Raw genomic sequence first — 55,504 nt, forward strand, 5'->3', positions numbered from 1 at the left:
CTGGCTTGAGCAACAATACGAACAGCAGGAGCAACAATGGATAACCCACGCAAGATCGCCCTCCTGGCGGTCGCTCTGGCCGTGCTTGGCCTCGGTGGCCTGGCCTGGACCGGCAACCTCGGCCAGGCCTCGAGCGGCGAAGCCCAGCACGACGCGCATGGCGAAGACGGCCACGGCCACGATGACGAGCAGGCCGAAGAAGGCCACGCCGACGAGGAAGGCAAATTGCACCTCTCCAGCGCCCAGATCGAGGCGGCTGGCGTGCAGTTGGTAGCTGCCGGCCCCCGCGAGCTGGGCACCGCCATCAGCTACCCGGGTGAGATCCGTTTCGATGAAGACCGCACCGCGCATGTCGTGCCGCGTGTACCGGGCGTGGTCGAGTCGGTGCAGGCCGACCTCGGGCAGGCGGTAAAGCGCGGCCAGGTGCTGGCAGTGATCGCCAGCCAGCAGATTTCTGACCTGCGCAGCGAACAACAGGCAGCCCAGCGCCGCCTGGAACTGGCGCGTCTGACCTTCCAGCGCGAACAGCAGCTGTGGCAGGAACGCATCAGCGCCGAACAGGACTACCAGCAGGCTCGCCAAGTGTTGCAGGAGGCCGAGATCGCGCTGGCCAATGCTCGGCAAAAGGTCGCGGCAGTCGGCCCCGCCGGCGCCGGCAATCGCTATGAGTTACGCGCACCCTTCGACGCGGTGGTGGTGGAAAAACACATGAGCGTGGGCGAGGTGGTCGACGCCTCCAGCAACGCGTTCACACTGTCCGACCTGAGCCGGGTCTGGGCCACCTTCGCCGTCGCCCCCCGCGACTTGAACCGTGTCGTCACCGGGCGCAGCGTCACGGTCAGTGCGCCGGACCTGGGCGCCGAGGTCGAGGGCACGGTCAATTACGTCGGCAGCCTGCTGGGTGAACAAAACCGCGCCGCCACCGTGCGCGCCACCTTGGCCAACCCCAACGGTGCCTGGCGCCCTGGGCTGTTCGTGAACATTGCGGTCAGCGTCGAGCGGTCGACCGCCGCCGTGGTGGTGCCGGAAAGCGCGTTGCAGACCTGGGAGGAGCAGACCGTGGTGTTCGTGCGTACCGAGCAAGGCTTCGAGGCACGCCCGGTGACGACAGGGCGCCGCGACGCCGGCCAGGTAGAACTCGTCGCCGGCCTGGCTGCAGGCACTCAGGTCGCTGCCGCCGGCAGCTTCGTCCTCAAGTCGGAGCTTGGCAAAGGCTCCGCCGAGCACAGCCATTGAAACCGGGGACGACGCCATGTTCGAACGCCTGATCCAATTCGCCATCGAGCAGCGCCTGGTGGTGATGCTTGCCGTGCTGCTGATGGCTGCGGTGGGTATCCACAGCTACCAGAAACTGCCCATCGATGCCGTGCCGGACATCACCAACGTCCAGGTGCAGATCAACACCGCCGCGCCCGGTTACTCGCCATTGGAGACCGAGCAGCGCATCACCTTCGCCATCGAAACGGCCATGGCCGGCCTGCCAGGCCTCAAGCAGACCCGTTCGCTGTCCCGCTCGGGCTTGTCCCAGGTCACGGTGATCTTCGATGACGGCACCGACCTGTTCTTCGCCCGTCAATTGGTCAACGAGCGTCTGCAGGTGGCCCGTGAACAGTTGCCCGACGGCATCGAGGCGGGCATGGGGCCGATTTCCACAGGGCTGGGCGAGATCTTCTTGTGGACCGTCGAGGCCGAGGAGGGCGCGCTCAAGGACGACGGTACGCCCTACACCCAGACCGACCTGCGGGTGATCCAGGACTGGATCATCAAGCCGCAGCTGCGCAATGTGCCGGGGGTGGCCGAGGTCAACAGCATTGGCGGCCATGCCAAGCAGTACTTGATCGCACCGGAGCCCAAGCGCCTGGCGGCCTACAAGCTCACCCTCAATGACTTGATCGCGGCACTGGAGCGCAACAACGCCAACGTGGGGGCCGGCTACATCGAGCGCAATGGCGAGCAGTTGCTGATCCGCGCACCGGGCCAGTTGGACTCCGCCGAGGACATCGCCAACATCGTCATCGCCAGCGTCGACGGCACTCCGATACGCGTCAGCCATGTCGCTCAGGTTGGCCTGGGCCAAGAGCTGCGCTCTGGGGCTGCGACTGAAAATGGCCGTGAGGTAGTGCTGGGCACGGTGTTCATGCTGATCGGCGAGAACAGTCGCACGGTCTCCCAGGCGGTGGCGGCCAAGCTGGTCGAGATCAACCGCAACCTGCCCAAGGGCGTGGTCGCGGTGACGGTGTATGACCGTACCAACCTGGTGGAAAAAGCCATCGCCACGGTGAAGAAAAACCTGATCGAAGGCGCGATCCTGGTCATCGCCGTGTTGTTCCTGTTCCTGGGCAACATCCGCGCTGCGGTCATTACCGCCATGGTCATCCCGTTGTCGATGCTGTTTACCTTCACGGGCATGTTCAGCAACAAGGTCAGTGCCAACCTCATGAGCCTCGGCGCGCTGGACTTCGGCATCATTGTCGATGGCGCGGTGGTGATCGTCGAGAACGCCATTCGCCGCCTGGCTCACGCCCAGCAGCGCCATGGCCGCATGCTGACCCGCGCCGAGCGCTTCCATGAAGTGTTTGCCGCCGCCCGTGAAGCACGGCGCCCGCTGATCTACGGGCAGTTGATCATCATGGTGGTGTACCTGCCGATCTTTGCCCTGACCGGGGTCGAGGGCAAGATGTTCCACCCCATGGCCTTCACCGTCGTGATCGCCCTGCTGGGTGCCATGATCCTCTCGGTGACCTTCGTGCCGGCGGCGCTGGCGCTGTTCGTGACCGGCAAGGTCAAGGAAGAAGAAGGCTTGGTCATGCGCACCGCGCGCCAGCGCTATGCACCGGTGCTGGGCTGGGTGTTGGGCCGGCGCAAGCTGGCGTTCGCCGGGGCGGCAGCGCTGGTGGTGTTGTCCGGGGTGATGGCCAGCCGCATGGGCAGCGAGTTTATCCCCAGCCTCAGCGAGGGCGACTTTGCCCTGCAGGCGCTGCGCGTGCCAGGCACCAGCCTGACGCAGTCGGTAGACATGCAGCAGCGCCTGGAGCGGGCGATCATTGCCCAGGTGCCGGAAGTGGAGCGCGTGTTCGCCCGCACCGGCACTGCCGAAATCGCCTCGGACCCGATGCCGCCGAACATCTCTGACGCCTACGTAATGCTGCGTCCGCCCGCGCAATGGGCCGACCCGAGCAAGCCACGTGAGGCGCTGATTGCCGAAGTGCAGCGCGCCGCGGCCAGTGTGCCGGGCAGCAATTACGAGCTGTCGCAACCGATCCAGTTGCGCTTCAACGAACTGATCTCGGGTGTGCGCAGTGATGTGGCCGTCAAAGTGTTTGGGGACGACATGGACGTGCTCAACCAGACCGCCGCGCAAATCGCCAGCAGCCTGCAGCGTGTGCCGGGCGCCTCGGAGGTCAAGGTCGAGCAGACCACAGGCCTGCCGGTGCTGACCATTGATATCGACCGTGACAAGGCCGCCCGCCATGGCCTCAATGTCGGCGACGTGCAAGACGCCATCGCCATTGCCGTGGGGGGGCGTAAGGCAGGCACGCTGTATGAGGGCGACCGACGTTTCGACATGGTGGTGCGCCTGCCCGAGACTGTGCGTACCGATGTCGACGGGCTTTCCAGCCTGCTGATACCGGTACCGGCGAGCAGTGCAGCCGGCGCTGCCCAGATCGGTTTCATCCCGCTGTCGCAGGTCGCGACGTTGAACCTGCAACTGGGGCCTAACCAGGTCAGCCGTGAGGATGGCAAGCGCGTGGTGGTGGTGAGTGCCAACGTGCGTGGCCGCGACCTTGGCTCGTTCGTGCAGCAGGCCGAGCAGGCCCTGATCGAGCAGGTGCAGATACCGCCCGGTTACTGGACGCGCTGGGGCGGCCAGTTCGAGCAGTTGCAGTCGGCCGCCGAGCGTCTGCAGGTGGTAGTGCCGGTGGCCTTGCTGTTGGTGTTGGCCTTGCTGCTGATGATGTTCAACAACCTCAAGGATGGCTTGCTGGTGTTCACCGGTATTCCGTTTGCCTTGACCGGTGGGGTACTGGCGCTGTGGTTGCGGGATATTCCATTGTCTATTTCCGCAGGGGTGGGCTTCATCGCGCTGTCGGGGGTGGCGGTGCTCAATGGTCTGGTGATGATTGCCTTTATCCGCAGCCTGCGCGAGGAAGGGCGCACGTTGCGGGTGGCGGTCGAGGAGGGCGCGTTGACGCGCTTGCGGCCGGTGCTGATGACCGCGTTGGTGGCCTCGCTGGGGTTCATCCCGATGGCATTGGCCACGGGGACCGGGGCGGAAGTGCAGCGGCCCCTGGCGACCGTGGTGATTGGCGGGATCCTGTCGTCCACGGCGTTGACGTTGCTGGTGTTGCCGGCGTTGTACCAATGGGCGTATCGGCGGGAAGAGGTGGAGGAAGGCTGATAATGCCGGGGCCGCTGTGCGGCCCATCGCCGGCAAGCCAGCGCCTACAGGTACCGCGCCTTTTCTGGCTGGCGCACTACCTGTAGGCGCTGGCTTGCCGGCGATGGGCTGCAGAGCAGCCCCAAAATCTCAAACGCTGCTCCGCACCCCAGGCCGCACGCTCTCTATGCCGGCCTCATCATGCAACGAAATGCGCGACGTCTCCGGCAATGCCAACCCTCCCACCAAAGCCACCAGCGCAATCACCACCAGGTAAAACGCCGGTGCCAGGCTGCTACCCGTCTGCCCAATCAACCAGGTCGCCACCAACGGCGCAGTGCCACCGAATAGCGTATAGGCCACGTTGTAGGTAATCGCCGACGCGGTATAGCGGGTCCGTGTCGGGAAGCTTTCCGACAGCAATGCCGCAGTCACCACCCCGCTGCACAGCGCACCCACGGCCAGCAGAATCACCCCCAGCAGCGCCCCGGACAGTGAGCCGGAACTGGCCAGCCAATACGCCGGGAACACACAGACCATCACCCACAGGCAGGTGAAACCAATGGTCTTGCGCCGCCCCACCCGGTCAGAAAACGCCCCAGCCAGCGGACAGCCGATGGCAGCGAACAACAACGCCACTGTGGTTACCAGCAGCGATTGCGCACGGGTGAGGTTGCCGACCAGTTGCAGGTAGGTGGCAAAGTAGGTGGTGAACATATAGAACGACAGCGCCGTCAGCGAGATGAACGCCCCCAGGTTGCGGATAGCCCGGCCATGGTTGCGCAGGGTCTCCTTGAGCGGCGAGTGCTCGTGTTCTTTGCCCTGGGCCACGGCTTCGCGGAACGCCGGGGTTTCTTCCATGCGCCAGCGCAAGTACAGGCCAACCAGGCCCAACGGGGCGGCGATCAGGAAAGGCACGCGCCAGCCCCAGGCGTTCATCGCCTCGGCCGTCAGGTTCGCTTCCAGGCCGTAGGCGATCACCGCCGCGCAGGCAAAGGCAGAAAAGGTCGAGACCGGCACGAAGCTGCCGTAGAACGCGCGCTTGTCGTTGGGCGCATGCTCCATCAGGTAGGCGCAGGCGCCGGCGTACTCGCCACCCGCCGAGAAGCCTTGCAGGCAACGGGCCAGGGTCAACAGCACGGGGGCCGCCAGGCCAATGCTGGCATAGGTCGGCAGCAAGCCGATCAAGGTGGTGGAGCCGGCCATCAGCAAGATGGTCAGCGACAGGATGCGCTTGCGCCCCAGGCGGTCACCCAGTGCGCCGAACACGATACCGCCGAGCGGGCGCAGGGCAAACGCCACGGCAAACACAGCGAAGGTCTTGAGCAAAGCCACGCTGGCATCTTCACTGGCGAAGAACTGGCTGGCAATCAGCGTGGCGAGAAAGCCATAGACGGCAAAGTCGAACCACTCGACGAAGTTGCCGATGGCAGAGGCGGCGATCACCCGGCGCAGGGTGGCGGGGGATACCTCATGAGGTGCGGACATGTGGGAGCTCTCCGGTTTCCATTGGCAGCCTGAATGAACGTGACGCGGTCGGGCCGCGTCATCATTGTTGTGCTTGCCAGTAGATCGGTGAGCGCCTGCGGGGGCTTCGTCGAGGGCGACACTGGGATGTCTGTTTCAACCAGGCAGGCTACTGCCGGCCAACCTTCCACGGGGCATAGTCGAGTTCGCTGTAGCCTTCGGCTGTGCCTTGCTCATTGGTGCTGAAGCCCGGCATCGTGCTCAGGTCGAGCTTCATGCAACGGCTGTTGAGCTGCGCCTGCAGGTTGCCGTCCAGGCGGAAGGCCGCTTCACGCAGGCGGGTTGGGGAAAGCTGCACCAGGCAACCCTCGACCTTGCCTTGGGCATTGGCCTGGTAGAACACCGTCGCCTTGCCGATGCTGGTGACCGGCTGATCGCGCAGCAGCTGTTGCCAGAAGTACTCGCGCTGGGCGTTGGCGCGTTGGCGCGCACTGCCGGGGGCCTGGATAGACGCGGGCAGCTGGACGATGATCGGTGCGCGTACGTCGAGCGTTGCCTCGCCGCCGAACAGCGACGCAGGCACGACCGGGTAAATGGTCTTCCAGCACAGTGCCTCGACCAGGTTGGCCAACGCCTGATGGTCGGAGGGCATGACGTCGGCGGGCAGCAGCGCGCCGTATTTGAACGGGGCCTTGCTGGCCTTGCAGGCGACTGGGGCGCTGTGCCGGTCGAAGGTGACCTGCAGGGTGACGGCGCCCAGCTGCTCGCCAGTTGGGGCCAGGGCAATGCTGCGCTCCAAGGCGCGCTGCATCTCGACAGTGAAGGTTTTGAACGCCTGCGCATCGGCGGCTGCCTGAGTGTCCGTGGGCGGGGACGCTTGGCAGCCAGCCAGGGCAATCAGAGCCGCGCTCAGGAGCGCGGGGGGCAGAGTTTTGAACACGTAAACTTCCTTGCTGAAACGGTAGCCGGGTGTCTTCGTGAGCCGGCGGGTCATGAACGTGGCAGCTTATCACTGGCAGCGCTGCCACGGGATAACCCCCGTGGCAGCGCTGTTCGATCAGAAGCGCATGTCCAGCGCCACCTCGAAGGTACGCGGAGCACCCATGTAGTACTGGGAGCTGTAGGCCTGCTTGGCATACACCTCGTCGGTCAGGTTGCGTACCCGCCCGGTCACTGTGGTGTGCTCATCCAGCCGGTAGCGGGCGAAGGCACCGAACAGCGTGTAGGCCGGTGCCTTTAGGGTATTGGCATTGTCGGCATACACCGAGCCCACGTAGCGCCCATCGACCCCCGCCGACCACGCGGACGTGAAGCTGTAGGTCAGCCACAGGTTAGCGACGCTGGCCGGTACGTTGACCGGCGTATTGCCCTTGCGTGACACCGATACCCCGTTGACCGCTTCGTTGAACGTGTCGTACTGCGCATCGACGTAGGCGTAGTTGGCCTCGGCCAGCAGTTTCGGCGTGACCTGCAGCCGCCCTGACAGCTCGACGCCGCGCGAGGTCTGCTGCCCGGCCTGCACCGTCTGGTTGGCATCGTTGGAGTCACGCACGGCAAAGTCCTTGCGCACGATCTGGTACAGCGCCAGCGTGGCGGCGCCGCGGCCGTCGAGGAAGTCGAACTTGCTGCCGACCTCCCATTGCTCGCCCTTGGACAGGTCGAACAGGCCGACGTTGGAGTAGGTCGCCGCTGCCAGTGAGCCGGCTGGCAGATCGGCCGAGCTGCTGTACTGCGCGTACACACTGGCACTGGGCGTCAGCGCGTAGGTCAGGCCGATGCGCCCGGAAAGCGGCTCCCAGCGGCGCTCGAAAAACGCCGGCGAGGTGGGCGAGACCGTTCCGTAGTTGGTCACTTGCATGTCCAGGTAGTCATAGCGCAGGGCAGTCAGCAAGGCCAGGCGATCGGTCAGTTGCAGGCGGTTTTCGGCAAACACCGCGCGGTTGGTGACTTCGTGACGACGCTGCTTGGTCAGGCCGGCATTCACCACGGGGATGTCGTCGAAACTGCCAGGGTCGAAATGGTCGGGGTCGACGACGTCGCTCCAGCTGCTCGACGTCGGGTAAAGGGTCTGGCGCATGCGCGAGTATTCCAGCCCTAGCGACCATTGGCTGGCGAAGCCGAACAGTGTGTTGTCATGGCGCAACTCGATGCGATCGCCCAACAGGTTCTGGTCGTGGCTTTGCAGGTAGGGGCTGCTGCGCTGCACATTGCCATTGGCGGTGTAGCTGTAGCGTTCAACGTTGCGGTAGTCGCGCTGGGCGTTGTAGTGGTACAGCGTGTTCTGCACGCTGGTGCTGTCGCTGAGCTGGTAGTCGAGGATCGAACGCAGCCAGCGTACCCGCTGTTCGTAGCGCCCGTCCGCGACGTTGTAGTTTTCGAAGCGGCGGCTTTTGTCGATCTTCATCGTGCTGCGGCCCGGCAGGATCGGCGAACCCCAGTACGGGCTGTCTTCGCGGTCTTCCTGGTACTCCAGCGCGAGGGTGTGGGTGAGGTTGGGCGCCAGGTCGCTGAGTACCGAAAACGCCAGGCTGTCGGTGTTGCGCTGGTTACGGTCGATGTAGCCGTTGCCCTGGCCCCGGCTGAAGTCCAGGCGCATGAAGTGGCGGGCGTCGGCGGGGTTGCTGGCCAGCGCCTGATTGATGCCGAAGGCCACTTCTGAGTCATCGAAACTGCCGTAGCGCAGGCGGCCATCGATGATCTGCTGATCGCGGCTGGCAAGCTTGGTGATGTAGTTGATCGAGCCGCCCACGGCCCCCGCGCCATGCAGGAAAGAGGACGGCCCGCCGATCAGTTCGACCCGGTCGAGTACCCAGGCATCCACTGGCCGGGTGGCACTGCTGTAGCCCAGGTTGATGCCGTTGTAGAGCTGGGTGACCTGGTTCTGGGTGAAGCCCCGGTAGGCGACGAAACCGCCATAACCGGGGTTGGCCGAGGCGTTGACGCCGGTCATGGCGTTGATCACGTCCTGGCTGTCCTTGGCGCCGTGCGCCTCGATCAGGCGGCGGTCCGAGACGCTGACCGATGCCGGGGTTTCCCGTGCGGTGAGGCCCAGGCGCGAACCGGTTTGGATCGGCTCGTCCAGTTGCACACCGGAGGGGGCGTCGCGTTCGCCATCGATGGTGGTGGCGTTGAGTTCGACCGGGGCAGTGTCGGCCCAGGCGAAGGTGCAAGTGCCCATGAGGAGCACCAGGGAGGTCTTGCGGATCATGTTGTCGTGTCTTCCACGCAAAAGTCATGGCTGACCGCGAGCGCGCACAGGCGCACCCGCTTGAGGTCAGGCGAACAGAAGGGCTGCGGGAAGCGCGGCGGGGGAGGCGCGGGGGTTGAGGGCAGGGCGCAAGTAGCGCGGCGGCGGTTGTGCCCAGCTGCGCACGACAATGGGCGAGGTGGCCCCGGACTGGGGCGGCAGGAACGCCCAGCCGGTGTGGGCAAGCGGCACTGCCAGGCCGAACGAGGAGCACACAGGGCAGTCGAGCTGAGCCATGTGCTGGTCGCCACCGGCGTTGTCCAGGTTGATGGCCGGGCCGTGGTCACTGCTGATCGAACAGAAACCACCCTCGAGGCCCGCCAGGCGCAGGCCACTCATCTGGCCGTGATGCAGGCCGCACAGCAATAGGCTGAACAGGACGCTGGCATAAAGCGTCCAGGCGGTCAGCGTGCGGGTCTGCCGGGTGGTTTTCATGGCGGCGAATCTATCACCCGAATGCGTGATCGGGTAGCCCTGGTGACGCAAAATGCTGGGGTGCAAAGCACCCCGCTTGGCTCAGGCCGCGCGCTCCAGCACGTCCAGCAGGTCGGCAAACTCCAACGCCAGCTTGTGCCGCGGCGCCATGTGCACCAGCGGCACCGACGCCTGGTGCGACTCGCGCATCTTGATCGAGCTGCTCAGGTACACCGGCAGCACCGGAACCCCTTCACCGCGCAACTGATCGACCAGTGTCTGGTGCAGTGCCGTGCGCCCGGCGAACTGGTTGACGACCACGCCCTCCACCTGCAGCGCTGGGTTGTGGTCCTGGCGCAGCTCCTCCACTTCGGCCATGACGCTGTGCAGCGCATGGCGCGAGAAGCTGTCGCAGTCGAATGGAATCAACAGGCGTTCGGCGGCCACTAGGGCGCTGAAGGTGTAGAAGTTCAGCGCCGGCGGCGTGTCGATGTAGATCCGCTCGTAGTCTTCTGCCAATTCCACCAGCAGCTTGCGCAGCTTGTTGATCTTGAACTTGCTCTCCAGCTTGCTTTGCAGGTCGCTGAGGTCGGGGCTGGCGGTGATCAGGTGCAGGTTGCTGTAGCGGGTTTCGGTAATCGCCACACGGGGCTTTTTGCCGTGCGCGGTGGCGGAAGACAAGGTCTGGCGGAAGAAGTCGGCAATGCCCGAGGGGATGGCGTCATTGACTAGGCCGGTCAGGTAGTAGGTGGCATTGGCCTGCGGGTCGAGGTCGACGAGCAAGGTCCGATAGCCTTCAGCGGCACTGGCGGCAGCCAGGTTGCAGGCGATGCTCGACTTGCCGACGCCACCTTTCTGATTGAAAACCACACGACGCATGAGACGCTCATCCATGAAGAGTGAAAATGTCAGGTTGGGGTCAATCCTATGACTGAAACACGACAGTTTTATGACAAGGCTTGTAACAACTTTTGCGAAGGGTCTGGCCGTGACGGTCTGCGCGGGTTTCAGGGCTGAACTCGCGCGACACACACCCGATTGCGCCCATTCTGTTTGGCCGCGTACAGCGCCCGGTCCGCCTCGCTCAATGCATCGCCAGGCTCGCTGCCGGTGCCGCCCGGCCAATGCGCAACCCCCAGCGAAATCGTCACCGCGCCCACGGGTTCCACCGGCGTATCCTGCACCGTTACCCGTAGCCGTTCTGCCACTGCTGCCGCAACCGCCAGGCTTGCCCCCGGCAGCAGCATGAGAAACTCCTCGCCTCCGGTGCGGCAAAGCAGGTCGCCCTCTCGGCAACAGCGGCGCATCAGCTCGGCCAGCCGCTGCAGTACCTGATCGCCCACCTCATGCCCATGGCCGTCGTTTACCCGCTTGAAGTGGTCAATATCGAGCACGATGGCCGAAAAAGCCCGCCCTTCGGCCTGCAGCAACGACAGGCTGAATTCCAGGTTGCGGCGGTTGCCCAGCCCGGTCAGTGGGTCGGTCTGGGCATCGCGGTTAAGCCGGCCGATGCGCTCTTGCAGCAGGTTGAGCCCGAACAGCAGCGCACGCTTGAGCTCAGCCGCCTCGAAGTACCAGGCCGGCACCCGATGCAGGCGCTCGGCGGTGCCTGCGCGGTCCATCGACCTGGCCCCGGCCGCCAATTGCCAGAGTGGCCGAGCGATGGTCATCGCCAGCCACCACAGCACCAGGCTGCCCACCAGCGCCAGCGGCGCCGAGGTGCCGATAACGTTGAGCACAAGGTGGCTCAAGGGCGCCACGGTCTGCGCCAGCGGCTGCTGCGCCACCACACCCCAGCCAGCGCTCGGCACCGTGGCAAACCCTGCCAGCATTTCCACGCCCTGGCTGTTGGTCAGTTGGCGGGTGCCGCTGTCCAGGGTCGCCAGTTGATCGATCAGCGGGTTGCCTTCCACCACCGTTCCCACTCGCTGGTTGTCCGCGTGATAGAGCAGGCGGCGGTTGCGGTCGACCACATAGAGGTACGAGCCGTCCTTGTAGAAGTGCTCGCCCAGCAGGCTGTTGAGGATGTTGCGCTCGCGCAGGTACAGGCTGCCACCGACGTAGCCCAGGTAACGCCCATTGGCATCGAAGATCGGCTGCGACAGTGCCACCACCAGGTTGTTGGCGGTGGACAGGTAGGGCGTCGACACCAGGGCCTTGCGCCCTTGCAAGGCCTCCTGAACCCCGGGCGACTGCACCTTGGTATTGAGGTAGTGGCGCAATGAGGCAGGGGAGATTGCCCGCAGGATCCCGTCGGCATCGACTACGAACGTCGAGTTGAAGGCCAGGCCCTGGTGCAGCACGCGGTCGGTCTCCGCCTGCAGCGCGGCGGCATCAGCCAACTGGCGGGCTTGCACGCCGGCACTGAACGACAACTGCTGCAAGGCACTGGCGATGAAGGTCTCGGTGATCGACGCCAGCTTCGCCGCGTACACCCGGTTGGCCTCCAGGGCGTGGTCGATCAGCAACTGACGCTGAACCCGGTAGCTGGCGAAATAACTGGCGCACAGCATCAGCAGCGCGGTGAGGGCGCAGAGAATCAGAATGAGCGAGCGTAAATCCAGGCGCAATCCGTGCTTGGGGTGTGGCAATCCTGACCTCACTGGTACGAAAAGGGAGTAACCCTGCTGCTTGTAGGTGTAGTGCGTTATTGTCGCCGTAGCGGTGAGTTACGTCGATCAGGAACCTGCTTTTTCCAGTTCAGCCAGCTCATCTTCGACCTGCTGCATGCGCTGCTCGGCCAATGCCTGCACCTGGGTGTCGCGGGCGGTTTCGCGCATCAGCGCGGTCAGTTTTTCGCTCAGGCGCTTGCCGGCCTCAGTCTCTTCAAGTGCGCGGGCCTTGGCCGGGTCCTGCATGGCTTCGACGATGCTGGCGAATTCAGCGTCGCTGAAATTCGTTTCGCTGTAGAGCTTGAACAAGTCCTGGCGCTGGTCTTCGACCGTCAGGTGTTTGCGCAGCACCTCACGGATGCGCGCCTCGGGCACCTGCGGGTGGGCTGGGGCCAGCAACGACGCCATGCGGTCGATGTTGTGCTCATAGGCGTCCTGCAGCGGCAGCTTGGCCAGAATCTGCGCTTCGCGGGAGGGTTGCTGGTCGCAGGCGGCGAGGGCGGTGATCAGCAGCAGGGGCAGTAGCAACGTCTGGAGGCGGGGCATGGGGTGGCCTGGTTGGGCGGTCTAGGCCTGCGATTATACCGGGGTCTTGATCGCGATGAGCCCAGAATTTGCCATGGGCGGCGCGCTGGGGTAGAACCTTTGCCCTCGACTCATTGCCTGTAGCCCACATGCCGAACTGGATCATCCAACCCGTCCCGCGTGACGCCATCGACGAGGTGGTCGTTTTTGTCGACAGCGCCCGCCGCGAACTTTTCCCGCAGCTTGCCGACGCACCGTTGCCCCCTGACTTGGCTCGCTTCGCCGAGACTTACCTAGACGGCGAAGGCGTGTTTCTCGAAGCCCGCGATCAGGGCCGTTTGGTGGCCGTGATCGGCTATGTGCCCTATGACCATCGCTTCGCACAACTCGACTATCAGCGGGTGTGCGTGGTCGAGGTGGTGCGCTTGTTCGTGTTGCCGGCCTATCGACGCCATGGCCTCGCCGCCGCCTTGTTCGCCGCCTTGCGCGGTGCGGCTGAACAGGCGGGTGTCGAATGCCTGTACCTGCACACCCACCCGTTCCTCCCGGGCGCGATTGCCTTCTGGGAACGCCAGGGGTTCGCGGTGATCGATGTGGAGCAGGACCCCGTCTGGCAGACCACCCATATGCAGCTGACGCTGGCATGACGTCGCCATAATCGGTCAGAAACCGCCTACAGCTGTTGTTGTGGAGTGTTCAACGCGTTCATTTCCATAACGCACCTGCTTGCTTACCGTCTCCCTCAAGGCTTACCCAACGCCCCCAAGGGAGATTCACCGATGCCACACATGGCCCTGTACAAGCTCAAACTGCTGGACGAATTCGAAGACTGCAGAGACCCGTGGTCGTTCGGCCACTTCGAAAACAGGCTGATGGATTTGTGGCGGGGTGCCACGCGCCACGACGCCAAGGGCATCATCAATGCGGCGCACAAGGAAGGGCGTTGGCCCAATACGGTGAAGCGCTACCTGCTGACCAACTACAAGGCGTTCGGCAATGTCAGCGCAGAATTGGAGCAGACCTTTATGGAAGTGCTTGCTGCGATGACCTCGAAGGAAAAAGCCGAATGGGGCTTGCAGCCGCTATCCGCTGCAGCGTCTTGAACCGGGGGGCTGCTGCGCAGCCCGTCACCGGCACGTTGGTGCGAAGCCTGGGTCCCTGAACGAAGATCAGAACCCGCCGCCCAGCGGCCATTCGACCGCCAGGCGGATCTGGTCACCATCCAGCTCCGCCTGCGCCGTGTTCCCCCGGTGCGCGTTATGCCGTACCGAGAACGTGGTGCCCTTGGCCTTGCCACTCTGCACCACATAGCGCGCTTCCAGGTCGCGCTCCCAGTGCTTGCCACCCTTGCCATACCCCAGGTACGCGTAGCCGCCGGTGGGGTCGACATGCGTGCCATCGATATCGAACCCGCGCACGTACAGCGCCGTCAGGTTCAACCCGGGCACACCGTAGGCGCCCATGTTCAGGTCATAGCGCGCCTGCCATGACTTCTCGTTCGGTGCATTGAAGTCCGACATCTGCACGGCGTTGGCGATATAGATCGCGCCACGCGTCACATAGTCGAACGGTGTATTGCCGTCTACCTGCTGCCAGCCCAGGCTGAACCCGTGCGGCCCCTGGTTGTAACGCGACACCAGGCTCCAGGTGGTGTTGTCGATGCCCCCGGACAGCGCCTTGCCGGTGTCGGTGGTGCGGTACAGGTTGAGGTCGAGGCTCAAGCTGCGCCGGTCATCCAGTGCGTGGGTCAGGGTGCTGCCCAGGTAGTGCTGGTTCCAGCTGTCCTCGTAGCGCGAGGTATACAGGCTGGCGCTGAAGGCCGCGCCGGGGTTCCAGACCACGCCGGCCAGGTCGAAGGCATTGCCCTGGCGGCCATTGGAATAGTTCACCACGAACCCTTGATCGTGGCTTGAAGCGTTGCGATCCGCGTTTTCATTGAAGTGGCCGGCCACCAGCCGAAGCGTGTCGATCTCGTTGCTGGTGAGGAAAAACCCCGTCGCGGTCTCGGGCAGCAAGCGGCTGTCGGACGAACTGAAGACCGGGGTTTTCACCCGCTGCTCGCCGTACGACAGCACCGTGTTCGACACCCGCATCTTCAAGGCTGCGCCTGCTCGGCTGTATTCGTTTTTCGGGTGCCCGTCGTTGTCGATGCCCAGCAAGCGCGCCTTGCCGGCACGGCCACCGCCGCTGTCGAGCTGTACGCCCAGATAAGCGTGGGCATCGACACCGACGCCGATCAGGCCTTGGGTAAAGCCAGACTGCAAGGTCCCCATCAAACCGTAGGCCCATTCCTCAGCTTTGCCGCTACGTTCGTCGCGTGGCTTGTAGGCATTGCGCGCACTGCTGTTGCGCCCGCCATGCTTGTAGTCGCGCTGGTCGAACACGCTGCGGTTGAGGATGCTCCAGCTGGCGTCTTCTACCAAACCGTTGCTCTGGGACTGAGCGGAGTCAGCCAATGCGAGCGGGGTAAGCCCGAGCAGAGGCAGGGCCAGCAACAGCCGGCTCATTGCCCGGCCCCCAGCTTCTGCAGTTGCGCTTCGAAGCGGGTTTTCGCCCGTGCAGGCAGGCTGGCAGGCAGTGTGGCCGGCGCCGCGTCACCCACCTGGATCACCATCACCATGCCCATCGCCAAGTGCGGAATGCACTGGATACCGTACATGCCGGGTACGCTGAAGGTGTGCTCGTAGGGCTGGTTGAGCTTGCTCTTGAACGCCTCAGCGCCCTGCGGCAGCAACCCCGGCACACTGGCTGCGTTGTGCCCACTCATGGTCGGCACAAAGCGCACGGTATCGCCGGGTGCGATGCGCAAGTGGTCCGGCTCGTAGACCATCGCGCCCTGCGTACCGCGGTTGAGCATCTTCACTTCATGCACGTCTGCCAGCGCGGCAGGGGCAAACAGGGTGCTGGCGAGCAGCAGGGCGACAGGGCGCAACAGCATGGTGGGAACTTCCTGGTTCAGGGGGCGCGAAAACGCAGAATGCGTGCGCCGTCGAAGGGGTCGGTAAGGTAGTGGGCGTGTACGCCGAAGGTGCTCAGCAGGCGCTCTGGGGTGAGGACGTCGAGCGGCTTGCCGAGGGCGACCAGGCAGCCTTTGTCGAGCACCGCGAGGCGGTCGCAGGTCAGCGCCTGGTTGAGGTCATGCAGGGCCACCAGCGTGGTAACCGGCAGCCCCTGCACCTGTTGTAGCAGGCTCAGCTGGTGCTGGATGTCCAGGTGGTTGGTCGGCTCGTCGAGCAACAGCACCTGGGGGCGTTGCGCCAGGGCGCGGGCAATGTGCACGCGTTGGCGTTCGCCACCTGAAAGCGAATGCCAAAGCCGCGTGCACAGGTGCAGGGCATCCAGGTCGGCCAGGGCCTGCTCGACGATGGCGCGGTCTGCTTTGCTGAACGGCGCCAGGGCCGACAGCCAGGGCGTGCGGCCCAGGGCAACGGCGTCATACACGCTGATGGCGTCAGCGGTATCGGCCTGCTGTTCGACCAGCGCCAGGGCCTGGGCAATGCGCCGGCGTGGCAGTTGCGTGAGCGGCTCGCCCAGCAACTCGACACGGCCACTGTCAGGCTTGCGCAGGCCCGCCAGCAGCTTGAGCAAAGACGACTTGCCCGAGCCGTTAGGGCCGACGATGCCCAGCGTTTCGCCGGGGATAACGGTTAGCTCGATGTCGCGCAGTACAGGGTTGCCGCCCAGCTGCAGCCCTAAGCCCTGGCAGGCCAGGGGAGCAATCTTCACGTTGGCCATGACGGTCATGGGCGCCCCCTTCTGCTGACCAGAATCAGCGCGAACACTGGCGCGCCGATCAGCGCGGTCACCACGCCCACCGGGATCACCTGGCCTGGGATCAGCGTGCGCGACAAGATATCGGCGCTGATCAGAAACAGTGCGCCGCCCAGCGCACTGGCCGGCAGCAGGCGGCTATGCCCGGGCCCCAGCAGCAGGCGCAGGGCGTGGGGGATGACCAGCCCGACAAAACCGATGGCGCCGACGATGGACACCATCACCGCCGTCACCAGGGCGGCACAACTGATCAGCAACAACTGAGTGCGCCGCACCGGGATCCCCAGCGACGCGGCCGAGTCGGCGCCGAAGGTAAAGGCATCCAGCGCGCGGCGATGCCACAGGCACACCACCAGCCCGAACAGTGCCACGGGCAGGGCCAGCCACACGGACGGCCAGCGCACGCCACTGAGGTTGCCCAGCAGCCAGAACAGAATGCCGCGCGCCTGCTCGGCGGTGGCCGACTTGGTGATGAGGAACGCGGTCAGCGCAGTGAACAGTTGCGAGCCAGCGATGCCGGCGAGTATCACCTGGGCGTTGTTGCTGCTCGGCCCGGCGGCGCGTGCCAGCACCAGCACCAGCGCAAACGCCGCCAACGCGCCGATGAATGCACCCCCGGACATGCTCAGGGCGACGCTGCCCAGCCCCAGCAGGCCCACCATCACCGCGCCGGTCGAGGCACCGGCCGACAACCCCAGCAGGTAGGGCTCGGCCAGCGGGTTGCGCAGCAGCGCCTGCAGGATCACGCCACACGTGGCCAGCCCGGCGCCACAGGCGGCGGCGACCAGGGTGCGGGTCAGGCGGTAGTTCCAGACGATACCGGCATCGATCGGGTCGACCGGATAACCGGCCTGCCACAGGTGATTGGCCAGCACTTGGTAGACCACGTTCGGCGCCAGGTTGCTCTCGCCGATCGCCGTGCCGGCCACCAGCGCGACACACAGGGCTGCCAGGGCCAGGGCGCTGTAGGGCAACAGGCGGCTCATCACTGGGCTGCTTTACCGCTGGCGAACGCCGTCGACAGCGTCTGCAGGCCACGGAACAGGCGGATGCCGGCCTGCATGGCGTCGGCGTCGAGGACGATGATGCGGTCGTTCTTCACTGCGTCCATGTTGCGGGTAACCGGGTCGTTGCGCAGGAATTCGAGTTTTTTCTGGTAGTCGTCTGCCGGGAAGCGGCGACGGTCCATGCGGGCGATGATCAACCAGGTCGGGTTGGCCTTGGCCAGGGTTTCCCAGCCCACGGTCGGCCATTCTTCGGTGGACTCCACCACATTGCGCACCCCCAGGGTACGCAGCATGAAGTCAGCCACCCCTTGGCGGCCGGCGACGTAGGGGTCGATATCCAAGTCGGCGCTAGAGAACCAGAACAGCGCCGAGGTGTTCGACAAATCCTTGCCAGCCAAGTGCGCCTTGGCGCTGTCCAGGCGGCCCTTGAGGTCGGCGTTCAACGCGGCGCCGCGGTCTTGCACGTCGAAGATTTCGGCCAGCTGGTTGACGCTCTTGTAGATGCTCTCGACCTGGAACGCCTGCAGACGGGTGCCGTCGGCGCCCACCAGGTTGTCCTTGCCTTCGCAGTCCGACGGCAGCAGGTAGGTCGGGATCTTCAGCTCGTCGAACTGCTCGCGGGTGCCGACCACACCTTGTGCGCCGACCATCCATTCAAACTGTACGGCCACCAGTTGCGGACGCTTGCTGACCACCGCCTCGAAACTGGGGTCGTTGTCGGCCAGGCGCTCGACCTTGTCGTTCAGCGCCTTGTACTCGGGCAGCACGTTGTTGAACCACAGCGAGGTGCCGGCCAGTTTGTCGCCCAGCCCCAGTGCGTAGAGCATCTCGGTGCCGGCCTGGCCAATGGTCACTGCACGCTCGGGCGCGTGGGCGAAGGTCTGCGGCATGCCGCAGTTGTCGACCGTGAGCGGGTAGTGGGTGGCGGCAGCCTGGGCCAGGCTGGTGAGGCCGAGGCCGGCGATCAAAGCGGCAAGACGAGGCAGCATGAGGGGACGATCTCCTATCGAAGGGTTCACGGAATGAACGCATGGACAGGCATCGCCGAGCCCCGTGCACGCGGCAGGGGGCAGCACCCAGAAAAGGGTGGAGATGGCCATCCCGGACACCCCGCCGGTTGGTGTTTTTGCGCCGGCAGGTCTCCTGACTGGTGCGTCATGGCCCAGCTCCAGCCTTCCCGGACAAGGTTATCCAGTGGCATCGATGGAGCAGGCTCGGCACCTACAGTTGCGGGGGCAGTTCCGTTTGGCCCGCGTTAGCGGGCTTGGGATTCCCTATTAATTCCGTGGTGGAAACCGGCGGCCGGCATGGTAGACCATCAGGCAGCCGGGTGAAAACGCTTTTCAGAAGTACTTGAGCCAGGTGATGTCACGCCGACGCGCCTTCAGCCGGGCGAAGCTACGTACCGGCAGGTACAGCGACACGGCGAGCAAGGCGGCGCCCAGCCACACGGCGCCGATGCCGTCGAAGCCAAAGTAATCCCCCTGGTTGTGGCCGAACAGCGCGACGCAGGCCAGGTAAAGCAGCTTCAGCACATACAGGTGCAGCAGGTAGAAAAACATCGGTGCTGCGCCGTAAACCGCCAGGGCGTTGATCCAGCGGGCCTGGCCGGCACGCTCGAAGGCGCGCAACAGCAGCAGGCCACAGCCCAGGGTGAGAGCCAGGAACAGCAAGGACGGCGGATACTTGGTGATGTTGAAGAAGCTCATCAGCGTTTGCGTCAACGTCGGGTACCCGCTCCAGGGTGCCTCGCCGTAGCCGTTGAGCATGCGCAGCACGACAAAACCAAGCAGTGCGATCACCCCGGCCAGCAGCAGGCGGTGCTGGCGTTGGCCTGCGTCGCTGCCACGGGCGAACCAGGGGCCAAGGCCGTAGCCCAAGGCGATGACGCCGATCCAGGGCAGCACGGGGTACGACGTGCGCAGGCGCAGGTTGTCGGAGAATGCCAGCCAGCCACGGTCGTGCAGGATCGCCCACGGCATGTGCAGGGCTGACTCAGCGCCGAAGTGCAGGCTGTCGAGCAGGTTGTGCCCGGCGACGATGATTGCACCCAGGGCGATCAGCGCTGCCCGTGGCAACCACACCAGCAGCGACAGGGCGATCATGCTCACGCCGATGGCCCAGATCACCTGCAGGTAGATCACGCTGGGGGGCAGTTGGAAGGTCCAGGCGAAGTTGACGAGGGTGAACTCGAGCGCCACCAGGAACAGCCCGCGTTTGAACAGAAAGGCCGAGACATCGCTACGGCCCTGGTACTTCTCGCCATACAGCCAGGCCGAAAGGCCGGTCAACAGGACAAACACCGGTGCGCACAGATGGGCCAGGGTACGGCTGAAGAACAACGACGGGTCGGTGACGTCGATGGCCATCGGGTCGCTGACCTGGCGGTGCAGAAAGAAGGTCTCGCGGACGTGGTCCAGGAGCATGAACAGGATGACCAGGCCGCGCAGGGCATCGATGCTCTGCAGGCGCTGGGTAAGCAGGGTGGGAGTGGCGCTGGCGCTAGTCATGGAAGGTCGCTGGTAGGAATGGGTGTCAAATGAAACGTTATCTTATAACTTTAATTGGGTGGCCAGCAATGGGGATTTGGAGGGGGTGTATGGCGTGAGGGGGGGGCGCCTATGAGATCGAGCGCCGCCCGCGCGGCGCTTCGCAGCACAAGGCTGCTCCTACAGTTGTTTCGGGCCAGTAACGCCTGTGCGCGCGCGCGACCGCCTTGTTGGTCCGGCTCGATATCAAGGTGGGCACCAAGGGGCCGCGCGCCCATGCCCCAGGAATAATTGGCCCGAAACAGATGTGGGAGCAGCCTTGTGCTGCGAAGCGCCGCGCGGGCGGCGCTCGATCTCATAGGCGCTGCATAGCCCAAGGCATTCGCTCTCAATGAATTTTTTCGAACTTTCTCCAAAGCGTGTCTCTCGAACCGCTCGTTATCACTGTTTTCACGTCATGGAGACTTCACGCATGTCCGCTCGTCACCTGTTGCGTCACACTTGCCTGCTCGCCTTGATCGCTTCGCCTTTAGCCGCCACCGCCGCACCCAGTACCGACCCGCTGTTCACCCTCGGCCTGCTGGGTGCCTATAACGACTTCAAATTCGAAGGCGGCAGCGAAACCGACAAGGAACACTTGGGGCAGGGCGGTGTATTCGCCACCTTCGGCAACAAGATGACCGCCGAGTCCGGCTTCATCTACCAGATCGGTGCCGAGGCCAAGTACGGCAAGAAGAATGACAACAAACTCAAGGAAGCCCAGGCCGATCTCGACCTCGGTTGGCGTGCTGCACTGGATGCGCGCAACTTTGTCGATGTGACCGTGGGCGGCGGCTACAGCTGGTCGCGCTTCGAGCCCGAAATCAACGACCTGGACACCAAACTCACGGTCAAGTCGCCCTTCGCCAAGGCAGCCTTGGGTTACAACCACCAGTTCGATGCGTCGACCCTGCGCGTGGAGGTGGGCGCGCGCCACACCCTCGATGGCCGTGCGCGCCTGAAGGTCGATGATTTCGGCAGTGACACCGTGGACCTTAAAGACCGCACCAACCCCTATGCCGAGGTCAGCCTGCTGATGAACCAGCAGGGTGGCATGCCGGTACAGGCGGGGGTCTACTACACCCGCACCGAGTACAAGCTGGATGGCGACTCGCCCGTGGCGGACAACACCAAACTCAAGCGTGATGAGTTTGGCTTCAAGGTCGGCTTGGCGTTCTAAGCAGCGATTTGCCAACACCGCGGTTTGTGTAGGAGCAGCCTTGCGCTGCGAAGGGGCCAGTGCATGCGCTGCCTCTTCGCAGCGCAAGGCTGCTCCTACCGTCGGCTAACGCCCCCGGCGGCGCGACACGCGGGCCTCGATGTTCTTGCGCCCGATCAACAGTGGCGGTTTTTCCACCACTGGCTCATCCGCCAGCCACTTGTACATCACCAGGCAATCCACCAAGCCCAGCCGGGCATGCCGGAAAGCCTTGGGCAGGCGGCCGACCGTTTCGAAACCGAGTTTGTGCCACAGCGCCACGGCCACTTCGTTGCTGGCCACGACCGAATTGAACTGCAGCGCCAGAAACCCCTCCTGGCGCGCCAGCTTCTGCGAATGCTCGCACATCATCCGGGCCACGCCACGGCCACGCGCGGCCTCGCAGACCATGTAACCGCAGTTGCCTACGTGGGCCCCAGGGCCGGCAGCATTGGCTTTGAGGTAGTAGGAACCCAGCAGCTCACCGTCATCCTCTGCTACCCAGGTGCGAAGGGGCATCTCCAGCCACAACTGGCGGGCCTGGTCGAAGTTCAGGGCAGGGTCGAAGGCGTAGGTTTCACGGGCCTGGACAATGGCCTGGAAGGTGGGCCAGAAACGCTCGAAGTCCTCGGGCGTCATGGGGCGGATGTGGATCATGGTGGTTCCTGCAATGGCTGGACCGCCAAGTCTGGGTGGCGCGGCGCCGTCGCGCAAGGGCGGCGACGCCACGCGGGGTCAGCCGTTGGCCTTGCCCACTGCGTCCATGGCGCGTGCCGAGTACACCAATGCGGCGCCGGCGTTCATCGCCACCGCTACGCCAAGGGCTTCGGCAATCTCTTCGCGGCTGGCGCCGTGTTTCACTGCCTGCTGCGAATGCACGGCGATGCAGCCGTCACAACGGGTGGTCACGGCCACCGCGAGGGAGATCAGTTCGCGGGTCTTGGCGTCCAGGTGGTTGGTCTTGGCGCCCGCACCGCTGGCGGTCATGTAGCCGGCCACGGTGTCGGGAGACAACTGCTTGAGATCGCCGATGCCGGCCATCAACTGCTTACGGTAGGCGTCCCAGTCCATCATGCTCATCGTCTTCACCTTGGGGTGGTTGCGAGTGGAGCTTTCAGGCTAGTCGAAAAAGGCGAGGGCATCTGCTGCCTGTACCGACGGCACAGGCAGTGCTGAATCAGATGTAGATGAACACCAGCACCAGTGCCGCCACCACCGCCCATTTTTCCAGGTAATAGCGCATGCGATTGCGCTTTTTCAGCGCCTTGCCGCGTTCGCGGATCTTGTAGATGCGGGTGAATAGCCGGTTGATGCCACCCGTCTTATCGTTGGCATCGTTGGGCGCGGCGGCGGCTGCCATCACGTTGCGGCTGAACCAGCGGTTGAACGCCGTTGCCCAGCGGTACTTGAGCGGGCGCTCGACATCGCAGAACAGGATGATGCGGTTGTGGTCGGTGGTGTTGGCCGCGTAATGGATGTAGGTTTCGTCGAAGATCACGCCCTCACCGTCGCGCCACGAGTACTTCTCGCCGTCCACGTCGATGTAGCAACCGTCATCGTTCGGCGTGTCCAGGCCCAGGTGGTAGCGGTAGGAGCCGGCATACGGGTCGCGGTGGCGCACCAGCTTGGCGCCCGGTGGCAGGGTGGCGAACATCGCAGCCTTGACCGTGCCGATGCCTTGCAGCAGTTCGGTGGTGCGTGGGCACAGGGTCATGGCCGAGGGGTGGCTTTCGCCGTACCACTTCAGGTAGAAGCGCTTCCAACCGGTCTTGAAGAATGAGTTGAAACCGACGTCATCGTAATTCTCGGATTTCTTGATTTCACCGACGTGGAGCAACTGCTGGGCCTCGGCACGGATTTCCTGCCAGTGGTCCTGCAGCGGTTGCAGTTCGGGGAAGGCCTCGACCGGCAAGTAGGGTTTGGCCGGGTGCTTGGAAAACAGGTAGAGGAAACTGTTGACCGGGGCCAGGAAGCTGGAGTGGTCGCCCAGCTGGCGAGTCAGCTTGTGGCGAACGCGACCGCGTAGGTGAACGTAGGCGATCGACAGAACAAAGAGGAGTACGAGTGCAATTTTCATGGACGTTTACTTGTCGAAAAATGGCCATGCGCCATGGCATAAGCTGGCCAGCATAAACAATCATGGGAGCAGTTTGTACTTATTGTTACGTGACTACCGCGCGACTTAGGTGTAATGGCCTAGCACTTGCGCAAACGTTTCATGTCAAGGAGATCACATGGTTCAGGACGTTCGCCCCAGTGGCGCCCCTTTCAAACGGCTGTTTTTCGCCCTGCCGGTCAGCGATGCCCAGCGCCGTGCCCTGGCCCAGTGGCGGCGCGGTTTGAACCTGCGCACTGGCAAGCCGGTACCCGCCGACAACTTCCATGTGACGCTGCTGTTTCTCGGTGATGTAGACACCGCCTTGCTGCCCTCGATCTGCGCTGCGGTCGATGCGCTCAAGCGCCCGGCTGCGGCGCCGCGCCTGTTGCTCGACTGTTTGCAGGTGTGGCCGCGCGCCAGTGCACTGGTGCTTGAGCCGCAGCAAACGCCGCCGGCCTTGCTGCAACTGGTGTATGGCCTGCAGCAGGCGTTGCTGCCATTGGGGGTGGAGGCGGCGAGCCGTGAATACCGCCCGCACCTGACCTTGTCCAGGGACTACCGCGGCCAGCCGCCGGAGGCCGCCACGGCGCCGGAGTTCTTCCTGGCCGCGCGGCACTTCGCCCTGTATGAATCGCGCAAGGGTGTGTACTGGCCGCTTGCGCAATGGCCGTTGACCGAGTGATGCGTGCTGCGTTTTAAAACTCAGGCGTGTACTTGACCGTCAACATGAAGTTGCGGGGTTCGCCGTAGTTGTTGCTGCCATTGAGCTGGTTGAAGCCGGCAACCCAGTACTTCTTGTCGAACAGGTTGTTGGCGTTGACTGCAAGGTTCACTTCCGGCGTCAGCTGATAGGCCAGGCGCCCGCTCCACACGGTGTAGCCAGGCACGGTGTAGGTGCGTTCGTAGCCCAAGGTGTGGCTTTGGCTGGTGAAGCCCAGGCCGGTGCTCCAGCGTTGGCCGTCCAGTGGCAGGGTGTAGTCGGCCCAGGCACGCAACATGTGCTTGGGCGTCCACTGGCTGAACACGCGGCCTTCTTCGTCCGGGTCGTCGAGGAACTTGGTGGTGTTGTAGGTGTAGCCGGCAAACAGCTGCAGGCCGCTGAGCACTTCGCCGCTGATCTCGGCCTCGATGCCCTGGCTACGCACCTTGCCCGCCGCAGTGGAGCAGTACCAGTCATCACAGGCAAAGCCCGAAGCCACGTCGGTCACCGCACGGTTTTCCTGGTCGTAGCGGAACACCGCCAGCGAGGCATTGACCCGGCCGTCCAGCAATTCGCCCTTAAGGCCCGTTTCGTAGTTGCTGCCGATTACAGGCTTGAGTGGCACGTTGTTGACGGCCCGCTCGGTCTGCGGCACGAACACGTCGGTGTAGCTGGCGTACCAGGCCCACTCGCGGGTCAGGTCGTAGACGAAGCCGGCATACGGGGTGACTTCGCCCGACTCGGTCATGCGGCTGGTGGGGGTGCGGCTGCCGGGGTCGGTGCGGCTGTTGAAGTCGATCGAGTCCCAGCTGTAGTCGAACCAGCTGACCCGCGAGCCGAGGATCAGGGTCAGGTCATCGGTCGGCTTGACTCGCCACACGCCGTAAAGGCCTTTTTGGCGGATGTCATAACTGGCCTTGTTGGAGCGCGCGAGCTTGCCGTCGAACACACTGTCACGGCTAGGCTCGGGGCGGTTGTGGTCGATGTCGAAGAGGGTGTCGCCAGACGCGGCGAAGTTGCGCCAATAGGCGTCGTCCGACGTCAGCTTGGAGTAGTTGCCGCCGACGGTGATTTCATGGGCCAGCGGCCCGGTGTTGAAGTGGCCCACCACGTTCATGTCCAGGCCCAGCTTGGTGTTGTGGAAGTCGGTGAGCCAGTCGGCATAGGTGATGCCGCTGCCGTCTGGCGCTACGCCCTGGCCGGTGGACTGCACGCGCTGGTGCGTGGAAGTGTTGACTTCGTCCATGCGCACGGCGGCGGCCTTGAACGCCCAGTCGTCGTTGAAGCGGTGTTCGAGGTCCGCGTAATAGGTGGTCACGTCGGTTTCGGCACGGTTCCAACGGGCGCCGGTGAAGGTCGAGCGGGGCAGGTCGACCGGCTTGCCGTCGGTGTAGCGGGGGATGCCACGCAGCATTGGCCGCGACTGCTGGCGGTTGTAGCTGATGCCGGCACCTACGGTGGTGGCGTCGTTCAGGTCAATGTCCAGCGCGCCATACAGGGAGTGGGACTTGCTCCATTGGTAGTCGATGAAGCTGTCGCTCTGATCCTCGTCGGCCACCATCCGGCCGCGCACACGACCGTCGGCGGTCAGCGGGCCGCCAGCGTCCAGTTGCAGGCCGTAGTGGTCCCAGGAGCCAGCCTTGCCGGTGACGGTGACGGTCGGCGTGGCCTGGCCGCGTTTGCGCACCAGGTTGATCGCGCCGCCGGGGCTGCCGGTGCCTTGCAGCAAGCCCGAGGCGCCGCGCAGGACCTCGATGCGGTCGAAGAACACCAGGTCCTGGGTCGCCCAGTTGCCCAGCGAATAGTTGTTACGCGGGATAGGCACGCCGTCGTACTGCCAGTCGTCGATCTGGAACCCGCGCGATGTTACCACCACGCCAGGGCCGATGCCTTGCGCGCCGACGATCCCGGTGGTGTGGTTGAGCGCCTCCTGCAGGTCGGTGATGCCTTGGTCATCCAGCTGTTTACGGGTAATCACCGTCACCGATTGAGGGATTTCCTTGAGGGTGTGCGTGCCTTTGCCAAGGGTCACCGCGCGGGCGGCGTACGAGCCGCTGCCTTCGCTGGTGGCATCCAGGTAATTGTCGGTGATGCTGGTGCTGCCAAGCTCCAGCACGTCGCTCTCTGGGGTTGCCGGGGCGACGCTGAAGTGGCCGCTGCTGGTGAGCCGCAATTGCAGGCCGCTGCCGACCAGCGCGGTTTGCATGGCTTGCTCGGCACTCATCTGGCCGACGATTGCCGGCGCCTGCTTGCCGCGTACCAGCTGGGGTTCGAGCGCGATGATGTAGCCGCTCTGGCTGGCAATCCGGTTAAGGGTGGTGGCCAGGCTGGCAGGCGGCAGGTCGAACGCCAGGGTCTGCACCTGGGCATGGGCATTGAGGCTGCTCAGGGCAACGACGAGGGGCAAGGCGCGGGGCCAGAGGTTGAGCACAGAATTCTCCCGAATGAAGTGACTTGTCAGGAGATAGGTGGGACGAGAAACGAAAACCGGACACGCCCGCGAATGATTTTCACAAATATTTTCATTAGCCTTGGCTGGGGCCGATCAACGTTACCCAGGGGCCGAACGGTTCGACCTTGATCGGCAGGGCTTCCGCCAGGGCAGCCAGCGCCTCCTGCGGCTGGTCGAGCGGGAACACGCCTTGCACGCGCATCCCGCGCACCGCCGGGGCCAGCCGTATGTAGCCGCGCTGGTAGGGGCGCAGGGCATCGATGACCGCGTGCAGGGGTTCGTCGAGCACTTCCAGGCGCCCATACAGCCAGGCGCTGCGTTGTTGCTGCTCGCCGCCCAGTTGCTGGATGCCATCGCTGCGCAGCAGGGCTGCCTGCCCCTGTTGCACGTCTTGCCAGCGGCCATCGCGCAGGCTGGCGCGCACGCTGTGCTCCAGCACCACGACACGGGTAGCGGCTTGCTCTTGGCTTACCAGAAAGCGGGTGCCCAGCGCCTGCACTTGTCCTTGGGGCGTGCGCACGCGCAGGGGCCGCTGAGGGTCGGCCGCAACCTGAATCACCATTTCGCCACGGCGCAGTATCAGCAGGCGTTGGCTGGCATCGAACTGCAGGTCGACGGCACTGGCGCTGTTGAGGCTCAGGTGGCTGCCGTCTGCCAGGGTAAAACTGCGCCGCTCGCCGCTGGCGGTGTGCAGGTCAGCCAGCCAGTTTTGCGCGCTGTCGCTGCGCCAACCGCTCCACAAGGCGCCTGCGACGACACCCATGCCTGCCAGCGCGCCCAGCACTTCGCGGCGAGAGTGGGTGGGCGTGAGCAGCAGTTGGCGGGCTTCGGCGGCTTGCCCTGGGGCACGTTGGTCCAGCGCGTGCAGCGCCGCAAACGGGCTGCCCAGGCGTTGTTGCAAGCGGTCCCAGGCGCGTTGGTGTGCGGGGTCCTGGCGCAGCCAGTGCGCCAGGCGTTGCAGCAGCGCCTGGTCAGGCGTGCCGGCCTTGAGTGCGACCATCCAGTCGATGGCTTGCTCGCTGATCGGGTCCAGGCGTGTTGCGCTCATGCGTGCACCTCGCACAGGTAGCACTGGCGCAGGGCCTGCTTCATGTGGCGGCTGACGGTGCGTTCGCTGATCTGCAAGCGGGCGGCGATGTCGACGTAGCTCATGCCGTCGAGCTGGCTGTAGAGGAAGGCAGCCTTGACCATGGCGGGCAAGCCGTCCAGCACCTTGTCGATGGTCACCAGTGCCTCGATCAGCAGCAGTTGCTCTTCGGCAGAAGGCGCGACCGGTTCAGGCAGCAGCGCCAAGCGCTCGAGGTACGCCTGCTCGAGTTGGCGACGGCGGTACCGATCGAAGATCAGCCGACGGGCGATGGTCGAGAGGTAGGCACGCGGTTGCTCGATGCTGTCCGGATCGACACGTGCGCCCAGCATCTGGCAGAACGCCTCGGCTGCCGTGTCCTCGGCATCGGCGCGATTACGCAGGCGTTTAAAGACATGTTGGAGCAGCCAGCGGTGATGGTCGCTGAAGAAGAAGCCCAGCTTGCGGGTCGATGTGCTGTCCAACGCCTGGTATCCAGTTGTGAGTGTGAATCGTTCTCAATATTAGCTGGGTCGGTTGGTGGGTAGCAATGGGGGGTGAGATGTTGGGTGGGTGATGTTGGGTGCATGGCTCAAGTTTGGGGGTGTGGCACAAATCGAGCGCCGCCCGCGCGGCGCTTCGCAGCACAAGGCTGCTCCTACAGTTGTTTCGGGCCAGTAACGCCTGTGCCTGCGCGCGCGACCGCCTTGTTGGTCCGACGCGATATCAAGGTGGGCACCAAGGGGCCGCGCGCCCATGCCCCAGGAATAATTGGCCCGAAACAACTGTGGGAGCAGCCTTGTGCTGCGAAGCGCCGCGCGGGCGGCGCTCGGATGCAGCCACCACAGACCCCCAGCCATCCACCTGTAAACCTCACGCACGCCCCACATCCAACCATCAAACCGGCAAACTCTGGTACGCCACTTCATCCCCCGGGCTACGGTCAAACTGGCGTTTGTACTCGCGGCTGAACTGCGACGTGCTCTGGTAACCCACCCGGTGCGCTGTCTGCGCCACTCCCAGGCCTTCGCCGATCAGCATCTGCTGCGCCTTGAGCAGCCGCAGGCGCTTGAGGTATTGCATCGGTGCCATGTCGGTGCAGCGTTTGAAATGCTCATGGAAGGTCGACACGCTCATGTTGGCGCGTGCCGCCAGCGCTTCGACGCTCAAGGGCTCGGTGTAGTGTTCGCGCAGGTGGGCGAGGGCGGCGCCGATGCGGGCGAAATGCCCCTGCTGTTCGACCAACGCCCGCAACACGCCGGCTTGCGGGCCGCGTAGCGCGGTATAGAGCACTTCGCGCACCCGCGCCGGGCCGAGCACCTTGGCATCCAGCGGGTCTTGCAGGCAGCTCAGCAGCCGTTCGACGCTTTCGCGCATGGGCGCATCCAGCGCTGCAGACGTCATGGACTGCGGGGTCTGGGCCTGGACGGCGGCATCCGGTGCCAGGTCCATGCTTTGTACCAGTTCACCCAGCACGCTGCGGTCAATGTCCACTGCCACGCCCAACAGCGGCGCCTCGCGGGTGGCGAAGGTTTCGCACATGAACGGCACCGACAACGCCTGGACCAAGTAGTGGCCCGCACCGTACTCCAGGGTGCGCGGCCCCAGCCGCGCGAGTTTGCTGCCCTGGGCCAGGATCATCAGGCTTGGCTCGTAGATTTGCGGGCTGCTGGCGACATAGTGGTCCCAGCTCAGCACTTGCACCTGGGGCAGGTGAGTGGGCACGAAACCCGGGCGCGTGGCGAGGCGGCGGATCAGCGCGCAGAGGGGGGCGTTGGCGTCGACATGGCGGGTGAGCTGCATGGTGAACCTGGGCAGAGAATCAGACAGTTGCATCATCGCAGATTGAAGGTCTAGCGTCAGATGCTTGCGGGTAACTCCGGAGAATCAGGCATGCATGCCGGAGAATCTGCGGTGGGCGAGGGGAGGCAGGGCGCGCAAAATGCGCCGCCTGAATCGTTTCACTTCTCTGCGAGGTCCCGCATGTACACCGCCATCGGTTATGCCGCCCAAACCCCGACCAGCCCTCTGGCTCCCATGACCTTCGAACGCCGCAGCCCGCGCCCGGACGATGTTGCCATCGAGATTCTCTACTGCGGCGTGTGCCACTCCGACATCCACCAGGCGCGCAACGAATGGGGCATCGCCGTGTACCCGTTGATGCCGGGCCACGAGATCATTGGCCGGGTCACCGCGGTGGGCGACAAGGTGTCCGCGCACAAGGTCGGTGACCTGGTAGGCGTCGGCTGCATGGTCGATTCCTGCCGCCACTGTGAGGCGTGCGCCAAGGACCTGGAGCAATACTGCGTGGAAGGCCCGACCATGACCTACGCCACCCCTGACCGGGTCGATGGCAGCAACACCATGGGTGGCTATTCCAGCAGCATCGTCGTCAGCGAGCACTTTGTGGTGCGTATCCCTGCCGGCATTGACCTGCCCAGCGCCGCGCCGATATTGTGCGCCGGTATCACCACCTATTCGCCGCTCAAGCACCACGGCGTTGGCCCTGGCCACAAGGTAGGCATCCTGGGCATGGGCGGCCTGGGCCACATGGGTATCAAACTGGCCAAGGCGCTGGGCGCGGAAGTGACCTTGTTCACCCGTTCGCCAGCCAAGGCCGAGGAAGCGCGCCGCCAGGGTGCCGACCATGTGATCGTGTCCACCGATGACGAGCAGATGCGCGCCGCGGCAGGTCGCTTCGACTTCCTGCTCGACACCATTCCGGTGCAGCACGACCTCAATCCGTACTTGGAAACCCTCACCTTCGATGGTGTGCATATTCTGGTCGGCCTGATCGAACCGATTGAACCGGCGCTGCACGCGGCCAACCTGGTGCTCAAGCGTCGGGTACTGGCCGGCTCGCTGATCGGCGGCATCGCCGAGACTCAGGAAGTGCTGGATTTCTGTGCGGAGCACGATATCCGTTGCGATATCGAGATGCTCGATATTCGTAATATCAACCAGGCTTACGAGCGGATGATTGCTGGGGATGTGAAGTACCGCTTTGTGATCGACATGGCCACGCTTCAGGGCTGATCGAGTAGTCGACTGTACTGGCCTCTTCGCGGGCCGACTTGCCCGCGAAGAAGCCAGTGCAGATCTACCAGACCAGCGCCTTGTCCCAACCCTTCCAGAACAACCAGCGCCGCACTTCACCATGCTCGCCGGTACCGATCTGCCACTCAGGCCGTCCACTGCCCAGCGCAATCACCGAGATGAACCCGGCATGGCTCGCCGCAACCAGCGTGCGTCCATCGGCACTGATGTCCATGGCGCTGATGGTCGACCCCAGGAAGTGCTGCCAATGTTCCGTGCCCTCTTCGCCAAAGGCCCGCAGGTAGCCGTAGGCATCGCCGACGATGTACTCGCCATCGCCTGCGACCCCGGCATACACCCGCGCCCCGTCTTGCAGCAGTGGGGTGCGTGGGTCTTCGCTGTAGTAGTCGGTGTCCAGGCCCGCAAGGTCTGCCACGCGTACCCCCAGTGTGCCGCCGTTGTAGAAGTGGCAGGCATTGACGATCAACTGGTCGCCGCTGCGGTTGAACAGGGCGAAGTGCGGGTATTCGCCGCCGGGGCCGATCTGCGCCACTTCCTCCAACTGGTCATTCAGCACCAGGTGGCGGCTGCATTGTTCACCCATCACGATCAGGCGCCCGTCCGGCGACACTGCACCGTGCTCCATGGCCAGGCCCAGGGCAATATCGTCCGGGTCGGTGCCTTCGGCCAGTTCCTCGAGTATCTGCGATTGGCGTGGCAGCAGCCGGGTGGCACCTTCGGCGGCCAGCAGGTAAATCCCCTCGGCGCTCACCAGCAGCACCCGCTGGCCATCGGCGAAGGGCACCAGGCTGGTGGGTGTGGGTGGCAGGTCGAGCGGCTCGAACGGGTAACCCGCTGGCAGGCCTTCGAGCCCGCTAGGCCAGGCCAGGCGAGCGACCTGCGGGCCGCCCCAGCCATCAGTCACGCGCACGCCCTCGGCGTTGGCCAGGGCAAAGTAGCGGCGCTGCGGGCAGCGCCCGAAGTGCTCGATACCGATGACGGGCGTCACGCCTTGTTGATCGATGCGCACCACCTGGCCCTTTTCATAGGGCATGCCAATGCGCGCGAGCAGGCTGCCGTCGTCCAGCAGCAGGACGCTGCAGATGCCTTGCCCATGCGCATCGAGCAGCGGCACCAGCGGCAGGTGGGCGGGCGGCCAGGCGGCGCGGAAGGCTTGGCGTTGCTGTTCGTCCACACCCGGCCGGTTGATCGCTTCCAAGGCGGCCTGCCAGGCGTCGAGCAGGTGCTCGGTGGCCGCAGGCTGTGGTTCTTCGAGGTTGTCCCAGCCCTGTGCGCAGCCTTGCGCGACGTAGCGGTTGATGGCCTGGGCGTAGGTGGTGACCGCCTGCTGCCACTGCTGCTGGGGTTGTTGCTTGTCCATGGGCGGATCGGGCTCCTTGTTCCGCTTGCAATTCACATTAAGCGGGCATGTTACTCGCAATGTGCCGCTGGTTGTGAGGCCCGGTATTGACGCGTACCATGCCGGCATTCCTTCCAATAACAAACCCGTGCCTCAGCGCGGCCGATACTTGGCCCCTGACGCGCGTCTTTTCGCCATGCCTGCGGAGAATAGAACCTCACCCATGAACGGACCCTTACCCACCGATGTGCCGCCGACCACCGGTAACGGCAGCTGGCTGAGCGTGATCGCCCTGGCCCTCGCGGCCTTCATCTTCAACACCACCGAGTTTGTCCCGGTGGCGTTGCTCAGCGACATTGGCCGCAGCTTCGACATGAGCACTGCCCAGGTCGGCCTGATGCTGACCATCTATGCCTGGGTCGTGGCCCTGGCGTCGCTGCCGATGATGCTGCTGACCCGCAACATCGAGCGCCGGCGCCTGCTGCTGTTCGTATTTCTGGTGTTCATCGTCAGCCACCTGTTGTCGTGGCTGTCGCAGAGCTTTGCCATGCTGCTGGTGAGCCGCATCGGCATCGCCCTGGCCCACGCTGTGTTCTGGGCGATTACCGCGTCTCTGGCCGTGCGTGTGGCGCCGCCTGGCCAGCAGGCCAAGGCCCTCGGCCTGCTGGCTACCGGTACTACCCTGGCGATGGTGTTGGGTATCCCGCTGGGCCGTGTGGTGGGTGAGGCCCTGGGCTGGCGCGTGACGTTCCTCAGCATTGCCGGGGTGGCATTGGCCACCATGCTGTGCTTGATGAAGTCGTTGCCGCTGCTGCCCAGCCAGAACTCCGGTTCGCTGCGCAGTTTGCCGATCCTGTTCAAGCGCCCGGCCCTGGTGATTACCTACCTGTTGGTGACGCTGGTGATCACTGCGCAGTTCACCGCTTACAGCTACATCGAACCGTTTGCCCTGCATGTGGCGCAGATCAGCGGTGAGCGCACCACGTTGCTGCTGCTGTTGTTTGGTGGCGCCGGCGTATTCGGCTCGGTGCTGTTCAGCCGTTACAGCGACCGCTTCCCCCAGGGGTTTCTGGTGGGCTCGATTGGCCTGCTGGCGGCCTGCCTGCTGTTGATGTTGCCGTTGTCGGGCAACTTCTATGCGTTTGCTGTGTTGAGCATGTTCTGGGGCGTGGCGATTTTGAGCTTCAGCCTGTCGCTGCAGTCCAAGACACTGAAGTTGGCGTCCGATGCCACGGACGTGGCCATGGCCTTGTTCTCGGGCATTTACAACATCGGTATTGGTGGAGGGGCATTGCTGGGCAGTATCGTCAGCAGCCAGATGGACGTCGCCGACATCGGCCTGGTCGGAGGCTGTGTCGCGGTTGTCGGGTTGCTGCTGGCGGCGGCCAGTACCCGGCGGTTCCGTGATGCCTTAGGTGGCTGATTTGCCTGTACTGGCCTCTTCGCGGGCTTACCCGCGAAGAGGCCGGCAAAGCCAACATCACAATCAACCCAGCAGCGTCGCCCAAGCCGACACCAGCAACACCACCGCCAACCCCCGGTTGAACCACAGCAACCGCGCAGGCGCTTGCAACCAGCGTGCACTTCCCACCCCCAGCAGTGCCCAGGCCGTCATGCACGGCAGGGCAATCAGCAGAAACACCAGCGCCAACTGCCACACCGGCAGTGCCGGCGCGGCAAATACCCCGATCACGGCCACGGCCATCATCCACACTTTCGGGTTCACCACTTGCAGCGACGCCGCGCTGAGCGCATCGAAAGGCTTGTCTGCGTTGATGTCCAAGGGCTGCCCAGCGCTGCGCAGAATGCGCCACGCCAGCCAACTCAACCACAGCACGCCGGCCCAGCTCATCAGCTGCTGGGCCAGTGGATGGCGCAGTAACAGCTCGCCCAGCCCCAGCCCGACCAGCAACACCACGGCCGCCGCCGCGCCACAGCCGGCCAGGATGGGCGCCACGCTCGCCCGCAAGCCCTGCTGTGCACCATGTGCCAGGATCAACAGATTGGTCGGCCCGGGGCTGATGCTGGCCACCAGGGCGAAGAGGATGAAGGGCAACAACGTCTGCGACATGGCACAAGGCTCCGAGGGTTCGAAGCGCCATGTTCGCTGCCTGGCTGCAGTCAGTCTGGAAGGTTTGAGCAGCGCCTGCGGTAGTCGGCCGGGGTCAACCGATACGCCCGGCGGAACCAGCGCCCCAAGTGGCTCTGGTCGGCAAAGCCCAGCGCCATGGCCACTTCAGCAGGTGTCTGGCCTTGGCTGAGCAGGCGCCGCGCGCGGGCCAGGCGCAACTGGATCAGGTAGGCGTGCGGGGCCAGGCCGAAGGCGGCTTTGAACGCCCGGGTCAGGCGAAAACGGTCGACGCCGCAGGCCTGGGCCAGGTCTTCCAGGCCGATGTCGCGGTCCAGGTGAGCATGCAGGTAGTCACGCGCCCGCTGCGCGGTCAACGGCAGGCGCGGGTCGGGGTTGACGCGTTTGCGCCAGTGCAGGTGGCGGGTCAGGCAAGCCAGCAGGTCGTCCATGGCGGTCTGGCGGACAATGCGCAGGTCCTGGTAGTGCACGCTGTTAAAGGCCAGCGCGGTGGCGCGGGCCAGGCGCTCATCGTGGCACAAGGTATCGGCAAAGCTGGGCAGGCCGGCGCTGGGTGCGTGTTCGAACAAGGCCCGCAATTGATCGTCCAGCCAGGCAGGCTCCAGGTACAGCGTCGAGTAGGTGAAGCCTTCCTCGGTCGGTGCAAGGCCGTCGTGGATGTCGCCGGGCTCGAGTAGAAACACCTGGCCCGGCGTGCTGCGATGGCGTACCCGCCGGCAGTTGAACTGCTGCACACCTTGCTCGGTGACGCCGACCAGGAAACTGTCGTGCCAGTGCGGGTCGTAGGCATGCCCGACAAAATGCGCGCGGACCGACTCGATGCCGGTGTCGGCGTCTTGTTTGAGGTCGATCCAGTTGCTCATGGGGGCAGGCCGTGGGGGTAAAACGCTACCTTAGCGCACGCGTGCGGTTCAGTCTGGAACGATTGTGCAGCCCTTGTTCAGCAGCCGCGGCCGCAGGGCCTCGAAGCGTTCGCGCAGCCACAGGTGCAGCTGTGTCACCGCCGGCGTCAGCTGTTTGCGGTGCGGGCAGACCAAGGTGACCGGCGTTGGCTCGCCCAGGTATTCGGGCAGCAGAATCTCCAGTGCGCCTGCCTCGATGTCGGCGCTGACATCCAGCCACGACTTGTAGACGATACCTTCACCCAGCAGCGCCAGGCGGCGGATCACATCGGCGTCGTCGCTGACCAGCGGCCCACGCACCTGCACGGTGCGGTTACCCACCCGCCATTTGTCATAGACCCGGTTCTGTTGCATGTACAACAGGCAGGCATGTTCCTGCAGGGCCTCCGGCGTCAGTGGCCGGCCGTGGCGCGCGAGGTAATCGGGGGAGGCGACCAGTACCCGGCGGTTCCAGTTGGCTAGGGGCAGGGCGATGTAGTTGGCATCTTGGTTGAGGCCGTAGCGGATGGCGATGTCCACCGGGTCGCGATTAAGGTCGGCCATCTGGTCGGACAGAAAGAAGCGCAGGTGCAGCGCTGGGTGCTCGCGGCGAAAGGCGCTCAACCAGGGCAGCAGCATGTTGCGGCCCATGTCCGAAGGGGCTGAAACCTGCAGGATGCCGCGCAAGGTACTGGCATTACCGTGCAGGTCCTCGCGGCCCTGGCGCAGGCTTTCCAGCACGTTCTGCGCGGTCGGCAAGTACAACTCGCCCGCAGCGGTCAGGCGCAGGCTGCGGGTGGTCCGCGCAAACAGGCGCACGTCCAGCTCGCGCTCCAGGCGTTTGATGGCGGCGGCCACCTGGCCCGGCAGCAGTTCGGCCTCATGGGCGGCGGCAGTGAAGCTGCCCAGCACGCTGCTGCGTACGAACAGTTCAAGGTCGGTGATGCGCAGCATTTTCACTCGCAGGATGAAAGTGTTGCTGTAGTTTGCCGGTTTTTCTTATCTGCAGGAAAGATAAGATGCGCGACAAATCCCGTTTCATTGCAGGAGTTGTTGCATGGATACCGTTTCCCTGGCCAAGCGCCGCTACACCACCAAGGCTTATGACGCCTCGCGTCGCATTCCCCAGGCCACCCTCGATGCGTTGCTCGAGCAACTGCGCCACAGCCCATCGTCGGTCAACTCACAGCCTTGGCACTTCATCGTCGCTGACAGCGCCGAAGGCAAGGCCCGGTTGGCCAAGAGCACCCAAGAGCGCTTCGCCTACAACACGCCGAAGATTCTCGATGCGTCCCATGTGATCGTGTTCTGCACCCGTACCGAGATGACCGAGGCCCATTTGGATGCGGTGCTCGCGCAGGAAGCCGCTGATGGCCGTTTTCGCGATGAACAGGCCCGCGCCGGGCAGAACCAGAGCCGTCGTCACTACGTCGACCTGCACCGCTTCGACCAGAAAGATGTGCAGCACTGGATGGAAAAGCAGACCTACCTGGCCTTGGGCACTGCACTGCTTGGGGCTGCGGCACATGGCCTGGATGCGACGCCGATCGAGGGCTTCGACAGCAAGGCGCTGGATGCCGAGCTGGGGCTGCGCGAGCAGGGTTACACCAGCGTGGTGATTATGAGCCTGGGCTATCGGAGTGAGGCTGACTTCAATGCGGGGCTGAGCAAGTCGCGGTTGCCGGCTTCGAAGGTGTTTACCTTTCTCTGAGCGCCTTACGCTGAGCCTGTAGGAGCAGCCTTGTGCTGCGAAGAGGCCGGTGAAAGCAGCCAAGATTCGCTGTATTTCACCGGCCTCTTCGCAGCGCAAGGCTGCTCCTACATCGGCCTAGGACGTCGGCGCCAGCTTTACCACAACGACACTGACGCCGCTGTCACAGCCCTGGCAAACACCTCGATTGCCTTGTCCACTTCAGCCTCGGTGCTGAACCGCCCAATGCTCAACCGCACGCTGTTACGTGCCCGGCTTTCATCCAGCCCCAGTGCCAGCAGCACATGCGATGGCGCATTGCTCGCCGAATTACACGCTGACGTGGTCGACAATGCCAACTCACTGGCCAACGCTGCACTGTTGAAGCCTCGGCTCTCGATGCACAGGTTCAAGGTATGCGCAATGCGCTGAGTGTCGCAACCATTGAGGCTTACCGCTGGCAAGGCCAACAACCCATCGCGCAGCTTCTGGGACAGGTGCTCGATGCGCTGGTGTTCGCTGTCCCCCGGCTGGCCGGCCAAGGCAAAGGCGCTGCCCATGCCGACAATCTGGTGGGTCGCCAGGGTGCCCGAACGCAGCCCGTGTTCATGCCCGCCACCGTGCATCTGCGCACGCATCAGCTCGCGCGCGCGCGGCCCGACGTAGAGCGCGCCGATGCCTTTTGGGCCGTAGACTTTGTGGGCCGAGAACGACATCAGGTCTACCGCCATTGTTGCCAGGTCGATGGCCAGCTTGCCCACCGCCTGCGCGGCGTCCACATGCAACAGTGCACCGTGGGCACGCACACGCTCGCCAATCGCCGCAAAATCGGTCACGGTCCCCAGTTCGTTATTGACCGCCATCAGCGTGACCAGGCGGGTATCGGCCTGCAGTGCCGCCTGCACGGCTTCAGGCTGGATCAGGCCCGAAGCATCCACAGCCAGGCGGGTAACGGCCCAACCTTGGCGCTCCAGTTCAGCGACCGTGTCGAGCACGGCCTTGTGTTCCAGCTGGCTGGTGATCAGGTGTCCCGGCTCGCCGATGCCCTGGGCGATGCCCTTGAGCGCAAGGTTGTTGGACTCGGTAGCGCCTGATGTCCACACCAGCTCATCGGCGCGGGCGCCGACGCATTCGGCGACCTGCTGGCGCGCCTGCTCCACAGCATTGCGGGCTGCTTGGCCATAGGCGTGGCCACTGGATGCGGGGTTACCGAAGTTGGCTTGGCGGCCAAGGCAGGCGAGCATCGTTTCGATGACGCGGTCGTCAACGGGCGTGGTGGCGGCGTAGTCGAAGTAGAGCGGGGCGCTGGGCATGGGGCGGGTCCGTGTCTGTCACGTGGGATTCAGTGATCGTTGCAGTAAGCGTACCCGGCCCCTGACCAACAATTTTTGCCTTCTGTTTGGTTGATTCGCAGCTGTTTGGTAAATAATTCTTCTAATTTAGGCTGGTGGAGAAAAAAATTCTCCAGCAGACAGGCGTCCGTCCCATCACAGCAGCGTCAGGCCGGTTCCAGCGTGCGTTCTTCCTCCGCCACCACCCGTTCGCACAACTCGATGATCTGCTCGCGCATCCAGCGGTTGGCGGGGTCCTGATCCGTGCTTTCATGCCAGTACAGGTGGGTTTCCAGCGCTGGTACGTCCACTGGCAATGCCTGGTAGCGCAGTTGATGGCGGCGGGCGAAACGCTCGGGGACGGTCATCACCATGTCGGTCTGCTGCAGCACCTGCGAAGCCATCAGGTAGTGCTGGGAGCGCAAGGCCACCTTGCGTTGCACGCCCATCTTGCCCAGGGCCAGGTCGACATAGCCGAGGCCATTGCGGCGGCTGGAAATATGGATATGGGTCATGCCCAGGTAGCTGTCGAGGGTCAGTTTGCTGTCGGCCAGCGGGTGGCCCTGGCGCAGGGCGCAGACATAGCGGTCTTGCATCAGTTTGACGTGGCGTACCTGTGGGTCGGTGTTCAGCGGGGCGTCGACGGCAAAGTCCAGCCGCCCGGCTGCCAGTTCCTTGGTGGTTTCGCGACGTTTGCACAGGAAGCTCTCGATCAGCACCGAAGGCGCCAGGCGGCGCAGGCGCTGGAACAGCGGCGGCAGGATCACCGCCTCGGTCAGGTCGGTCATGCTGATGCGGAAGGTCTTGTTGGCCTGTTGCGGGTTGAAGATGCGGCTTTCTTGCACCGAGGTGCGCAGCAGGGCAAGGGCGTTGCGCACTGGGCCGATGATGTTCTGCGCCATCGGCGTGGGCACCATGCCTTGTGCGGTGCGCACGAACAGCGGGTCGTTGAAGGTTTCGCGCAGCCGCGACAGGGCATTGGACACCGCCGGTTGGGTGATGCCGACAATTTGCCCGGCGCGGGTCAGGTTGGCTTCGGTGTAGATCGCGTCGAAGACGATGAACAGGTTGAGGTCGACCTTGCTGAGGTTCATGTGCGCCGCTCGTTGTTGGAATTATTGCCCGATCATATATCGGTTATGAATGTTTATACACGCTGAAAATAGACTAGGTGGATGGGCGCGTGCTGCTCTAGGCTCTGGCCCATGTCCTACGAACCGTGAAGGTAGCCCCGATGGATTTCGCCTATTCGCCCAAGGTCCAGGCATTGCGTGAGCGCGTCACCGCGTTCATGGATGCCTATGTCTATCCCGCCGAGGCGGTGTTCGAGCGCCAGGTCGCCGAGGGGGATCGCTGGCAGCCCACCGCGATCATGGAAGAGCTCAAGGCCAAGGCCCGCGCCGAGGGGCTGTGGAACCTGTTCTTGCCTGAGTCGGAGTACGGCGCCGGGCTGAGCAACCTGGAATATGCCCCGCTGGCCGAAATCATGGGCCGCTCGCTGCTCGGGCCAGAGCCGTTCAACTGCTCGGCACCGGACACCGGCAACATGGAAGTGCTGGTGCGTTATGGCAGCGAGGCGCAGAAACGCCAGTGGCTTGAGCCCCTGCTGCGCGGGGAGATCCGCTCGGCGTTCGCCATGACCGAGCCGGACGTGGCCTCCTCGGACGCCACCAACATGGCCGCCACCGCTGTGCGTGATGGCGATGAGTGGGTGATCAATGGCCGCAAGTGGTGGACCTCCGGGGCCTGTGACCCGCGCTGCAAGGTCATGATTTTCATGGGCCTGTCCGACCCCGAAGGCCCGCGCCATCAGCAGCACTCGATGGTGCTGGTGCCGACCGACACGCCTGGCGTGAAGATCGTCCGGCCGCTGCCGGTGTTCGGTTACGACGACGCGCCGCATGGCCATGCCGAGGTGTTGTTCGAGAACGTGCGGGTGCCTTACGAGAACGTGATTCTGGGTGAGGGCCGTGGCTTCGAAATCGCCCAGGGCCGCCTCGGCCCAGGCCGCATCCACCACTGCATGCGCTCGGTCGGCATGGCCGAACGGGCGCTGGAATTGATGTGCAAACGCTCCGTGGAGCGCACAGCCTTCGGCCGCCCGCTGGCCCGCCTGGGCGGCAACGTCGACAAGATCGCCGACTCGCGCATGGAAATCGACATGGCCCGCCTGTTGACGCTGAAAGCGGCCTACATGATGGACACGGTCGGCAACAAAGTGGCCCGCAGCGAAATCGCGCAGATCAAAGTAGTGGCGCCGAATGTGGCCTTGAAGGTGATTGACCGGGCGATCCAGATGCATGGTGGCGCCGGGGTGAGCGGTGATTTCCCGCTGGCGTATATGTACGCCATGCAGCGCACCTTGCGCCTGGCCGACGGGCCGGATGAAGTGCATCGGGCCGCGATTGGCAAGTATGAGATTGGCAAGTATGTGCCGGTGGAGATGTTGCGTAGTTCCAAGTGATTTGTAAGCAAATTTCGTAATTGCTGTAGGAAGTGTCTGGTTTTGACGTTCAGGCACTAAAAGCGCTGTTGCAGCTGTTAGGTTTCGACACCTCACCTATGCACAGAGAGCGTGTCGATGCGTGTCAACCTGGGAGGAAAAGGTCAGGCGGTAGACGGTGATGTCACCACGACGGGCGCTGTTTGCATCGCGACTGATCTCTGCTACTTGAGCGATGGGCGTAGGGTGCTCAGGGAGGGCGACAGGACAACACCCTGTCCCCTCTGCGGCAATGAAGGGACCGTCGCTGAAGGCGTTTTGCATTTCTTCTCTGATGGCCATGCCGTGGCCATGGATGGGGCGCTGGTGAACTGTGGTTGCCCGCCCGGTAGTAACCGAGTCGTAGCACCGCTGGATGTGGCACCGCCACCTCTGCGGACTTTGGCGTCTAACCGCGTAATGTCTATTGTGCCATCCGCGGGTGCTCAAGCAGGCAACTGCTCGCGAGGGTCAGTTACAGCATTGCCGGGGACAATGGAGCCGGGCTTTTATGTGGTTCCCAGAAGCATGTCGTTCTCTCAGGTTCTGCTGCGGTTGGCCGAGCAGGACGCCTCGTTACCCATTTCCCGTTTGCAGCGGCTTAATCCTACCTACGATCAAGGATTCAAGGCTGGGGAAATTTTCGTCATTGGTGACCCAGATAATGGCGATGCCTGTACCCGTGAGGAAGCCAAGCTGATGGCTGCCGCTCAGGACGCCCGGCACGCGTTGGCGGCGCTGGATTTTGCCGAATCGGATTTCATGATGAAGCACCAGGCTGATATTGCCGGCTTGCTCAGCAATGCCAGCCAATCGATGGGCGTGGGCAAGGACATGCTGGATCAAGGGTTGAAACAGGTCCGCAACACCTTGAACCAGATCGAGCAATTGCATCAGCGGGAGTTTTTGCGGCATGGGCATTTGAACAGTCGCGAATTCTTCGTCTCGCGGCGTCAGCTGTTGCAGCAACTGGATGGACAGTTGAAGGCGGCATTGCTTAACAAACAGCTGAACTTGGGGAGTTATGAGCGGCTGAAGAAGAGTCTGAATATTTCGACCAAGAGCCTGGTGCACCATTGGTCGAAAGCGGGTGGGGCGGGGCAGATACCGGGGTATGCGACGCATCTCGATAAAGTGGCGAAACTCTCCAATTACCTCAAACACGGCGGGAATGCTGCAATTGGACTGAGCGGGGCTTCGTCGTACCTCAATGTGAGAGAGGTTTGTCAGGCAGGGAGTACAGAGGCTTGCAGGAAAGCCCGTTTCGTAGAAACAGGAAAATTCAGCGGGAGCGTGGGTGGTGGAATGGCAGGGTCGTTGGTAGCCGGTGCAGCGGCTGGTACGGTGTGTGCTGCTTTTACTGTGGGTACTGCGGGTTTAGCAATTCCATTATGCGGAATTTTATTAGTTGGCGGCGGTAGCTTCGCGGGCGGTAAGTTAGGTGAGATCATGGGGGAGGGGACAGGGGAATTCATCTATGAGGTATCAAATTATGGATATTAATACATGGCCTATAGCTGTAAAGCTGTCGTTTGTAATTATGCCATTTGTTATTTCCATGTCAGGCTTTGCAATAAGTGCGTACATAACGTTGACTCGTCATTATCAGGTTGTTTGTTCTTCGGTTACAAGTAATTCGTATATAGAGTGTTTGAAAGTAACTTGGGGTGGGTCTTATTTTAAATGGCGACTAATGTTGGTTTGTGCTATTGGTGGGCTAGTCACGTTCCCCTGGTTTGTGTTGCGCCGCGGTCAAGTGGATGCTGAAGAACTAAAAAGATTTCCGCCAAAGCTGAAGCGATGGTTGGCAGTGTCTACTTGGCTAGCTATCATCGGTTTTGCCTGGATGATGTTTGCGGGTTTAGTTATCAAGATTTCCAAGGTGTAGTAATTCTAGTTTTTGTATTTTTGATGAATAGTTGCGTCTAAGAATCGCTGAGTTTGCACGTATTAAGCGCGTTAGTCAGACCCGCAATTGCGGGTCTTTCTCATTTTTATCACCCTCAGCTTTCCCCGCCGGAAGCGGCTCCATGCTGGCCTCATCCACCGCTACCTTACCCCCCCGCGTCTTGACCAACGACACCACCACCCCACCCAGCAACAACCCAAACGTCACCCCCAACGACAGCAACGCTGGCACCTTGCCGACCATCCCGTGGTAGAAGATCTTGCAACCAATGAAGATCAACACCAACGCCAGCGCGTACTTGAGGTAGATAAACCGGTGCATCAACGCTGACAAGGCGAAGTACAGCGAGCGCAAGCCGAGGATGGCAAAGATGTTCGAGGTATAGACAATGAACGGGTCCTGGGTAATGGCGAAGATCGCCGGCACGCTGTCGACCGCAAACACCAGGTCGGCCAGTTCGATCAGTACCAGGGCCAGAAACAGCGGGGTGGCATACCGCAGCGCCTTGCTTTGCCCTGGCGGTGTCTGGCGCACGAAGAAGTGCGAGCCGTGGATCTGGTCGGTAACCCGCATGTGCCGGCGCACGAATTTCAAGATTGGGTTGTTGGCCAGGTCCGGATGGCTGTCCTCCTTCGACAGCGCCATCTTCACCCCGGTGAACAGCAGGAAGGCGCCGAAGATGTACAGTACCCATTCGAAGTTCTGCACCAGTGTCGCACCCACGCCGATCATGATCGCCCGCAGGAACACCACGCCCAGGATGCCCCAGAACAGCACGCGGTGCTGATAGCGGCGGGGGATGGCGAAGAAGCCGAAGATCATCGCCATGACGAACACGTTGTCCATCGACAGCGACTGCTCGACCAGGAACCCGGTGTAGAACTCCAGCGCCGACTGCGCGCCCAGTTCAAACCAGACCCAGGCGCCAAACAGCACGCCGACACTGAAATAGCCCGAGTACAGCAGCAGGCTTTCGCGCATTTCGATCTCGCGGTCCTGGCGGTGCAGCACGCCCAGGTCGAGTACCAGTAAACCGATGACGATGGCGATGAACACCAGCCACAACCACGTGCTGGTACCGAGAAACGGAGTGGTGAGGAATGTCTGCAGAGCCGTCATGAGCCCCTCCTTGATTGTCGACGTTGCAAGGCAACAGTGATCCGACATGGCGGCTTGGCAGCCGTCAGAGGGGCCCGGTATCACATGGGCTTGAGCCTAGTCCCGTTTGCGCGGGATGCCGAATGCAGACCTGTTACATTTCTTTGCCTGGCACCCGGCGGGTGACGCCTTAATACACCCACACTTCTACCCGCCGATTGCGCAAGCGGCCTTGCTCCTGGTCGTTCCCTGCCACGGGCAGTTCGTCGCCCATGCCGGTCACTTCCAGCACGTCCACGCCATCGCGTGCCAGCTCGCGACGAACCGCCAACGCCCGTAAGCGCGAAAGCAGCGCCGCGCGCCCGGGTGTCTCCTTGGGGTCACCAAAGCCCACTAGCACCGCCTTGCTCTGCAGCTTGCCGGCCTGGCGCAGGTACTCGGCTACCCGCTGCACATCGCGCAACGCTTTGTTGTCGAGGCTGGCGCTGCCCTCCTGAAAGCGAAAATTCACGCTCAACCGCTGCGCTTGCTCGGCCAGTGTGCGGTAGCGCGGCGGCATGTCGGCCTGTGGGGGGACCGGTTGCGCCTTGACCTGCTGCGAAACGAAACCCAGTTGGGCGACGATGGCCTGGCCGGCTGGGCTCTGGGCAAAGTCGGCCAGGGCCTTGGCCTGAGGCTTGGGGTTGGCTGGCAGGTAGAAATACAGGCGCCGCGACAGCGGGTAGTCCTCGCTGGCCACGAGCGAGCGCTGCGGCAGCATGGCCGGTGCATCGCCCTGGGCGACGGCCAGCACCTTGGCCCCGTGTACTGCCGCCAGGCTGCTGAAACCGATGGCCTGGCGGTCGGCGGTGACGCGCTCGGCCAGCGTGTCGCTGGACTCAAACCGCTGAGCCTTGGCAGACAGCTCGCCTTGATTAGGGTCGAGCACCAGTGCCTTGAAGGTTTCGAAGGTGCCGGAACGGTCGTCGCGGGCATAAAGGTGAATCTTCCCACCCGCAATGCCCACCTGGTCCCAGCGCTGGATGTGCCCGGAGAAGATCTGCGCCAGTTGCAGCGTGGTCAGTTGCGGCAGTGGGTTGTCGGGGTGGACGATCACCGCCACGCCATCGAGGCCGATGACCTGTTCGGCGCTGGCCGCACGCAGGTCACCCAGGGCATGCAGTTGCTGAACTTCTGTATCGTTGATCGGCCGCGAGGCGGCAGCCAGGTCGGCCTCGCCCCGGCCCAACGCTGCAAAGCCGGTGCTGGAACCATGCGCGGCGATGTCGATACGCAGCGGTTGCCCGCGAACGTCGCGGGCGGTGATGACGGTTTCGTTGGTGTGTGTGCCGGGGGCCTGTTCAATCGCCGTTGCACCTTGAGCCCGCAATTGCCCTTGCACCAAAGCCGGCAGCAGGGCCGCGCCGATGGTGTTGGAGCCCTGCACGCGCAAATGCGCAAAATCGGCCAGGGCCGACAGCGGAAGCAGGGCAAGAAGAATGAGCAGCAGGCGGGGCATGCCGGGCAACCTATGGCACAGAGTTGCCCGGCAGATTACGACGGTGGCGTGATAGAAATATGACAGGCAGTCGGGAGGGCGTTAATCCTGTGAGAGCTGGCTTGCCCGCGAAGAGGCCGGCAAGCACCACAAGACAGTTGCTCCCACAGGTTGCTGCTAAATCAGTGCGCGCCTGCCGACTTGCTCAGGTCACTCTCCGCCCACTCGGTATAGATGCAGGCATCGGCCACGGCCCAGCGCACGTTCACGGTATCCCCTGGCTGCATCGGCATGCCTGCCGCAGACAGCGCCTTCACGGTCATCTCGGTACCGCCGGCAGTGACCACATGGCACGTTTGGCTTTCACCCAGGAACAACACTTCGGCGACCTTGGCCCGCACCTCGTTCCAGCCCGCTGGCAAGGGTTGCGCGGCGGCCTGGGCAGCGGTCAGTGCCAGGGCTTTTTCCGGGCGTACCATGATCAGTGCCTGCTGCTCGGCAGCCAACCCGGCGGTCAGGCGGATGGCCACCGGCTGGCCCTCGAAACTGCCCGCGCCATTGCTGCTGGCCTTGATCCGCAGGAAGTTGGAATTGCCCAGGAACGAGGCGACGAACGCGTTCGGCGGGTTCTGGTAAAGGTCATAGCCACTGCCCAACCCAACGATCTTGCCATGGCTGAAGATGGCGATGCGCTGGGACAGGCGCATGGCCTCTTCCTGGTCGTGGGTGACGTAGACGATGGTGATGCCTAAGCGGCGGTGCAACTGGCGCAGTTCGTCCTGCAGGTCTTCACGCAGCTTTTTATCCAATGCGCCGAGCGGCTCGTCCATCAGCAGGATGCGGGGCTCGTAGACCAGCGCACGGGCGATCGCCACCCGTTGCTGTTGGCCGCCCGACATTTGCGAGGGCTTGCGGTGGGCGAACTTTTCCAGCTGCACCAGCTTGAGCATGGCATCGACCCGCTTGTTGATCTCGGCGGCGCCGAGCTTGCGGATGGCCAGGGGGAAGGCGATGTTGTCGCGCACGTTCAGGTGCGGGAACAGCGAATAACGCTGGAACACCATGCCGATATCACGCTTGTGCGGCGGTACGTTCACCAGCGACTGGCCTTCGACCAGAATCTCGCCGCTGCTGGGGGTTTCGAAACCGGCCAGCATCGACAGGGTGGTGGACTTGCCCGAACCGCTGGAGCCGAGGAAGGTGAGGAACTCGCCGTCCTGGATTTCGAGGTCCAGGTTGTCCACGGCGGTGAAGTCGCCGTAGTGCTTGTTCAGGCCGCGCAGGCTGACCAGGGTCTTGTTGTGCGCGTTGTCTTTGATCACTGCACTCATTGTTGTTTTCTCCGGGCGCTCAGGCGTTGACTTCGGTGCGCCGGCGCAAAGCGGCGGCAATGACCATCACAAGCAGGGACAGGCCGATCAGCAGCGTCGAGGCGACGGCGATCACCGGGCTCAGGTCCTGGCGCAGGGTGGTCCACATCTTCACGGGCAGGGTCTGCAGGTCGGGGCTGGCCATCATCACGCTGAGCACCACTTCATCCCACGAGACGAGGAAGGCGAACAGGCCGCCGGCGATCATGCCCGGGCGAATGGCCGGGAAGGTCACCTTGAAAATCGCCTGCAGGCGCGAGGCGCCGCAGATGACCGCGGCATCTTCGATCGACTGGTCGAACAGCTTCAGCGAGTTGATGATCGAGATAATGGTGAAGGGCAGGGCGACGATCACGTGGCTGACCACGAACGCGAACAGCGTGCCGGTGTAGCCCAGTTTGAGAAACAGCGCATACACCGCGACGGCGATGATCACCAGCGGCACGATCATCGGCATGGTGAACAGGCCGTAGAGCATCTCACGGCCGGGGAAGCGGCCGCGCACCAGGGCAAACGCCGTCGGCAGGCCCAGCAGCACTGCGGCAACAGTGGTCAGCACGGCGACCTTGAGGCTGGCCAGGGCGGCATCCATCCACTCCGGGTTGGAGAAGAACTGGCCGTACCACTTGAAGGTCCAGCCCGGCGGTGGAAACACCAGCCACTGTGAAGAGCCGAACGACAGCAGCACGATGAACACCACCGGCAGCAGCAGGAAGGCGGCGATGACCCCGGTGGTCAGGTACAGGCCCGTACGCAGCGGGCGGCCCATGGCATTGGGTGACAGGAGCATGGCGGATTACCTCGCGTTGCCGACCGGGGATTCCGGCTGCAGCTTCAGGTACAGGTAGAAGAGCACCAGGGTGATCACCACCAGCAGTGCGGCGGCGGCGCTGGCCAGGCCCCAGTTGAGGAACGACTGCACCTGTTGAATGATGAATTCGGGCAGCATCATGTTCTGTGCTCCACCGAGCAGGGCCGGCGTGACGTAGTAACCGAGCGACATGACGAACACCATCAACGCCCCCGAGAACAGCCCCGAGCGGCACAGCGGCAGGAACACCTTCCAGAAGTTGGTCCACGGGCTGGCCCCGCAAATCGACCCGGCTTGCAGCACCATCGGGTCGATGGCGTGCATGGTCGCCTGCAGCGGCAGCACGATGAACGGGATCATGATGTAGCTCATGCCGATCACCACGCCGGTGAGGTTGTGCACCATCTCCAGCGGGGTATCGATGATGCCCATGGCCATCAACGCCTTGTTGATCACACCCGAGCTTTGCAGCAGCACCAGCCACGAGTAGGTGCGCGCCAGCAGGCTGGTCCACATCGACAGCAGCACGATGTTCAGCAACCAGCGGCCCCAGCCGTTAGGCACCAGGGTGATCGCCCAGGCCAGCGGGAAGCCCAGCAGCACGCTGATCAGGGTCACCACACCGGCCACCGAGAAGGTGTTGAACAGCACCCGCGCATAAGCCGAGTTGGCGAACAACTGCTCGTAGTTACCCAGGCCTGGCACTGGCTCCAGCACGCCGCGCAGCAACAGGCCGATCAGCGGGGCGAAGAAGAACAGGCCAAGGAACAGCAGGGCAGGCAGCAGGTTGCGGCTGCCTTTCCAGCGCTGGCCCAGGCTCACACGGCGGGGGGCCGTTCCCGGGGCGCCGGCGCCCGTGGGGGCACCTTGCGCGTTGTGCAGGGCGTTGATGGCGACTTTCATTTGACCAACCACTCATTCCAGCGTGCGGCGATGGCCTGGCCGTTTTTCGCCCAGTAGGCAAAGTCCAGTGTCACCTGGTCCTGGGCATAGGCGGTCGGCAGATTAGGCGCCAGGTCGGCTTTGAGCTTGGGCACGCTGTCCAGGTTGACCGGCGCGTAAGCGGTCAGGTTGGCGAACTCGGCCTGGCCTTCGGGGCTGCTGGCGTTGGCCAGGAACTTCATGGCCGCGTCCTTGTTCTTGGCACCCTTGGGGATGACCAGGAAGTCGGCCATGACCAGGTTCTGCTTCCAGCTCACGCCCACCGGTGCACCGTCTTGCTGCAAGGCATACACGCGGCCGTTCCAGAACTGGCCGAGCGAGGCTTCACCAGAGGCCAGCAGTTGCTGCGACTGCGCGCCGCCACCCCACCAGACGATGTCTTTCTTGATGGTGTCGAGCTTTTTGAAAGCGCGGTCCAGGTCCAGCGGGTAGAGCTTGTCGGCGGGCACGCCGTCGGCCAGTAGCGCCAGTTCCAGCACGCCAGGGCTCGGCCATTTGTACAGGGCGCGCTTGCCGGGATAGGTCTTGGTGTCGAACAACGAGGTCCAGTCTACCGGCTTGTTCGCACCCAGCTTGCCTTCGTTGTAGCCGAGCACGAACGAGAAGAAGAACGAGCCGACGCCATGGTCGGACACGAAGCGCGGGTCGATGCGGTCTTTTTTGACGGTGTTGAAATCCAGCGGCTCGAGCAGGCCTTCACTGGCGGCGCGCAGGGCGAAGTCGGCTTCGACGTCGACCACGTCCCACTGCACGTTGCCGCTTTCGACCATGGCCTTGAGCTTGCCGTAGTCGGTAGGGCCGTCTTGGACGACTTTGATGTTGGTCGCTTTGGAGAAGGGTACGGCCCATGCTTCTTTCTGGGCGTCCTGGGTGGTACCGCCCCAACTGACGAAGTTCAGGCTGTCAGCGGCCTGCGTGGCCTGACACGCCAGGGTCAGCAGGCTGGCGGACAGCACTGCGGTTACACGTTTGCTCAACAGCATGGTTACGCCCTCGTTGCTTTTGTTATTCGAGGCGGGGCTTTTTGGTGCGCCCGCCAACAGTATTCGGGGAGCAGCTAAAACAAAGTGTCGGTGGCCGATTGTGAGTGTAGGTGCCGGCCTGCACATTCAAGGTCTACGGGATATCATATTATGGTATTCCAAACTTTTGGCAAGAGGCGGAGGCGACCGGCCATCACTCCAACCTTTCCAACCATCGCCTCCACGTGCTGTAGGCGCAGCCTTGTGCTGCGAAGAGGCCGGTGCAAACAGGACCCTTCTCTGAGTAAGTACCGGCCTCTTCGCAGCACAAGGCTGCTCCTACACGGCGTGGGCGCTACGGCAGCGGTGTCAGCCAGCCATCTCTGGCTCGAACGGTATGCTCTGCACCACCTCCAACTCATACCCTGCCAACCCCGCATACTTGAGCGGCGGGCCAAGGTGGCGCAGCTTGCCTACGCCCAGGTCCTGCAAAATCTGTGCACCGGTGCCGACTTCCGAATACACCTTCGACTGCCCGCGCTGGTAAGGCCGCACCGGCTGGGTCAGCTGCGGAACGCGTTCGAGCAACGCCTGCGAAGATTCATGGTTGGCCAGGATCACCACCACGCCGGTGCCTTCTTCGGCGACCTTCTGCAGCGCCGCCCACAGTGTCCAGTTGGCCGGGCCGGCGTATTCGGCGCCGACCAGGTCGCGCAGCGGGTCGATCACATGCACGCGCACCAGGGTCGGTTGCTCGCGGCGGATGTCGCCCATGACCATGGCCATGTGCACGCCACCTTCGATGCGGTCTTCATAGGTCACCAGGCGGAAGGTGCCGTGCACGGTGGGCAATTCGCGCTCGCCGATGCGCTTGATGGTCTGCTCGGTGCTCAGGCGGTAGTGGATCAAATCGGCAATGGTGCCGATCTTGATGCCGTGCCTGGCGGCGAACACTTCCAGGTCCGGGCGGCGCGCCATGGTGCCGTCGTCATTGAGCACTTCGACGATCACCGAGGCGGCTGTGAAACCGGCCAGGCGCGCCAAATCGCAGCCCGCTTCGGTGTGGCCGGCGCGGGTCAGCACGCCGCCTTCGCGGGCGCGCAGGGGGAAGATATGCCCAGGCTGCACCAGGTCTTCCGGGCGCGCGTTCGGCGCCATGGCCGCTGCCACGGTGCGCGCACGATCGGCAGCGGAAATACCGGTAGTGACGCCAGTGGCGGCCTCGATCGACACGGTGAAGGCGGTGCTGAACACGCTGCCGTTGGCCGGTACCATCTGCTCCAGGCCCAGGCGCTGGCAATGATCGTCGGTCAGTGTCAGACAGATCAGGCCGCGCGCTTCGCGGGCCATGAAGTTGATGGCCTGGGCGTCACAGCGTTCGGCGGCGATCAGCAGGTCGCCTTCGTTTTCCCGGTCCTCATCGTCCACCAGCAGGACCATCTTGCCTTGCCGGTAGTCCTCGAGAAGTTCTTCGATGCTGTTGAAAGCCATGCTGCACGCTCGCTGTGGTGGGGTGATTTTTATGGTATACCATCATACACAAATACTTTTGCAACAGGAGAGCAGCGGATGAAAGCGTATTGGATCGCCCACGTGGATGTGACCGACCCCGAGCAATACCAGCAATACACCCAGCGCGCGCCCGCTGCCTTCGCCGCATTCGGTGGGCGGTTTCTGGCGCGGGGCGGGCGTAGCGAGGCGATGGAAGGGCGGCCGACGCCGCAGCGCAGCGTGGTGATCGAGTTCGACTCATACGAGCAGGCGGTGGCCTGTTATCAGTCGGCGCTTTATCAGGAGGCCTGCAGCCACCGCCAAGGTGTGGCGAAGGCTGAAGTGATCATCGTCGAAGGGTTCGAGCCCTGAGGTGATCAGGGCCGGCATCGGTTTACGGCATGCCTGGCAACTCATGGGGGCGCAAGTCGAACACCAGGACCTCTGCATCCTGGCCATTGTCAAGTTGCAGCAACTGCTCCTGGCGCACCCGAACGCCATCGCCCTCATTCAACACCTGCCCATTGAGCTCGATGCTGCCGCGCGCCACATGCACGTAGCCGTGCCGATTCTGCGGCAAGGTCAGGCTCGCCCGCTCTGCACCGTCGAACAACCCGGCGTACACCCGCGCATTCTGGCGCACCTGCAATGAACCTTCGGCACCATCCGGGGAGATGATCAGCCGCAATTTGCCGCGTTTTTCCTCGGCACTGAAGTGCTGCTGCTGGTAACGCGGCGTTGCGCCCTGGACGTTAGGCACGATCCAGATCTGCAGGAAGTGCACTGGCTGCGCCTGGCTGTGGTTGAACTCGCTGTGAGCCACACCGTGCCCGGCACTCATCAGTTGCACGTCGCCGGGGCGGATCACCGAGCCGGTGCCCAAGGTGTCCTTGTGCTCCAGCGCACCTTCGAGCACATACGAAAAGATTTCCATGTCCCGGTGCGGGTGCTCGCCAAAGCCCTTGCCAGCGATGACGCGATCGTCGTTGATCACCAGCAGGTCCGAGAAGCCTTGTTCGTCGGGGTTGCGGTAGTGGCCGAAAGAGAAGGTGTGAAAGGATTTCAGCCAGCCATGAAAGGCCAGGCCGCGGTCTTGGGCGTTACGGACGGTGAGCATGGTGGTCTCCTTATAAGTGGGTTTCGGAAGAACAGGTGGCAATGGCACGCGCAACCACAAAGACTCGATCGCGCGGGCCTTTGTGTCTGGATTTATTGAAGGTGTACCTTCAGCTCCCCAGCCGCCTGGCGCATCGCCGCTTTCACTTCAGGCACCTGGCTCAGCGGGTTCAGCAACCCATAGTCATGAATCATCCCGTTGTACCGCACCGCAGTCACCGTCACCCCCGCCGCATCCAGCTTGCGTGCATAGGCCTCGCCCTCATCACGCAACACATCGAACTCTGCGGTCTGCACCAGCGCTGGCGGCAGGCCTTTGAGCTGCTCGCTGCTGGCGCGCAGCGGCGAGGCGTAGATTTGCTCACGTGCCTTGGCGTCAGTGGTGTAGCTATTCCAGAACCACTTCATCATGCCGGTCGTGAGGAAGTGCCCCTCGGCGAACTGCTTGTACGAGCCGGTTTCGAAGCTGGCATCGGTCACCGGCCACAGCAGCAACTGGAAGCGCAGCTTAGGGGTACCGGCCTCCTTGGCCTTGAGCGCGACCACTGCGGCCATGTTGCCGCCGACGCTGTTGCCGGCCACGGCCAGGCGCTTGCCATCCACGCCGATCGCTTTGCCATGCTCGGCCACCCAGCGGGTGGCGGCATACGCCTGGTTGATGGCAGTGGGGTAGTGCGCTTCAGGTGAAGGCGTGTAGTCCACGTACACCGCTACCGCGCCGGAACCGACCACCAGGTCGCGAATCAGCCGCTGGTGAGTCGGGAAATCGCCCAGTACCCAGCCGCCGCCGTGGAAGAACATGAACACCGGCAACTCACCCTTTACATTGGCCGGGCGGACAACTTGCAGCGTGATCGCCTCGCCGTTGGCCTGGATCGTGTGTGCTTTGACTTCGATGCCGGACAGGTCAACCTTGACCGACGATTGAGCACCGGTCAGCACTGCACGGGCGTCCTTCGGCGCGAGCTGTTCCAGGGGCTTGCCGCCACCCTTTTCCAAGGCTTCGAGGAAGGCCTGGGTGTGCTGCTCGACGCCTGGGCTGCCTGCTGCAAACGCAGTGGAAACGGAGAGGGCAAGGAGGCTAGTAGTGAGTGCCTTGTGGACAATGTTCATGTGCGAATCCTTTTCTATGCAAGTGTTTGAGGGGGGCGCATTGCCTGGCCTTAAGGGCCATCGCTGTGACTTGCGAGTAGATTAAGGAGATGCCTTCGTGGGAAAAAGCGGCTATAAAGCGTTTGACTGTCACCAGGAGCGAGACAATGAACCCTTACGAAGACATGCGGATCTTCGCCCAGGTCATGGAAGCCGGTAGTTTCACCGCTGCGGCGGACCGTCTGGGTATGTCCAAGCAATCGGTCAGCCGGCGCCTGATGCAACTTGAAGAACGCCTGGGCGTGCGCCTGCTCAACCGCTCGACACGGCGCCTGGACGCCACCCCGCTGGGGCAGCACTATTACCAGTCGGCGTTGCGCTTGCTGGGCGAAGTGCAGCAGGTGGAGCACGACATCAGCGGCCAGGCCCAGGCCTTGCGCGGCACCTTGCGCCTGAGTGCGCCGCTGTCGTTCGCCATGGCCCACCTGGGGTGCCTGCTGACCGAATTTCTGCAGTTGCACCCGCAGGTGGATGTAGAAGTGGACCTCAGCGACCGGGCCGTGGACCTGATCGGCGAAGGCTATGACCTGGCCTTGCGCATTGGCGCGCTGGAGGACTCCAGCCTCATCGCGCGGCGTCTTGCCGGTGTTGAACGGGTGTACTGCGCAAGCCCGGCCTATCTTGAGGCGCATGGGGTGCCCGCATTCCCCGAGCAGTTGGCCGGGCATGACTGCCTGCCTTATGGGCATTCACGCCAGGTGCAGTGGCAGTTCAAACAGGGCGGCAAGACGCAGGCAATTGCGGTGGCGGGGCGGATGCGCGCCAACAATGGCGAAATGCTCAGGGATGCGGCGATAGCGGGGATGGGCGTGACGTACCTGCCTACGTTCATCGTTGGCCAGGCACTGACGGATGGCCGCTTGGTGACGTTGCTGGAAGACTGGACGCCGCCGGCGTTGCAGTTGTCGGCGGTGTATCCGCAGCATCGCCAGGTGGCGCGGGCGGTGCAAACCTTTGTCGGGTTCTTGCGGGAGCGGCTGGCGCAGTTGTGACGGGGCCAGCGCGTTCGCCGCTGGTGGGCTGAAGTGCAATTCGGCTAGCATGAGGCTCTGCCAAGCAACCCGCGCGCGACTGCGCAAGGCTTGATCCCTCCCTTCTGATCCGAACCTCTGCATGACTGCCTTCTACCTCAAACTACTCATGACACCCACCCTCATGCTGGCCATCTCGCTGGCGGGCAAACGTTGGGGTACGCAAATTGGCGGGCTGCTGTCGGGGCTGCCTGTCACCTCAGCGCTGGTGATGCTGTTTCTCAGCCTTGAACAGGGCGAGGTGTTCGCGTCGCAGGCCGTACCTGGGGCATTGGCGGGGGTGGCCGCCGTGCAAGCGACCTGTTTGTTCTACTACTGGGTGACCCAGCGCGTCAGTGCGTTTGTCGGCTGCATCGTAGCGCTGCTGTTCTTCGCTGTGGCCGCCTTGGCGACCAGCCACCTGGGCTGGGTGGCGCTGTCTGTCGTTGCCACGCTGTTACTGGTCGTCGCCATCGTCGTCGCTACCTCGCAACCGGCCCAGGCCCGTTCAGCGCGTTACGTGCCGATGCCGCGCTGGGTCATCCCGATGCGCATGATGACCGCCACCTTGTTGCTGTTGGTGATCACGGCCAGTGCAACGATGCTCGGGCCGGTGGTCAGTGGGATGCTGGCGCCGGTCCCGGTAATCGCCTGGCCGCTTGCAGTATTTGCCCACGTCCAGGGCGGGCGCCACGAGTTGGGCGCGATCGTGCGTGGCAATGCCATTGGCGCGGTGGGCGTGGTGGGCTTCTACCTGGCCCTGCAAAGTTCGCTGTTGCAGTGGGGCGCAGTGCTGTCGATTTCGCTGGCGGTGTTGCTGGCGGTGGTTGTGACGTTCGTCTTGGCGAAGCTGTTGCAGCCACGCTAGAGCGTGCTGCAAGGCGCCTAGGCGCCAGGCGCACTGGGTTCGATGGGGAAATACCAAGGCGCCTTGGCATCGAGGTGAATGTGCTTTTGGCTGTGTGGCGTGAAGGGCGTGTCCAGTGTGGCCAGGGCCACCGATACCCAGTCGCTGAACTCACCCTCGGCGCGTGACCAGAACAGGTTCGAGCCACAGCGTGCGCAGAATTCGCGTTGTACCGAAGGCGAGGAGTGATAGGTGCTGATCGTGTCTGCGCCGGTCAGTACCTTGAGGGCGTTGCGGGGTACGCTGGCATAGCTTGCAAACGCCGCCCCGTGGCCTTTGCGGCACTGGCTGCAATGGCAATGGGTGAGCGCTTTGGGGGCTGTGAGCAACTGATAGCTGACAGCGGCGCAAAGGCAGCTGCCGTGATAAGTGTGCGGCATGAGGGTAGTCCGTGGGCGGTGGGCACGTGGGCCGCTACGCAGCCCTTTCGATCAGTTCTGCCAGGGCGGCGCAGCGGTCGAGTGTGGCAGCAGTGCGCTCAGGGGGTGCCGTTTCTGCCATGCAGGCAAAACGCCCGGCGCTTGCTCAAGCGTTCGTAATACGCCCTGACGGCTGGCAAATCAGGGTGCTCGAAAGGCGTCTCGAACCACCGGTTGACCGAAAGGCCGATGGGGATGTCTGCCAGGGTGAACATGTCGCCGGCCACATACGCACCGGTTGCGGCGAGCTGCCGATCAAGAATCTGCATGTAGCGAGACCACTCGGCACGGCCCGCGGCCAGCGCCTGCGGGTCCTGGTGGGCGGGTGAATGCCTGACCAGCGACATGAAGGTGTAGCTCCAGGACCTGTTGAGGTCCGAAGCCTGCCAGTCGATCCATTGATCGATACCTGCTCGTGCTTTTGCCTCGGTCGGGTACACCGAGGCGTGGCCATAGCGCGTCGCCAGGTAACGGATAATGGAGTTGGATTCCCACAGGGTGAAGTCGC

At 63.5% G+C, this 55,504-nt stretch carries 52 protein-coding genes and 1 riboswitch (1 of these 53 cut by a window edge); of the genes, 15 read left to right on the forward strand and 37 right to left on the reverse strand.

Features of this window, described 5'->3' with window-relative positions; genetic code table 11:
• Window positions 1–36: 36 nt before the first annotated feature.
• Both GIB19_RS17150 and GIB19_RS17155 read left to right on the forward strand, forming a co-directional pair.
• The gene (locus GIB19_RS17150) at window positions 37–1,236 is read left to right on the forward strand and encodes an efflux RND transporter periplasmic adaptor subunit (protein WP_099429875.1); all 1,200 of its coding nucleotides are present in this window, start codon (window positions 37–39) and stop codon (window positions 1,234–1,236) included.
• A gap of 16 nt (window positions 1,237–1,252) precedes the next feature.
• On the forward strand, window positions 1,253–4,399 hold the full coding sequence (locus GIB19_RS17155) for a CusA/CzcA family heavy metal efflux RND transporter (protein ID WP_274887288.1): 3,147 nt from the start codon (window positions 1,253–1,255) through the stop codon (window positions 4,397–4,399).
• A 129-nt stretch (window positions 4,400–4,528) separates the two neighbouring features.
• Here GIB19_RS17155 and GIB19_RS17160 read toward each other — a convergent pair whose 3' ends face one another.
• The 7 genes from GIB19_RS17160 to GIB19_RS17190 all read right to left on the reverse strand — a co-directional run bounded on the left by GIB19_RS17160 (window position 4,529) and on the right by GIB19_RS17190 (window position 12,664).
• A complete protein-coding gene (locus tag GIB19_RS17160) occupies window positions 4,529–5,866 on the reverse strand; it encodes an MFS transporter (RefSeq protein WP_274887289.1) in 1,338 nt (445 codons plus the stop codon).
• A gap of 148 nt (window positions 5,867–6,014) precedes the next feature.
• Window positions 6,015–6,785, reverse strand: a complete 771-nt coding sequence (locus GIB19_RS17165; RefSeq protein WP_274887295.1) for a hypothetical protein — start codon at window positions 6,783–6,785, stop codon at window positions 6,015–6,017.
• 117 nt (window positions 6,786–6,902) lie between these two features.
• A complete protein-coding gene (locus tag GIB19_RS17170; protein ID WP_265969460.1) occupies window positions 6,903–9,053 on the reverse strand; it encodes a TonB-dependent receptor in 2,151 nt (716 codons plus the stop codon).
• 66 nt (window positions 9,054–9,119) lie between these two features.
• Entirely contained in the window at window positions 9,120–9,527 is a 408-nt protein-coding gene (locus GIB19_RS17175) for a DUF2946 family protein (RefSeq protein WP_085273260.1), read from the reverse strand.
• A gap of 81 nt (window positions 9,528–9,608) precedes the next feature.
• Window positions 9,609–10,385: a ParA family protein gene (locus tag GIB19_RS17180; RefSeq protein WP_027593844.1), complete on the reverse strand. Its 777-nt coding sequence runs from the start codon at window positions 10,383–10,385 to the stop codon at window positions 9,609–9,611.
• A gap of 128 nt (window positions 10,386–10,513) precedes the next feature.
• Entirely contained in the window at window positions 10,514–12,097 is a 1,584-nt protein-coding gene (locus GIB19_RS17185; RefSeq protein ID WP_274887296.1) for a sensor domain-containing diguanylate cyclase, read from the reverse strand.
• Window positions 12,098–12,184: 87 nt separating this feature from the next.
• Window positions 12,185–12,664 (reverse strand): hypothetical protein, encoded by a 480-nt coding sequence (locus tag GIB19_RS17190; RefSeq protein ID WP_265969456.1) that lies wholly within the window; start codon window positions 12,662–12,664, stop codon window positions 12,185–12,187.
• Between the two features lie 128 nt (window positions 12,665–12,792).
• Between GIB19_RS17190 and GIB19_RS17195 the strand changes: the two genes are divergently transcribed.
• On the forward strand, window positions 12,793–13,290 hold the full coding sequence (locus GIB19_RS17195; protein WP_238217784.1) for a GNAT family N-acetyltransferase: 498 nt from the start codon (window positions 12,793–12,795) through the stop codon (window positions 13,288–13,290).
• 132 nt (window positions 13,291–13,422) lie between these two features.
• A complete protein-coding gene (locus GIB19_RS17200) occupies window positions 13,423–13,746 on the forward strand; it encodes a hypothetical protein (protein ID WP_274887297.1) in 324 nt (107 codons plus the stop codon).
• Between the two features lie 66 nt (window positions 13,747–13,812).
• Here GIB19_RS17200 and GIB19_RS17205 read toward each other — a convergent pair whose 3' ends face one another.
• The 6 genes from GIB19_RS17205 to GIB19_RS17230 all read right to left on the reverse strand — a co-directional run bounded on the left by GIB19_RS17205 (window position 13,813) and on the right by GIB19_RS17230 (window position 19,931).
• Window positions 13,813–15,150, reverse strand: coding sequence for an OprD family porin (locus tag GIB19_RS17205; RefSeq protein ID WP_274887298.1), 1,338 nt, complete (start codon window positions 15,148–15,150; stop codon window positions 13,813–13,815).
• On the reverse strand, window positions 15,147–15,581 hold the full coding sequence (locus GIB19_RS17210) for a pseudoazurin (RefSeq protein WP_274887300.1): 435 nt from the start codon (window positions 15,579–15,581) through the stop codon (window positions 15,147–15,149). The genes GIB19_RS17205 and GIB19_RS17210 overlap by 4 nt, the downstream gene beginning before the upstream one ends.
• Before the next feature lie 17 nt (window positions 15,582–15,598).
• The gene (locus GIB19_RS17215) at window positions 15,599–16,378 is read right to left on the reverse strand and encodes an ABC transporter ATP-binding protein (RefSeq protein ID WP_446731391.1); all 780 of its coding nucleotides are present in this window, start codon (window positions 16,376–16,378) and stop codon (window positions 15,599–15,601) included.
• Window positions 16,379–16,383: 5 nt separating this feature from the next.
• On the reverse strand, window positions 16,384–17,400 hold the full coding sequence (locus GIB19_RS17220) for a FecCD family ABC transporter permease (protein WP_027593836.1): 1,017 nt from the start codon (window positions 17,398–17,400) through the stop codon (window positions 16,384–16,386).
• The gene (locus GIB19_RS17225) at window positions 17,400–18,410 is read right to left on the reverse strand and encodes an ABC transporter substrate-binding protein (protein ID WP_274887302.1); all 1,011 of its coding nucleotides are present in this window, start codon (window positions 18,408–18,410) and stop codon (window positions 17,400–17,402) included. Before GIB19_RS17225 ends, GIB19_RS17220 begins: the two co-directional genes overlap by 1 nt.
• A 127-nt stretch (window positions 18,411–18,537) precedes the next feature.
• A riboswitch (cobalamin riboswitch) is annotated at window positions 18,538–18,736 on the reverse strand.
• Between the two features lie 28 nt (window positions 18,737–18,764).
• Window positions 18,765–19,931: a DUF1624 domain-containing protein gene (locus tag GIB19_RS17230; RefSeq protein WP_274887304.1), complete on the reverse strand. Its 1,167-nt coding sequence runs from the start codon at window positions 19,929–19,931 to the stop codon at window positions 18,765–18,767.
• Window positions 19,932–20,382: 451 nt separating this feature from the next.
• Between GIB19_RS17230 and GIB19_RS17235 the strand changes: the two genes are divergently transcribed.
• A complete protein-coding gene (locus GIB19_RS17235; RefSeq protein ID WP_027593833.1) occupies window positions 20,383–21,129 on the forward strand; it encodes an outer membrane beta-barrel protein in 747 nt (248 codons plus the stop codon).
• 105 nt (window positions 21,130–21,234) lie between these two features.
• Here GIB19_RS17235 and GIB19_RS17240 read toward each other — a convergent pair whose 3' ends face one another.
• The 3 genes from GIB19_RS17240 to lpxO form a co-directional block, all read right to left on the reverse strand.
• Entirely contained in the window at window positions 21,235–21,804 is a 570-nt protein-coding gene (locus GIB19_RS17240; protein ID WP_027593832.1) for a GNAT family N-acetyltransferase, read from the reverse strand.
• 78 nt (window positions 21,805–21,882) lie between these two features.
• Complete coding sequence (locus GIB19_RS17245) at window positions 21,883–22,227, reverse strand: carboxymuconolactone decarboxylase family protein (RefSeq protein ID WP_013973174.1); 345 nt, start codon at window positions 22,225–22,227, stop codon at window positions 21,883–21,885.
• A gap of 97 nt (window positions 22,228–22,324) precedes the next feature.
• Entirely contained in the window at window positions 22,325–23,224 is a 900-nt protein-coding gene (lpxO, locus tag GIB19_RS17250; RefSeq protein ID WP_027593830.1) for a lipid A hydroxylase LpxO, read from the reverse strand.
• Window positions 23,225–23,381: 157 nt separating this feature from the next.
• Here lpxO and thpR point away from each other — a divergent pair, with 157 nt between their 5' ends.
• Window positions 23,382–23,927, forward strand: coding sequence for an RNA 2',3'-cyclic phosphodiesterase (gene thpR / locus GIB19_RS17255; protein WP_274887308.1), 546 nt, complete (start codon window positions 23,382–23,384; stop codon window positions 23,925–23,927).
• A 13-nt stretch (window positions 23,928–23,940) separates the two neighbouring features.
• On the opposite strand, the gene GIB19_RS17260 is transcribed toward thpR, so the two are convergent.
• From GIB19_RS17260 to GIB19_RS17275, 4 genes are all read right to left on the reverse strand, one after another.
• Window positions 23,941–26,376, reverse strand: a complete 2,436-nt coding sequence (locus GIB19_RS17260; protein WP_265967445.1) for a TonB-dependent siderophore receptor — start codon at window positions 26,374–26,376, stop codon at window positions 23,941–23,943.
• Window positions 26,377–26,470: 94 nt separating this feature from the next.
• Entirely contained in the window at window positions 26,471–27,445 is a 975-nt protein-coding gene (locus GIB19_RS17265; protein WP_274887309.1) for a FecR domain-containing protein, read from the reverse strand.
• Window positions 27,442–27,948, reverse strand: a complete 507-nt coding sequence (locus GIB19_RS17270) for a sigma-70 family RNA polymerase sigma factor (RefSeq protein WP_274887310.1) — start codon at window positions 27,946–27,948, stop codon at window positions 27,442–27,444. Before GIB19_RS17270 ends, GIB19_RS17265 begins: the two co-directional genes overlap by 4 nt.
• A 412-nt stretch (window positions 27,949–28,360) precedes the next feature.
• Window positions 28,361–29,266, reverse strand: coding sequence for an AraC family transcriptional regulator (locus GIB19_RS17275; RefSeq protein ID WP_085273275.1), 906 nt, complete (start codon window positions 29,264–29,266; stop codon window positions 28,361–28,363).
• Between the two features lie 180 nt (window positions 29,267–29,446).
• Here GIB19_RS17275 and calA point away from each other — a divergent pair, with 180 nt between their 5' ends.
• The gene (gene calA / locus GIB19_RS17280) at window positions 29,447–30,499 is read left to right on the forward strand and encodes a vanillin reductase (protein ID WP_274887311.1); all 1,053 of its coding nucleotides are present in this window, start codon (window positions 29,447–29,449) and stop codon (window positions 30,497–30,499) included.
• A gap of 64 nt (window positions 30,500–30,563) precedes the next feature.
• Here the strand turns inward: calA and GIB19_RS17285 are convergent, their stop codons facing one another.
• Entirely contained in the window at window positions 30,564–31,880 is a 1,317-nt protein-coding gene (locus GIB19_RS17285; RefSeq protein WP_274887312.1) for a hypothetical protein, read from the reverse strand.
• 202 nt (window positions 31,881–32,082) lie between these two features.
• On the opposite strand from GIB19_RS17285, the gene GIB19_RS17290 reads away from it, so the two are divergent.
• Window positions 32,083–33,282 carry a sugar transporter gene (locus GIB19_RS17290; protein WP_027593822.1) on the forward strand — a complete coding sequence of 400 codons (1,200 nt, stop codon included), beginning with the start codon at window positions 32,083–32,085 and terminating at the stop codon, window positions 33,280–33,282.
• Between the two features lie 63 nt (window positions 33,283–33,345).
• Here GIB19_RS17290 and GIB19_RS17295 read toward each other — a convergent pair whose 3' ends face one another.
• Genes GIB19_RS17295 through GIB19_RS17305 form a run of 3 tightly spaced genes read right to left on the reverse strand, consistent with a single transcriptional unit; the run spans window position 33,346 to window position 35,783 of the window.
• Window positions 33,346–33,930 (reverse strand): LysE family translocator, encoded by a 585-nt coding sequence (locus tag GIB19_RS17295; protein WP_274887313.1) that lies wholly within the window; start codon window positions 33,928–33,930, stop codon window positions 33,346–33,348.
• A gap of 50 nt (window positions 33,931–33,980) precedes the next feature.
• Window positions 33,981–34,811, reverse strand: coding sequence for an AraC family transcriptional regulator (locus tag GIB19_RS17300; RefSeq protein WP_099429858.1), 831 nt, complete (start codon window positions 34,809–34,811; stop codon window positions 33,981–33,983).
• 48 nt (window positions 34,812–34,859) lie between these two features.
• Complete coding sequence (locus GIB19_RS17305) at window positions 34,860–35,783, reverse strand: LysR family transcriptional regulator (protein ID WP_274887314.1); 924 nt, start codon at window positions 35,781–35,783, stop codon at window positions 34,860–34,862.
• A gap of 103 nt (window positions 35,784–35,886) precedes the next feature.
• Between GIB19_RS17305 and nfsB the strand changes: the two genes are divergently transcribed.
• Window positions 35,887–36,540 carry an oxygen-insensitive NAD(P)H nitroreductase gene (nfsB, locus tag GIB19_RS17310; protein WP_099429856.1) on the forward strand — a complete coding sequence of 218 codons (654 nt, stop codon included), beginning with the start codon at window positions 35,887–35,889 and terminating at the stop codon, window positions 36,538–36,540.
• Window positions 36,541–36,677: 137 nt separating this feature from the next.
• Here the strand turns inward: nfsB and GIB19_RS17315 are convergent, their stop codons facing one another.
• A complete protein-coding gene (locus GIB19_RS17315) occupies window positions 36,678–37,832 on the reverse strand; it encodes a cysteine desulfurase family protein (protein ID WP_274887315.1) in 1,155 nt (384 codons plus the stop codon).
• A 185-nt stretch (window positions 37,833–38,017) separates the two neighbouring features.
• Complete coding sequence (locus GIB19_RS17320) at window positions 38,018–38,944, reverse strand: LysR family transcriptional regulator (protein WP_085273280.1); 927 nt, start codon at window positions 38,942–38,944, stop codon at window positions 38,018–38,020.
• A 140-nt stretch (window positions 38,945–39,084) separates the two neighbouring features.
• On the opposite strand from GIB19_RS17320, the gene GIB19_RS17325 reads away from it, so the two are divergent.
• From GIB19_RS17325 to GIB19_RS17335, 3 genes are all read left to right on the forward strand, one after another.
• Window positions 39,085–40,314 carry an acyl-CoA dehydrogenase gene (locus GIB19_RS17325; protein WP_027593815.1) on the forward strand — a complete coding sequence of 410 codons (1,230 nt, stop codon included), beginning with the start codon at window positions 39,085–39,087 and terminating at the stop codon, window positions 40,312–40,314.
• Window positions 40,315–40,431: 117 nt separating this feature from the next.
• Window positions 40,432–41,835, forward strand: a complete 1,404-nt coding sequence (locus GIB19_RS17330; protein WP_274887316.1) for a PAAR domain-containing protein — start codon at window positions 40,432–40,434, stop codon at window positions 41,833–41,835.
• Window positions 41,825–42,220 carry a hypothetical protein gene (locus GIB19_RS17335; RefSeq protein ID WP_157765564.1) on the forward strand — a complete coding sequence of 132 codons (396 nt, stop codon included), beginning with the start codon at window positions 41,825–41,827 and terminating at the stop codon, window positions 42,218–42,220. Before GIB19_RS17330 ends, GIB19_RS17335 begins: the two co-directional genes overlap by 11 nt.
• Window positions 42,221–42,295: 75 nt before the next feature.
• On the opposite strand, the gene GIB19_RS17340 is transcribed toward GIB19_RS17335, so the two are convergent.
• The 7 genes from GIB19_RS17340 to ribBA form a co-directional block, all read right to left on the reverse strand.
• Window positions 42,296–43,360, reverse strand: a complete 1,065-nt coding sequence (locus GIB19_RS17340) for a TerC family protein (protein WP_274887317.1) — start codon at window positions 43,358–43,360, stop codon at window positions 42,296–42,298.
• A gap of 169 nt (window positions 43,361–43,529) precedes the next feature.
• Window positions 43,530–44,837, reverse strand: a complete 1,308-nt coding sequence (locus GIB19_RS17345; RefSeq protein ID WP_274887318.1) for a substrate-binding domain-containing protein — start codon at window positions 44,835–44,837, stop codon at window positions 43,530–43,532.
• Window positions 44,838–44,998: 161 nt separating this feature from the next.
• Window positions 44,999–46,147 (reverse strand): ABC transporter ATP-binding protein, encoded by a 1,149-nt coding sequence (locus tag GIB19_RS17350; RefSeq protein ID WP_027593812.1) that lies wholly within the window; start codon window positions 46,145–46,147, stop codon window positions 44,999–45,001.
• A gap of 19 nt (window positions 46,148–46,166) precedes the next feature.
• Window positions 46,167–46,976, reverse strand: a complete 810-nt coding sequence (locus GIB19_RS17355) for an ABC transporter permease (protein ID WP_027593811.1) — start codon at window positions 46,974–46,976, stop codon at window positions 46,167–46,169.
• A 6-nt stretch (window positions 46,977–46,982) separates the two neighbouring features.
• On the reverse strand, window positions 46,983–47,900 hold the full coding sequence (locus GIB19_RS17360) for an ABC transporter permease (protein WP_033694105.1): 918 nt from the start codon (window positions 47,898–47,900) through the stop codon (window positions 46,983–46,985).
• Complete coding sequence (locus GIB19_RS17365; protein WP_099429850.1) at window positions 47,897–48,922, reverse strand: polyamine ABC transporter substrate-binding protein; 1,026 nt, start codon at window positions 48,920–48,922, stop codon at window positions 47,897–47,899. Before GIB19_RS17365 ends, GIB19_RS17360 begins: the two co-directional genes overlap by 4 nt.
• Before the next feature lie 348 nt (window positions 48,923–49,270).
• Window positions 49,271–50,392, reverse strand: coding sequence for a bifunctional 3,4-dihydroxy-2-butanone-4-phosphate synthase/GTP cyclohydrolase II (ribBA, locus tag GIB19_RS17370; protein WP_099429849.1), 1,122 nt, complete (start codon window positions 50,390–50,392; stop codon window positions 49,271–49,273).
• Window positions 50,393–50,470: 78 nt separating this feature from the next.
• Between ribBA and GIB19_RS17375 the strand changes: the two genes are divergently transcribed.
• Window positions 50,471–50,764, forward strand: a complete 294-nt coding sequence (locus tag GIB19_RS17375) for a DUF1330 domain-containing protein (RefSeq protein WP_027593807.1) — start codon at window positions 50,471–50,473, stop codon at window positions 50,762–50,764.
• Between the two features lie 22 nt (window positions 50,765–50,786).
• On the opposite strand, the gene GIB19_RS17380 is transcribed toward GIB19_RS17375, so the two are convergent.
• Window positions 50,787–51,509, reverse strand: coding sequence for a pirin family protein (locus tag GIB19_RS17380; RefSeq protein WP_274887319.1), 723 nt, complete (start codon window positions 51,507–51,509; stop codon window positions 50,787–50,789).
• A gap of 92 nt (window positions 51,510–51,601) precedes the next feature.
• On the reverse strand, window positions 51,602–52,621 hold the full coding sequence (locus GIB19_RS17385; protein WP_274887320.1) for an alpha/beta hydrolase: 1,020 nt from the start codon (window positions 52,619–52,621) through the stop codon (window positions 51,602–51,604).
• Between the two features lie 146 nt (window positions 52,622–52,767).
• Between GIB19_RS17385 and GIB19_RS17390 the strand changes: the two genes are divergently transcribed.
• Both GIB19_RS17390 and GIB19_RS17395 read left to right on the forward strand, forming a co-directional pair.
• Window positions 52,768–53,652: a LysR family transcriptional regulator gene (locus GIB19_RS17390; protein ID WP_274887321.1), complete on the forward strand. Its 885-nt coding sequence runs from the start codon at window positions 52,768–52,770 to the stop codon at window positions 53,650–53,652.
• A gap of 121 nt (window positions 53,653–53,773) precedes the next feature.
• Window positions 53,774–54,538, forward strand: a complete 765-nt coding sequence (locus tag GIB19_RS17395) for a hypothetical protein (RefSeq protein WP_099429845.1) — start codon at window positions 53,774–53,776, stop codon at window positions 54,536–54,538.
• Window positions 54,539–54,555: 17 nt separating this feature from the next.
• Here the strand turns inward: GIB19_RS17395 and GIB19_RS17400 are convergent, their stop codons facing one another.
• Both GIB19_RS17400 and GIB19_RS17405 read right to left on the reverse strand, forming a co-directional pair.
• Complete coding sequence (locus tag GIB19_RS17400; protein ID WP_274887322.1) at window positions 54,556–54,957, reverse strand: GFA family protein; 402 nt, start codon at window positions 54,955–54,957, stop codon at window positions 54,556–54,558.
• A gap of 98 nt (window positions 54,958–55,055) precedes the next feature.
• Window positions 55,056–55,504 carry the 3' portion of a glutathione S-transferase family protein gene (locus GIB19_RS17405; RefSeq protein ID WP_274887323.1) on the reverse strand. It continues 175 nt past the right edge of the window, so the window shows 449 of its 624 coding nt (coding positions 176–624); its start codon lies off the right edge, out of view; its stop codon occupies window positions 55,056–55,058.

This window comes from Pseudomonas sp. ITEM 17296 (assembly GCF_028895205.1).
GTDB classification, from domain to species: Bacteria; Pseudomonadota; Gammaproteobacteria; order Pseudomonadales; family Pseudomonadaceae; genus Aquipseudomonas; species Aquipseudomonas kermanshahensis.

Excerpts from the sequence above, each read along its gene's own strand:
- GIB19_RS17150 (WP_099429875.1), top strand. The coding sequence starts at position 37 with ATGGATAACCCACGCAAGATCGCCCTCCTGGCGGTCGCTCTGGCCGTG.
- GIB19_RS17155 (WP_274887288.1), top strand. The coding sequence starts at position 1,253 with ATGTTCGAACGCCTGATCCAATTCGCCATCGAGCAGCGCCTGGTGGTG.
- GIB19_RS17160 (WP_274887289.1), bottom strand. The coding sequence starts at position 5,866 with ATGTCCGCACCTCATGAGGTATCCCCCGCCACCCTGCGCCGGGTGATC.
- GIB19_RS17170 (WP_265969460.1), bottom strand. The coding sequence starts at position 9,053 with ATGATCCGCAAGACCTCCCTGGTGCTCCTCATGGGCACTTGCACCTTC.
- GIB19_RS17175 (WP_085273260.1), bottom strand. The coding sequence starts at position 9,527 with ATGAAAACCACCCGGCAGACCCGCACGCTGACCGCCTGGACGCTTTAT.
- GIB19_RS17180 (WP_027593844.1), bottom strand. The coding sequence starts at position 10,385 with ATGCGTCGTGTGGTTTTCAATCAGAAAGGTGGCGTCGGCAAGTCGAGC.
- GIB19_RS17190 (WP_265969456.1), bottom strand. The coding sequence starts at position 12,664 with ATGCCCCGCCTCCAGACGTTGCTACTGCCCCTGCTGCTGATCACCGCC.
- GIB19_RS17195 (WP_238217784.1), top strand. The coding sequence starts at position 12,793 with ATGCCGAACTGGATCATCCAACCCGTCCCGCGTGACGCCATCGACGAG.
- GIB19_RS17200 (WP_274887297.1), top strand. The coding sequence starts at position 13,423 with ATGCCACACATGGCCCTGTACAAGCTCAAACTGCTGGACGAATTCGAA.
- GIB19_RS17205 (WP_274887298.1), bottom strand. The coding sequence starts at position 15,150 with ATGAGCCGGCTGTTGCTGGCCCTGCCTCTGCTCGGGCTTACCCCGCTC.
- GIB19_RS17210 (WP_274887300.1), bottom strand. The coding sequence starts at position 15,581 with ATGCTGTTGCGCCCTGTCGCCCTGCTGCTCGCCAGCACCCTGTTTGCC.
- GIB19_RS17215 (WP_446731391.1), bottom strand. The coding sequence starts at position 16,378 with ATGGCCAACGTGAAGATTGCTCCCCTGGCCTGCCAGGGCTTAGGGCTG.
- GIB19_RS17220 (WP_027593836.1), bottom strand. The coding sequence starts at position 17,400 with ATGAGCCGCCTGTTGCCCTACAGCGCCCTGGCCCTGGCAGCCCTGTGT.
- GIB19_RS17225 (WP_274887302.1), bottom strand. The coding sequence starts at position 18,410 with ATGCTGCCTCGTCTTGCCGCTTTGATCGCCGGCCTCGGCCTCACCAGC.
- GIB19_RS17230 (WP_274887304.1), bottom strand. The coding sequence starts at position 19,931 with ATGACTAGCGCCAGCGCCACTCCCACCCTGCTTACCCAGCGCCTGCAG.
- GIB19_RS17235 (WP_027593833.1), top strand. The coding sequence starts at position 20,383 with ATGTCCGCTCGTCACCTGTTGCGTCACACTTGCCTGCTCGCCTTGATC.
- GIB19_RS17240 (WP_027593832.1), bottom strand. The coding sequence starts at position 21,804 with ATGATCCACATCCGCCCCATGACGCCCGAGGACTTCGAGCGTTTCTGG.
- GIB19_RS17245 (WP_013973174.1), bottom strand. The coding sequence starts at position 22,227 with ATGAGCATGATGGACTGGGACGCCTACCGTAAGCAGTTGATGGCCGGC.
- lpxO (WP_027593830.1), bottom strand. The coding sequence starts at position 23,224 with ATGAAAATTGCACTCGTACTCCTCTTTGTTCTGTCGATCGCCTACGTT.
- thpR (WP_274887308.1), top strand. The coding sequence starts at position 23,382 with ATGGTTCAGGACGTTCGCCCCAGTGGCGCCCCTTTCAAACGGCTGTTT.
- GIB19_RS17265 (WP_274887309.1), bottom strand. The coding sequence starts at position 27,445 with ATGAGCGCAACACGCCTGGACCCGATCAGCGAGCAAGCCATCGACTGG.
- GIB19_RS17275 (WP_085273275.1), bottom strand. The coding sequence starts at position 29,266 with ATGCAGCTCACCCGCCATGTCGACGCCAACGCCCCCCTCTGCGCGCTG.
- calA (WP_274887311.1), top strand. The coding sequence starts at position 29,447 with ATGTACACCGCCATCGGTTATGCCGCCCAAACCCCGACCAGCCCTCTG.
- GIB19_RS17285 (WP_274887312.1), bottom strand. The coding sequence starts at position 31,880 with ATGGACAAGCAACAACCCCAGCAGCAGTGGCAGCAGGCGGTCACCACC.
- GIB19_RS17290 (WP_027593822.1), top strand. The coding sequence starts at position 32,083 with ATGAACGGACCCTTACCCACCGATGTGCCGCCGACCACCGGTAACGGC.
- GIB19_RS17295 (WP_274887313.1), bottom strand. The coding sequence starts at position 33,930 with ATGTCGCAGACGTTGTTGCCCTTCATCCTCTTCGCCCTGGTGGCCAGC.
- GIB19_RS17300 (WP_099429858.1), bottom strand. The coding sequence starts at position 34,811 with ATGAGCAACTGGATCGACCTCAAACAAGACGCCGACACCGGCATCGAG.
- GIB19_RS17305 (WP_274887314.1), bottom strand. The coding sequence starts at position 35,783 with ATGCTGCGCATCACCGACCTTGAACTGTTCGTACGCAGCAGCGTGCTG.
- nfsB (WP_099429856.1), top strand. The coding sequence starts at position 35,887 with ATGGATACCGTTTCCCTGGCCAAGCGCCGCTACACCACCAAGGCTTAT.
- GIB19_RS17315 (WP_274887315.1), bottom strand. The coding sequence starts at position 37,832 with ATGCCCAGCGCCCCGCTCTACTTCGACTACGCCGCCACCACGCCCGTT.
- GIB19_RS17320 (WP_085273280.1), bottom strand. The coding sequence starts at position 38,944 with ATGAACCTCAGCAAGGTCGACCTCAACCTGTTCATCGTCTTCGACGCG.
- GIB19_RS17325 (WP_027593815.1), top strand. The coding sequence starts at position 39,085 with ATGGATTTCGCCTATTCGCCCAAGGTCCAGGCATTGCGTGAGCGCGTC.
- GIB19_RS17330 (WP_274887316.1), top strand. The coding sequence starts at position 40,432 with ATGCGTGTCAACCTGGGAGGAAAAGGTCAGGCGGTAGACGGTGATGTC.
- GIB19_RS17335 (WP_157765564.1), top strand. The coding sequence starts at position 41,825 with ATGGATATTAATACATGGCCTATAGCTGTAAAGCTGTCGTTTGTAATT.
- GIB19_RS17340 (WP_274887317.1), bottom strand. The coding sequence starts at position 43,360 with ATGACGGCTCTGCAGACATTCCTCACCACTCCGTTTCTCGGTACCAGC.
- GIB19_RS17345 (WP_274887318.1), bottom strand. The coding sequence starts at position 44,837 with ATGCCCCGCCTGCTGCTCATTCTTCTTGCCCTGCTTCCGCTGTCGGCC.
- GIB19_RS17350 (WP_027593812.1), bottom strand. The coding sequence starts at position 46,147 with ATGAGTGCAGTGATCAAAGACAACGCGCACAACAAGACCCTGGTCAGC.
- GIB19_RS17355 (WP_027593811.1), bottom strand. The coding sequence starts at position 46,976 with ATGCTCCTGTCACCCAATGCCATGGGCCGCCCGCTGCGTACGGGCCTG.
- GIB19_RS17360 (WP_033694105.1), bottom strand. The coding sequence starts at position 47,900 with ATGAAAGTCGCCATCAACGCCCTGCACAACGCGCAAGGTGCCCCCACG.
- GIB19_RS17365 (WP_099429850.1), bottom strand. The coding sequence starts at position 48,922 with ATGCTGTTGAGCAAACGTGTAACCGCAGTGCTGTCCGCCAGCCTGCTG.
- ribBA (WP_099429849.1), bottom strand. The coding sequence starts at position 50,392 with ATGGCTTTCAACAGCATCGAAGAACTTCTCGAGGACTACCGGCAAGGC.
- GIB19_RS17375 (WP_027593807.1), top strand. The coding sequence starts at position 50,471 with ATGAAAGCGTATTGGATCGCCCACGTGGATGTGACCGACCCCGAGCAA.
- GIB19_RS17380 (WP_274887319.1), bottom strand. The coding sequence starts at position 51,509 with ATGCTCACCGTCCGTAACGCCCAAGACCGCGGCCTGGCCTTTCATGGC.
- GIB19_RS17385 (WP_274887320.1), bottom strand. The coding sequence starts at position 52,621 with ATGAACATTGTCCACAAGGCACTCACTACTAGCCTCCTTGCCCTCTCC.
- GIB19_RS17390 (WP_274887321.1), top strand. The coding sequence starts at position 52,768 with ATGAACCCTTACGAAGACATGCGGATCTTCGCCCAGGTCATGGAAGCC.
- GIB19_RS17395 (WP_099429845.1), top strand. The coding sequence starts at position 53,774 with ATGACTGCCTTCTACCTCAAACTACTCATGACACCCACCCTCATGCTG.
- GIB19_RS17400 (WP_274887322.1), bottom strand. The coding sequence starts at position 54,957 with ATGCCGCACACTTATCACGGCAGCTGCCTTTGCGCCGCTGTCAGCTAT.